We start from the raw sequence: 56,903 nt of genomic DNA, 5'->3' as shown, positions 1-56,903 counted from the left end.
CCGCTCGAGGTAAGCGGCGATCAGGTCGTTCTTGGAGGGGAAATGCCGGTACAGAGACATCTTGGCGACGCCCGACTCGGCAATGATCCGGTCCACGCCCGTTGCGCGGTAGCCGTCACGGTAAAAGAGCCGTGCGGCGGTGTCGAGAATCCGGTCCCGGGCCGATTGCGTAGCCATTTCAGTGCGAATTGATAAGCGGTAAATGTCCATATTATAGGAGACAGATCTGTCTACTGCTTATCAAATTGTCGTCAAACGGCCGGGCGCCTCATTCAGGCCGCCAGTTTCAGGCGCGCCGTCGCGAGCCGGGCATCCGCATCGCGCAGCGCGGTGCGCAGGCCTTCTTCCACCACCGGGTGGTAGAACGGCATGGCCAGCATCTGCGTGACGGTCAGACCCTGCTGATACGACCATGCAAGCAGGTGCGCGATGTTCTCCGCGCGCGGGCCGATCCATTCGGCACCCAGAAAGCGGCCCGTCTCGATATCGGCGTACACGTGCATCAGCCCGCGGTTCTTGAGCATGACGCGGCTGCGGCCCTGATCCTCGAAGCTGACCTCGCCCGTCACATAGGTGCCGTCGCCGAGATCCGCATGGCGCTTGCCGACCATCGCGATCTGCGGATCGGAGAACACCACGCCCAGCGATGCGCGGCGCGAGATCGCCTTGACCTGCGGCCATGCGGCCGCGTTCTCGCCGGCCAGGCGGCCTTCGTCGGCGGCCTCGTGCAACAGCGGCAGCACGTCGTTGGCGTCGCCGGCGATAAAGATCGGCGCCGTCCCACATTGGAGCGTTTCCGCGTCGAACACCGGCAGGCCGCGCACGTCGAGCGTCACGCTCGTATTGGCCAGGCCAAGGTTCGCGACGTTGGGCTTGCGGCCCGTCGCGGCCAGCACGTAGGCAAAGCGCTCGGTCACGGTGTCACCCGTGGCGGCATCGGCGAACGAGATCACAGCCTCGTCGCCCTCGCGGCGCATATCAACGATCTTCGCGTCGATATCGAGCGAGAACTCCTGATTGAACGCCTGCGCCGCGTAGGCTCGGATAGCGGGATCCGTGAGCGGACCGACCGCACCGCCCTTGCCGAACACGCGCACGCGCACGCCCAGCCGGGACAGTGCCTGCCCGAGTTCGAGGCCGATCACGCCCGGGCCGAACACGGCGACGCTCTCGGGCAGGTCCTCCCACGAGAACACATCGTCGTTGACGATCAGGCGGTCACCGAACACCGAGAACGCGGGCGGCACGGCGGGGCTCGAACCGGTGGCGATCACCACGCGGCCAGCCTGCACGATCGTGCCGTCGTCGATCTTCAGCACCGTGTCTTCCACGAACGACGCATAGCCACGAATCCGGTCCGCGTCGGGAATGCCCTCCACACCGCGCACCACAAAGCCGACGAAGCGATCGCGCTCGCCACGCACACGTGCCATGACCTCGCGGCCATCGACGCGGATCTCGCCATCGATGTGCACGCCGAATGCCGACGTATGACGCGCCTCGTGCGCGGCCTCGGCCGCGGCGATCAGCAGCTTCGAGGGCATGCAGCCCACGCGGGCGCAGGTGGTGCCATAAGGGCCGCCTTCGATGATCACGGCGCGCTTGCCCGCGGCGGTGGCCGCGCGATACGCTGCAAGGCCTGCGGTACCCGCGCCGATGATGGCGACGTCGGTCTGGATGGTGGTCATGTTCTCGTACCTGTCCTTTTCAGGCAAAACGGGGCCAACGGGTCCGGCGATTGCCGGACCTCGCTGGCGGTACTACGGCGTTACGGTTGCGTCAGCTGCGGTTCAGGCGGCCTTCTTCAGGCGGCCTTCTTCAGATATTCCTCGACGGCCTCGGCACCGCCGATCAGGCTGCCGTTGATGAAGACCTGCGGCGCCGTCATGTTGCCGGAGATCGCGCCCAGCACCTTGCCACGGACCTTGTGCTCCAGCGGCACGTCGATGTACTCGTAGCCGTGGTCGCTCAGCAGCTGCTTGGCCTTGGCACAGAACGAACAGCCCACCTTCGAGAACACCACCACCTGATCGGGCTTGGTCGCGTTCGGCGCGACGTGGGCCAGCATCGTGTCGGCGTCCGAAACCTTGAACGGGTCGCCCGGCTCTTCCGGCTCGATGAACATCTTGTCCACCACGCCGTTCTTCACGTACATCGAATAGCGCCAGCTGCGCTTGCCGAAGCCGAGGTCGGCCTTGTCCACCAGCATGCCCATGCCGTCGGTGAACTCGCCGTTGCCGTCGGGGATCATCACGATGTTCGCGGACTCCTGGTCCTTCGCCCACTCGTTCATCACGAACGTATCGTTGACCGACACGCACAGGATGGCATCGACGCCATGCTTGGCGAACACCGGTGCCAGCTCGTTGTAGCGCGGCAGATGGGTGGACGAGCACGTCGGCGTAAAGGCGCCCGGCAGCGAGAACAGCACCACGTTCTTGCCTTCGAACAGCTCGGCGGTGGTCACGTTCTTCCATTCGTTGTTCTCGCGAACGCGGAAAGTCACGTTGGGTACGCGTTGGCCTTCACGGGATTGCAGCATCGGTATCACTCCTTGATGGGATCGGTCGGATCGGGTTGGTTGGTTTCGCATGTCGTGCAGCGATGGAACAGATTCTGTCGAAGTCGAAGTGATCTGTACAATTCATCGTTTCAAATGAGGCGATTGTTTTTGCCTATTCATCATCGATAGCCATCGCCAAATGACAAAGGACGGCCGCAGCCGTCCTCCCTTCCTCCGCGACGCGCGCGGCTTACAGGCCGAGATCGCTCAGGCTGGGGTGATCGTCGGGACGGCGCCCGAGCGGCCAGTGGAACTTGCGGTCCGATTCCTTGATCGGCATGTCGTTGATGCATGCAAAGCGTCGCTGCATCAGGCCGTTCTCGTCGAACTCCCAGTTCTCGTTGCCGTAGGAACGGAACCAGTGGCCCGAGTCGTCATGCCACTCGTATGCATAGCGTACTGCGATGCGGTTACCTTCGTACGCCCACAGCTCCTTGATCAGGCGGTAGTCCAGCTCCTTGTTCCACTTGCGGGTCAGGAACTCCACGATCTGCTCGCGGCCGTTCACGAATTCGGCGCGGTTGCGCCAGGCGCTGTTGACCGTGTAGGCCAGCGATACACGCTGCGGATCGCGGCTGTTCCAGCCGTCTTCGGCCCCTCGGACCTTGGCAAGGGCGGTTTCGCGGGTGAACGGCGGAACGGGGGGACGAACTTCCGGCTGATTCGACATGACAGGCTCTCCTTTGGGTGGGCAATGCGTTTGACTGCAAATGAGACAGATCTGTCTACCATTGTAAGTAGACAGATCTGTATGTCAAGCACCTTTTCCGATCGGGCGCCTTCAGCGCCTGGTCACGACCACTTCCAGATACTCGCTTGGCACCACGAGCGAGTCCTTGCCCGCGGTGTTCAGGCTGTTCAGCAGATCGGTGAGGTCGCGTGCCAGGGCGTCGGCGCGGTCCGGCGGCAGCGCGGCAAAGGCCTTGTGCACGGGCCCGTACCACTGGCGGAACACGTCGATGAAATGCGCGGCCGAGCGGTAGCGGAACCGGAATTTGCGCGGGGTCACCGCAATGGTCGCGCCGTGGGGGTCGAACAACGCGTGCAGATGCTCCTCCACGCCCCATCGGGACGGCGGCGAGACACCTGCGGGCGGCGGCACGTATCCGCCCAGCGTCTTGAATACCTGGCCGATAAAACCCTGCGGCGTCCAGTTGGCCATCCCGATGCGGCCGCCGGGCCGGCAGACCCGCATCATCTCGGCCGCGCAGCGAGGCTGGTCCGGGGCGAACATCACGCCGAACGTCGATAGCACCGCGTCGAAACTCGCGTCGCCGAATGGCAAGGCTTCGGCATCGGCCTCCTGGAACGTCACGTCGAAGCGCTCGGCGCGCGCGCGTTCGGCGCCGCGCTCCAGCAGCGCGCCCACATAGTCGGTGGAGGTCACCTTGCAGCCGCGGCGCGCGGCGGCGAGCGTCGCATTGCCGTTGCCGGCGGCCACGTCGAGCACGGTTTCGTCGTAACGGAGGTCGCAGGCTTCGGCAAGCAGCTCGCCGACGAGCTGCAACGTCGTGCCGATGACCGCGTAGTCTCCGCTGGCCCATGCCGCCTGCTGGCGGCCCTTGAGCGCGGCCAGGTCTACCTGCGGAGCATCCTGGCCTGTCGTGGAAGAAGTCGTCATGGGAATCCCTTCTGTCTACGTCATGCGCGGCGGCCGTCATAGCCCGCCTCGCGCGCGAGCACGATGGCTTGCGCGCGATTCTCCACCTCGAGCTTCGAGAAGATGTTCGTGATGTGGTTGCGCACGGTTTTTTCGCATAACCCCAGATGCGCGGCAATCTGTGCGTTGTCGCGGCCTTGCGCGATCAGCACCACCACGTCGCGCTCGCGTCGCGTGAGCGTCATGAATGCCGGATCGTCGATAACGTCGCATGCGGGGAGGAACGCGCGGACTTCCTCGAGCCACCTGTCCCATGCGGGCTCGTCTTCCAGCAGCAAGTGATTGCCACTCTCGAGCGGCACGAAGTGCGCGTGGGGAATCAGGCTGGCAATCAGCCTGCCTTCGTCGAACGGCACGCGCGCGTCGCGTACCGCATGCAGGACCAGCGTCGGACACGTGACCTGCGGGAGCAGCTCCACCACGTCGATGTCGTTGAAGATGCGCATGAAGCGCGCCGCATTGCGCGGTGACGTGGAAACGCGCTCGAGCTCGTTGAACCAGCGGTGCTGGGCGGCCGTGCCGCCCGGGATGAACTGCGTCGTGAAGAACTGCCGGAAGGCGGGGTTCTCCTGCCCCCACCCCAGTTCGGCGAGGCGCGTCATCAATTCGGCTTCCTCGCGCATCTCGGGCGTGGGATTGCGCTTGAGTCGGCCGCGCGCATAGCCGCCGTGCAGGATCAGATGCGTGACGCGCTGGGGATGCTTGACCGCGTAGGCCACGGCGATCGAGGCGCCCTGCGAGATCCCCAGCAGCGGAAACCGATCGACGCCCGTCGCATCGACGATCGTCTCCAGATCGCGCAGCCACGCATGGAACGAAAGATCGTCGACGTGCCGGTCGGACAGTCCGCAGCCGCGCTCGTCGTAGCGCACCAACGTGTGGTCCTCGGAGAGCGAGCACATCATGTGGCTCCACACCGGGCTCGCCACATCGAATTCGAGGTGGCTCATCCAGTTCGCGGCCTTGACGAGGGGCGGGCCGCTACCGGAGATGGCGTATGCAAGCCTGACTCCGTCGAGGCTGGTGCAGAGGCGAATCTGCTGCTTGAGCGTCGGCATGGGGCGGCTTCGCGTGGCAGGTTGCGGGAGGCGCTTCGACTGACCTAACCAGATTAGCAAACGGAGGCCTTCGCGCGGGGACACAAGTCGCGGCGAGGTTACGAGAAACGCACGATGCGACGCGTTGGCGTCGAATCCGTCCGTGCGAACGGCCGGTCCGCCGCGCCCGGATGCAATCGCCGCGCGCGCCGCTTCCCTACGATGGCTCGCGAGCGGGACCGTCGTCCCGGGTCGGGGCGCCCCTGTCCCCCATAAATCCCGCCGGCCGGGACACGGGCCTCATGTGCCGCGGCGCGCTCGCTGGAATCATTGCCACACGTCCCGCACGGACGTTCTCACAACAGGAGTCCCGCAAATGGAAGTCGCATCGATGCCAACCGACACACAACGCTACGCCCGCTGTATCGCCGCCTCGCGGCGCATTCGCTGGGACATCGACCTGGACGTCATTCGTCAGCGCAAGTTCGATCTGGCCCACAAGTTCCTGCCCGACGGCCTCTCGCTCGTGAACGAGTTGCCGTTCCTGTCCGCTGCCGAGCAGCGCTTTCTCAGCCAGGTGCAGGGCCGCACGTACGCGAACATGTTCCGCCTGGTCGAACGTTTCGTCGGCGCCAAGGTGCTCGATATCTCGCGCGAGCACTGGTTTGGCGATCAGGTTGCGCTCGAGGCGCTGGTGCGCTTCACCGACGAGGAACTCAAGCATCAGGAACTGTTTCGCCGCGTCGAGCTACTGGCTGCCGAAGACATGCCGGAAGGCTATCGCTTCGTGCCGGATGCGAACGCGGTGGCCGAGTTCGTGCTGGGCAAGCACACGTGGGCCGTGCTCGCGCTGACCTGCCATATCGAACTGGTCTCGCAGGCGCACTATCGCGCGAGCATCGGCACGTCGCCGGACCTGTCCGACCTGTTCAAGGACATCTTCATGTTCCACTGGCGCGAGGAGTCGCAGCACGCGATCCTCGACGAGCTCGAATGGGCACGCGAGGATGCGAAGCTGTCGAACGACGAGCGCAATACCGCGGTGGCGGACATGATTCAGATCGTTGGCGCGCTCGATCAGATTCTGCAACAGCAGGCGCAAGCGGATACCGCGTATTTCATGCGCACCATCCGCGGTGTGGCCGACGCCCCTCACGCGGCGGAAGTCGAGCACATCGTGCTCAAGGCGTACCGCTGGACCTACTTCGTCTCCGGCATGCTGGAACCGCGGTTCGTGAAGCTGCTGGAGTCGATGACCACCGAGGCGCAACGCGCGTGCATCGATGCGGCCATGGCGCCACTGCTGTATGCGATGCCCGCGGAGGGCGCCCCGGTGCCAGCGATGGCGGCCTGAAGACGCCTCAATCGTCCTGGATGCCTGCCCGCTGCGCGATCATGCGCATGCGCGGCAGTTCCTTGTCGATGGTCGCGGCGACATGATCGGCGGACTCGTACTTCGGTTCGAGCCCGTTGGCCAGCAGCTTCTGCTTGACCTCTGGGTCGGTCATGACCTTGGCGACGGCTGCCTGCAGCTTTGCCTTGACGTCGGCAGGCAGGCCGCGCGGCGCGGCAATCGCGACCCAGGCGTCCGCATCGAAGCCGGGGTAGCCCGCTTCCGCCACCGTGGGCACGTCGGGCAGCAGCGACGCGCGTGTGCTGCCGGTCACCGCGATGGCCTTGAGCTTGCCGCTGCGGATATGCGGCAGCGAGGCAGCCACCGTATCGACGGAGAACGGAATCTGCCCGCCGATCAGATCCGCGATCGCGGGCGCGCTGCCTTTGTACGGAATGTGCTGGAGCTTCATGCCCGTGGCATGGAGCAGCATCTCGCCCGCGAAATGTCCGGTGGTCCCCGTGCCGAACGAGCCATAGACATACTTGCCCGGCGCCGCGTTGACCGCGCTGACCATCTGCTTGAGGTTGTCCACGGGCACCGCGCGATTGGCGACGATGATCAGCGGCACGCGCGTCACCTGACCCACGGGCTCGAAGCTCTTGATCGGGTCATACGGCAGGCTCGGCTTGATGGCCGGGTTGACCGTGAACGTCGAACCCGAACTGATCAGCAGCGTATAGCCATCGGGCGCGGCTTTCGATACATAGCTCGCGCCGACGATGGTGCCCGCGCCCGCACGATTCTCGATGACCACGGGCTGCCCGAGCGCTTCGCCCAGCGGCTTGCCCACGACGCGCCCGATGATATCGACGGCACCGCCCGCGGGAAACGGCACGACCAGCACCACGGGCTTCGTTGGATATCCCCCCTGCGCCTGAGCGCCTGGTGCGAACGCAACAAGAGACGACAGCGCGGCGATGCTGCACTGGCACAGAGTACGGCGTAGTGGTGTGGTCATGATCTTTCCCCTTGGGTGGACAGGACGCGGTGCACGGCTATGAGGCATGGGCTCCGTGGCCCGCTGAAATAAAGCGTAAAGAGAAAGCCGGGAAACGTGCTTGCGAAGAACGCCACGCACAGCCCCTGTTCACTGCGATGAATTTCTTCTTTGCTTAGCGAAGTTCCGCATATGGCGTCGCGTGCGAAATAAAATTCCACGCGGCCTCACGCGGCTCTGCCCGCGCGAAACGGACCGTTGGGTGGAAAGCCAATGTGCATGCGGGTTGCGCACGGCGACGGGGTCGCTGGCAGGCCCTGCGCCCGCGAGCGCGGATTCGGGGGCGTCGACAGGCCGTTCCGTTTTAGGGAATCGCGCACAGCCAATGGGCATGTTGGCAAAAAAGAAACCCTTGCAAACCGACCATGTAAAAACGGCAACGACGGCCGCGAAACCACCGTGAAATCGAGGGTTTTCGATTGGCATGCATTCTGCGTTCTATGGAGGTTGCTTATCAAAACCCCACAACCAAGGAGCAGCCATGGCCGACCAACCGTTCCTGACGGATATCAAGACTCTGCGAGAGCGCGCCCGCAAGCACATCGAAGAAGGCGCCGTGACGGCCGGTTACGATGCGGAGCGATCCACGGTGATCAACCTGCTCAATGACGCGCTGGCGACGGAGATCGTCTGCACGCTGCGTTATCGCCGCCACTATTTCATGGCGAAGGGCCCGACTTCGAAGAGCGTGGCCGCCGAGTTCCTCGAGCATTCGAACGAGGAACAGGGCCATGCGGACCAGATCGCCGAGCGCATCGTGCAGCTCGGCGGCGAACCGAACTTCTCGCCCGAGGGGCTGCTGACGCGCAGCCACGCCGAGTATGTCGAAGGGTCTTCGCTGACCGACATGATCAAGGAGAACCTCGTCGCCGAGCGCATCGCGATCGATTCGTATCGCGAGATCGTGCAGTACCTCGGAGACAAGGACCCGACCACGCGCCGGCTCATGGAAGACATCCTGGCGGTGGAAGAAGAGCACGCGGACGACATGTCGGATCTGCTGGCCGCGAATACCAACGCCAATCACTGAGCGACCGCGCGCGCCGCATGAAAAAAGGGCAAGGGTTCGCACCCTTGCCCTTTTGTGATCGCATCGCAGGTCAGGCGACCGTATTGAGCGCCTCCCGACGCTCGGCTTCCGCGAGGAAGCTGTGGATCTGCGCGACAACCGCCGCGCCCTCCCCCACGGCCGCCGCCACGCGCTTGGTCGACCCCGAACGCACATCACCGATCGCGAACACACCCGGCACGCTCGTCTCGAGCGTATAGATGCCGCCGTCCTCGCCCATCTGGCATTTCTTGCGCGCGGCCGTGCCCGTCAGCACGAAACCCTTCTCGTCCGTCTTCACGTTGCACGCGCGCAGCCATTCGGTATTGGGCGCCGCACCGATGAACAGGAACACATGCCGCATCGGCTTTTCGATCGACGCTTCGCCCTTCGCGCGATTGCGATAGCGCACCTTCTCGAGCCATCCCTCGCCTTCCATCGCCGTGATCTGCGAATGCGTGTGCAGATAGACGTTGGGCAGGCTCTTGAGCCGATCGATCAGATAGCGCGACATCGTCGCTTCCAGACCCTCGCCGCGCACGAGGATATGCACCTCTGCCGCGTGCGAAGCCAGGAAGACCGCGGCCTGGCCTGCCGAATTGCCGCCGCCGACGAGCATCGCGTGCTCGTCCTTGCAGAGCTTGGCCTCGACCGGCGACGCCCAGTAGTAGACGCCGCGGCCTTCGTACTGCTCTAGCGAATCGATATCGGCGCGACGGTATTGCGCGCCGCTGGCGATGACCACGGTGCGCGCGGGCACGCGGCGCCCGTCCTTGAGTTCGATCTGGATGGGACTGTCGCCGCAGTGGAGCGCCTTGACCTCGAGCGGAATGGCCACGTGCGCGCCGAACTTCTGCGCCTGCACGAAGGCGCGGCCCGCCAGTGCCTGGCCCGAGATCCCCGTGGGGAAGCCAAGATAGTTCTCGATGCGCGCGCTGGCGCCGGCCTGGCCGCCCGGCGAGCGGCAATCGATCACCGCGACCGACAGGCCTTCCGACGCCGCATACACGGCGGTGGCAAGACCCGCGGGCCCCGCGCCCACGACGATGACGTCATAGACATGGTCCTCGGCGAAGGTCGGCACGATACCGAGACACGATGCCAGCTGCCCTTCGTCCGGCGCGCGCAGCACGCTGCCATCGGGACAGATCACCATCGGGAAATCGCTCTGCGGCGCATTGCTGACGTCGAGCAGGCCGATCGCGTCGCGATCCGCCTCCACATCGACCACCTTGTGCGGATAGCCATTGCGGCGCAGGAACGCCTGCAGCGCGAGCAGCAGCGGTTCCGTGCCGCGTCCCACGAGTACCGGGCCGCTGCCGTTCTCGATCAGCCCCACGCGGCGCAGGATCATCGAGCGCATGATGCGCTCGCCGAGATCGGCCTCCGCGACGAGCAGCGCGCGCAGCCGGTCCGGGGGCACGACCAGCACCGTCGTGTCTTCCAGCGCCAGCGCGTCCACCAGTGTCGGCCGCCCGCTCAACTGCCCCACTTCGGCCAGGAACTGCCCCGGCCCTTCATCGATGATCGGAATGCGGCGGCCCAGACCATCGCGATGGATGATCTGCACCTTGCCCGACAGGATCAGATGCATGCCACGGCCCTTCTCGCCGATGGTGAACAGCATCTCGTCCTTGCGCCACGAATGTTCGGTGCCGAAGCGGCGGATACGCTCGACCTCGGCCGCCGTCAGCGTGGGAAACATCTGATGCCGGCGCGTCGTGAATACCGAGAACGGAGATTCAAGGCCCGATACCGGCTCGGCGTCGGCACGAGGCTCCGCATCCGGCACTTCCGGGCTATCAACCGTGCTGCCGACCGACTCGCGGTCGTCCTGCGTGATCTCCATGCTTCCCCCTGACAAGGATGCGCGCGCGCCCGTCAGTGCAAGCGTCACGAATAGTTGAAAGATGCCGCGCGATGGGGCGCAGCCCCACCGATAGTAGCCCTCCTGCGCCCGAATCGCACTTCAATAATGTGCACATGCAGCAATTGGCCATGAATGTGCGGTATGCTGCCCCCTCCTGCAAGCTACGACGTAGAATGCGGACGGGGTCCTCTCAAGGCCGTTAATTGCAGCTTGCCGCTTCTGCATCGCTATGCGATCGTCGGTAAGGATTTTCCTACAAGCAAAACCGGATATCCCGATACGGGCCGCGCGCGGGCCCATGTGAGAATCGCGCCTTCACCGGGCGCGATTAATTTTTGCGCAATTGCATGCCCCGCTGACATGGAGAAATTCCGGCTCGCCCCCATATCGGGATGCCGCGGTTGTATTGGATATTTGTCTCATTTTTCCCTCGCATTACCGGGAATCGCGCACGTCATCGTGCATCCTTGCAATCCGCAAGCGCTTGCGCGCGCCATTACGGGGCAAGCCGGGAATAATCGGTACGGCAGGGGTTATGTTTAAACGCGAATGACACCCCGCTTCTGCCTCGGGCAATATCACATTGATTTTTTCAATCTCGGCGATAGCTAATGAACATTGTCTGTAAAGCCGTGCGTCTGCGAAAATCCGCAAGCTATCCGCACAGCGTTATCTAAAGCCACCGCGCGGAATCCCGGGAATTCGATGATCAAGCTTCTCATTGCCGACGACCACGCCATCGTGCGCAGTGGACTTCGGCAAATCGTTGCCACCACGTCCGACATCGTCGTGCAGGCGGAAGCCGCCGACGGTCCGGAGGTGCTCGCGCGCCTGCGCGAGGCGTTACCCGACGTGCTGCTGCTGGATTTGTCGATGCCGGGTATCTCGGGCACGGATCTGATTCGACGGGTCCGCACCGAGCATCCCTCGCTGGGCATCCTCGTGCTCACCATGCACAACGAAGGCCAGTTCGCCTCCCGCGCGCTGCGGGCCGGCGCCACGGGCTACATGACCAAGGACAGCGATCCGAGCGTGCTGCTGGCCGGTATCCGCAAGGTGTCGGCCGGAGGCAAGTTCATCGACCCGTCGCTCGTCGATGCGATGATCTTCGACGTCAACGGCGAGGATGCGCCCCCGCATCGCCTGCTGTCGGACCGGGAGTTCCAGGTGCTGCAGCAGCTGGCCGGCGGACGCAGCATCAACGAGATTGCCGAGGCCTACGCGCTCAGCGCCAAGACCATCAGCACGCACAAGATGCGCCTGATGAAGAAGCTCGGCATCGGCAACAACTCCGAGCTCGTGCGCTATGCAGTCAACCACGGGCTCGTCCGCTAGCCATGACGTTCCAGATGCTCGCCAACGCCTCCCTGCCGCCGCTGCGCGACATGCCCCGCGCATTCGCGCTCGCGGCGGCTTCCGTGGCCACGGCGCTCACGCTGCTTGCCGCCGTGGCCACGCGCGGCGAACCGCCCGCCGCGTCGCTGCTGCTGCTTTCGGTGCTGTTCGCCTCGTGGTACGGCGGCGCGCTGGCCGGGACGTTCGGCCTGCTGCTTTCCGTGGCCGCGTTCGACTACTTCTACGTCGGCGAGATGCGTCTGTTCGGCGTGCATCTCGAAGAGCTGCCGCGCCTCGTCGCGTTTGTCGTTGCCGCGGGCTGCGTCATCCGGCTCTGCGCGTCCCATCATCGAGCGGTCAGCGAGCTCAAGACCACCAACGAAGCGCTGCTCGACACCAACGAATGCCTGACGCGCGCGAATGAAGCGCTCGAGAGCAAGAGCGCGCAGCGCGAGATGCTCAACGAGCGGCTGCGCTGGAGCGAGGCGTTCCTGCGAGAGGCGCAGAAGATCAGCCGCACGGGCAGCTGGCGCTGGAGCCTGTCGGACGGCAGACTCACATGGTCCGACGAGAATTTCCGGATCTTCGGGTTCTATCCGGGATTCGAGACGCCCGCGCGCGACGCGATCTTCGAGCGCATCCACGAAGACGACCTGGACCGGCTGCGCGATGTCGTAAGCCGCGCGGTACAGGCGCATCGCGGCTTCGAATGCGAATACCGCATCCGGCTGCCGAACCAGGCCATCCGCCATGTGCGCGGCGTGGGCCGGCCCATCCAGTGGGAGGGCGGCCGCCCGGTCGAGTACATCGGCACCACCGTCGATATCACGCGGCAGCGCCAGACCGAGGAACTGCTGCGCAAGAGCGAGGCCGAGTTCCGTTCGCTCGCGGAGAACCTGCCCGACGGCATCATCCGCTACGACACGCAGTGCAATCGCCTGTACGTGAATCCCGCGCATGCGCGGCATAGCGGCATTCCGGCCGAGTCCGCCATCCGCATGCCGATCGATCATGGCTGGGGCGGCGACATTCCCGCGGAAGAGTATCGCGCGATGATCCTCGACGTCATGCGCACCGGCACGCCGCGGCAGATCCTTGGCCGCTGGCGCGCGAACGACAGCAGCCCCGTGCACTTCGCGGTGCATGTGGTGCCCGAGCGCAATGCCGAAGGCGAGACCGTCGGCGCGCTGGCGATCAGCCGCAATATCACGGCGCTCAAGGAAACCGAACGGCAGCTCGAGGAATCGCGGCAGCTGCTGCGCCGCCTGTCGGACCGCAACGAGACCGTGCGCGAGGAAGAACGCAAGCACCTCGCGCGCGAGCTGCACGACGACCTCGCGCAGTATCTGCTCGCCATCCGCATGAACCTGTCCGTGCTCGGCTCGGAATTCAGCGTGCAGGTTCCCGGCCTGCATGCGCGCACGGCCTCGATGATCGGATCGGTCGATACGGCCATCAAGTCCGTACGCAACGTGATTGCCTCGCTGCGGCCCGCCGTGCTCGACATGGGCGTGCTGCCCGGCCTCGAGTGGCTCGTGTCCGATTTCCTCGCGCGCACGGAAACCACGCCCTGCGAGCTCGAGATCCGTGTGCCCGACGTCAAGCTCGGCGACAAGGCCGAGATGACGTTCTTCCGCGTGGCGCAGGAATCGCTGCGCAACGTGGCGCGGCACGCGCAGGCCACCGAGGTGCGCGTGATCTTCCGCCACACCGATGACCCTCCCGCCTATGTGCTGGAAGTGGAAGACAACGGCGTGGGGTTCGACCCGTCGGTCCAGCGGCCGCGATCCTTCGGCCTCATGGGCATCCAGGAACGCGTGCTGATGGTCGGGGGAACGCTGGAGATCGCCTCCGCCCCTGGCGCCGGCACCACCATACGCGCGGTCATCCCGCATCCGATGCATGAATGACGTGACCCATGCCCGCGGCAGCCTGCCGCCCGACGCCGGACCGGAAGCGCCCGCCGAGGCGAGCGCTCCTGTCGCGCCGCCCGTCGTGCCCGCCGTGCCCCCCGTCGCACCGGTTCTGGCACCCGCCAATGCCAGTCACCTCGGCCGGAAGTTCAGCATCGAGGCCCGCCTCTTCGGCCGCTATGACCGCGCGATCGTCTACGCGGTGCTGATCGGCCTCGTGCTGTCCGGCGCCCTGCTGCTGTTCCGCCTGGAAATGGAAGCGCGCGAGCTGCTGATGTCGGCCGATGGCGATGCGAGCGAGCGGCTGGCCTCCATCACGCGGCAGTTCCACGTCTATATCGTCGGCACGTTCCTGACCGGCCTGTTCATGCTCCACCACGTGCGGGCGCGCTTCCGGCTGGAGGCGAAGCTCGTCCATCAGGCCGATCACGACCCGCTCACGGGCCTGCCCAACCGGCGCTCGTTCGACGCCGCGATCCAGGCCGCGCGCATGGGCAGCTACAGCGTCGTGCTGGCATCGATCGACCGCTTCGAACGCGTGGCCGCCGAACTCGGACTGGCCTCCGCGGACCGGCTCATGGCGATGTGCGCAGAGCGGATTGCCCATGCCGCCCTGCTCCATCGCGGCCGCGCGTTCCGGCTCGATGGCGTCAAGCTCGGCATGCTGTTCGTCGGCAAGAGCACGCATCACGATCTCACCGCCGCGATCTTCGCGGTGCAGGCCGCCATGGCCGAACCTTTCGTGCTGAACCGCCGCGAGGTGTTCCTGAGCATGAGCCTGGGCACGGCCGAGGCACCCACCGACGCCGGCGGTCCCGGAGAGCTGCTGCGCAACGCGAGCACCGCGCTGCAGGCCGCCCAGGCCTATGGCGGCGACACCCACGTGCGCTACAGCCCCGACCTGCAGTCGATCCGTTCGGAGAAACTCTGGATGGAGGCCGCGCTGAACCGCGCGATCGAACGCGGCGAGATGACGCTTCACTACCAGCCGCAGCAGCGGCTGCGCGATGGCCGGCTTTCGGGCTTCGAGGCCCTGCTGCGCTGGCAGCACGATGGCCGCTCGATCTCCCCGTCGGACTTCATTCCGCTTGCCGAGGAGTCGGGACAGATCATCGCGCTTGGGGACTGGGTGCTCCGCGAAGCCTGCACGCAGGCGCGCATCTGGGGTGAGCGCTTCCGCTGCCCGATCGTCGTGGCCATCAATATCTCGCCACGCCAGTTCCAGCATCCGGGCTTCCTCCCGGGCGTTCGGCGCATCATCGACGAGACCGGCGTCTCGCCGTCCAATATCGAACTCGAGATCACCGAAGGCATGATGATCGAGCGCGCGGACAAGGTCATCGCTTTGCTCAACGAGCTGCGGGCACTGGGCGTGCGCATCGCGATCGACGATTTCGGCACGGGCTATTCGAGCCTGTCGTACCTGACCCGCCTGCCGATCGACCGCCTCAAGATCGATCGCGCCTTTATTCAGGGCATTGCGCACGATCCGCGCAATGCCAGCGTCGTACAGGCCGCGATCAGTCTCGGCCACAACCTCGGCCTGTCCGTACTGGCCGAGGGCGTGGAGTCCTGCGCGCAGCGCGAATGGCTTGCCGCGCTGAACTGCGACGAGATCCAGGGCTTTGTATACGGACGCCCCGTGCCCGCCGCCGCCGCCGAAAATTTCCTGCGCAATCGCTGCTGACGCGCCCGCGTCCCGCCTGCCTCCCGCTTGCAGACCTGCCGCCCGCGTCCGTCGATCCCCAACGGTCAGCGGGCGTTTTTCATAGTTCATACCATGGTCTACGTTGCGGACGCTGCGAACCTGACGTACTTTTAAGCACAAGTTGCAACACAGAGGCATAATAAGTGCGGTCGCTCCGGCGGCCGCACGTCGTCGAAGTTTCGCTTATTTCCGCTTAGGTTCAGCGCAAGATGGGAGGAAGTTCCGATGCAAAACGGGCATGCAGACTATCGTTCAGCCACGCCATCCGGCCCGGTACCGGGTGTACCGCCGCAGACGTTATCGGGTCAGGCGGCTTCTCCGCCGCGACCGTCCGCTCCCAGCACCGAACCTCCCCAGGTCATCGTCGATATCCTCGCCCATGCCGATGTCCGCCTCAACGGCGACCGCCCCTGGGACATCCGTGTCCTCAACCCCCGCCTCTATCACCGCATCCTGACCAGCTGGTCCCTCGGCTTCGGTGAAGCCTTTATGGATGGCGACTGGGAGTGCGACGATCTCGACGGTCTGTTTACGCGGCTGCTCACGACCAATATCGAATCGGCGGCCGTGGGCCGCGCGCGCGCGCGGCTGCTGTTCGAACATTTGCGCCACCGCGTGATGAACCTCCAGTCGCGTGGCCGCGCGTTCCAGGTGGGCGAGCAGCACTACGACGCCGGCAACGATATTTTCGAGGCGATGCTCGACTCGCGCATGATCTACTCGTGCGCGTACTGGGCCAACGCCACCACGCTCGAGGAGGCGCAATACGCCAAGCTCGACATGATCTGCCGCAAGCTCGAACTCAAGCCCGGCGAGACGTTGCTCGATATCGGCTGCGGCTGGGGCGGCCTGGCGAAGTTCGCGGCCGAACACTACGGCGCGCATGTCACGGGCGTGACCGTCTCGAAGGAACAGCTCGCACTCGCGCAGGAACGCTGCAAGGGCCTGCCCGTGGATCTGCGCCTTCAGGACTACCGCGAGCTGGACGGCCAGTTCGACAAGATCGTGTCCGTCGGCATGTTCGAGCACGTCGGCCCCAAGAACTACCCCGTGTACTTCGAGACGGCAAAGCGGTTGCTGGCGCCCGAGGGACTCTTCCTGCTGCATACGATCGGCATCGACGTGCGCAGCGCCGGCACCGATCCGTGGATCGACAAGTACGTGTTCCCCAACGGCAAGCTGCCCGCGGCCACCGAGATCGCCGACGCCGTCGAGAACCGCTTCCTGATCGAGGACTGGCACAACTTCGGCCGCGACTACGATCGCACGCTCATGGCGTGGTGGGACAACTTCGTCCGCGCATGGCCCGCGCTGCAGCACAAGTACGGCGACCGCTTCTACCGGATGTGGAAGTACTACCTGCTGGTCTGCGCGGCGTTTTTCCGCTCGCGGCAGGGCCAGCTGTGGCAGGTGGTGCTGACCCACCGGAGCCGCCAGGGGATGTACCGCTCCGTGCGCTGATCGCACCGCCGCGCCTGTTTCCGTCGCCATCGCACCACGCCTTTGGGCGGGGACGCCCCGCCTCTGGCATTTCCCCTCTTTTGGGCGACGCCGAAGTGGCCTATGCTGTCGCACAACGACAAACATGAGAGCCATGCCGGCGATGGTGCGCCGCAACGAACCATGGAAAAAACCGCATTTGTATTCGCTGGCGGCGGCAGCCTCGGGGCCATCGAGGTAGGCATGCTGCGCGAACTCGTCGGCTGGGGCGTCAAACCCGATATGGTGGTCGGCGCATCCGCCGGCGCCATCAATGGCGCCTACTTCGCCTGCCATCCGCATGCCGAAGGGACGGCGAAGCTGGAAGGCCTGTGGCGCAGCATCCGCCGCGCCGAAGTTCTCCCCTGGTCCTGGCGCAGCATGTTCGGCATGCTGGGCGGCAAGCGCGGGCATCTGGTCGAATCGATGGGTCTGCAGCGGCTGCTGTCGCGCCATTTCGGCGACTCGCGCGTCGAGCAGGCATCGCTGCCGCTCCATGTGGTGGCCACGGACATGCATTCTGGCGACGAAGTGGTGCTGTCCTCGGGCAGCATCGTCGATGCCGTGCTCGCCAGCGCGGCGATCCCCGGCGTCTTTCCGCCCGTGAACGTCGATGGCCGCGCGCTGATCGATGGCGGCGTGGCCAACAACACCCCGGTCTCCACGGCGGTGCGGCTGGGCGCGACGCGTATCGTCGTGCTCCCCGCCGGCTTTGCCTGCGCGGAACGCCGGCCGCCGCGCGGCGCCGTCGAGCATGCGCTCAACGCGCTGTCGCTACTGGTCGCCCGCCAGCTCGTGCACGATCTGGAGCGCTGGCGCGATCATGCGCATATCGCCGTGGTGCCGCCGCTGTGTCCGCTCGACGTCTCCCCGTACGACTACACGCGCTGCGGCGAGCTTATCGACCGCGCGGCCAGCGCGACGGTGGCGTGGCTGCGCGCGGACGGTCTCTCCAGCTGCCGCGTGCCGGGCGCGCTCGAACCGCACGAGCACGACGAGTCCTCGCCGAGCTGCAGCGCCGATATCACCGGCGTGCCGCCGCAGCCGGGCGTCACCGAGGCGCATTCCCACCCCCACTCGCACGGCTGAGCCCGAAGGCAGTCTTTACAAGCGGTGCGGCAACCTTGCACGGTTGCCGCATGGGTTTAAGCGCCTCAATGTGTCCCTCCCGCCGCTTGCGGGCCGCTGTGCGGCCTGAAAGCGTGCCTGCGCGCGCCGCCTGGGGCGCGGTACGGTTCTTGCCGCTGTTCTCTCCTGCCGGCCGTCGGGCACTGCCCGATGGCCATCCCGCAACCACAGGAGATCAGCAATGGGCATGAACGATACCGGTCGGTACCGCCCTGGCCAGGACCCGACCTGGCGGGCCTACGGAGAAATGCGCGACGACGGCGATCCGCCCTGGGAAGGCGCGGAAGGCGACAGCCAGTGGCGCGACACCCAGCAGCGCGACAACCAGCAGCGCGACAACCACTGGCGCGACAGCCAGCGCCGCCATGGCAGCGACCTGCGCTACGGCATGAACGGTGGCTACGGCCAGGAGACCTGGGCCGACCACGATCCGTCGTGGTCCGATGTGGCCGAGGACGATTGGGGCGAACTGCGCCCGCATATGTTCCGCAACCGCGATCAGGATCGAACGCGGCAAGCGGCGCAACCGATGCGTCGCCAGAACCTGCGGCACGACGACCGTCCTTATGGCAGGGACACCCACTACGACGAACTGCGCAGCGACCGCCGCTACTGGACCGACTCCGGCTACGGCAATGACGATGGCGGCCGCTACGGCAGCAACTATCGCGAAGACGCGCGCCGTGCGTTCGAGAGCCCGGACTTCCACCCGCAGGAAGATCGCGGCATGCTGTACAACCTCGGCCATCGCATCGGCGAGGTGCTCGGAGAATGGTTCGGGTCGCCCGACGACGACCGCACGGACACCGACGAGCGCGCCTACTCACGGTCGGACACACGCCAGGACACACGCCAGAGCGCACGTCCGGACACGCGCGCGGACGACCGCTACACCGGGGACCGCTGGGACGATCGCCGCGCCGAGGATCTGGGCCAGCGTTTCGGCAAGGCGGTGGGCGGACGACGCACAGGCCCGCGCAACTTCCAGCGTAGCGACGAACGCATCCGCGACGAGATCTGCGAGCGGCTCACGTTCGCCAGCGGCGTCAACGTGCGGGACGTCAGCGTCGATGTCAGCAAGGGCGTCGTCACGCTGAACGGTACCGTCGAGCGCCGCGCGCAGAAGTACGACATCGAGGACATCGCCGACAACACGTTCGGCGTGACCGAGGTGGAGAACAATATCCGCGTGGAACGCCAGCCGACCGACGACACCATCGCGGCCGGCTTCAACGGTTCGTAACTAGGCGCCGGTGAGCCGGAATACGCTCACCGACCGCTCCATGCGCAGGGCCTGCTCGTGCAGGGCCTGCGCGGCCGCGGCCGCCTCTTCCACCAGCGCGGCATTCTGCTGCGTCACCTGATCCATCTGCGTCACCGCCTGATTGACCTGCGCGATACCGCTGCTCTGCTCGTGCGAGGCGGTGCTGATCTCGTCCATCATCGACGTCACGCGCCGCACGGCCGCGACAATCTCGTGCATCGTGTCGGCGGTCTGGCCCGCGAGCGCGTTCCCCGAGGCGACCCGATCGACCGATTGCGAAATCAGCGTGCGAATCTCCTTGGCCGAGTTGGCCGCGCGCTGCGCGAGGCTGCGCACCTCGCTCGCCACCACCGCGAACCCGCGGCCGGCTTCGCCCGCGCGCGCCGCTTCCACGGCGGCATTGAGCGCAAGGATATTCGTCTGGAACGCGATGCCGTCGATGACCGCGATAATCTCCACGATACGGCGCGAATCGGCTTCGATCTCGCCCATGGTCTCGCGCATGCGCGCCACGGACTCGCCGCCATCGCTCGCGATGCGCGACGCCTCGCCGGCCAGCTGGCTCGCCTGCTGCGCGTTGCCCGCGTTCTGCTGCACGATCGAGGTCAGCTCTTCCATGCTGGCCGCGGTCTGTTCCAGCGACGAGGCCTGCTCCTCGGTCCGCTGCGACAGGTCCGTATTGCCCTGCGCGATCTCGTTCGCGGCCACGAGCACGTTCTGCGCGCCCTCCTTCGTATCGCCGATGAGCCCGCGCAGCGTTTCCACCATCGACATCAGATGCCGCTTGACCGCACTGAGTTCGTCGCGGCCGCGTGCCTCCACACTCACGCCGAGATCGCCGGCATTGATGCGGGTGACGAGCTCGGTCACATCGCGCACGTCGTCGCGCATGCCCACGCTGAATCCCGCGAACAGATAACAGGCCGCGCCCACGGTCAGCAGCGCGATAGCGCCGAGGAGGATCAGCTCGCGCTGTTCGGCCGCCATGCGCGCGTCGAGCATCTCGCGCGTGAGGGTGGCAAACTCGTGAATGGCATCGGACACCGCATCGATGGCGGCGGTGCCCTCGGCAAAATAGGCTTTGGCATCGATCGTAATGCCGCTCGACCCCAGCATGCTGACCTTCATCGTGCGATAGAAGTTGTCCATCGCGGCCAGCTTCTTCGCCACGGCCTCCACGCGCTCGCGCTGCGCGGGCGCGCTTCGCGACACGCGCGCGACATCGCGGCGCACGGACTCCAGGCCGTCCTGGATCTGTTCGGCCAGCGTGGCCAGTTCCGCCTGCTGCGCGGCATCGGCAAACCCGCCGCGCGCGATGATGCCGGCGCCGCGCCCGCGGGCGAGCGCGCCGAGTTCGGCCAGCCGCGGCATCGGCGACACCATCAGGTTGATCAGGTAGTACGAACCTGCGTCGGGATCGAGCGCCAGCGACGAGCGGTCCGCCACGTCGCCGATATATAGGCGCGTCTGCTTGACCAGCGCGGTATGCCGGTCGAACAGCGGCGGCGCGGGCGTGTTCAGCCCCAGACTGCGAATCTTCTGCCACGCCTCGTCGAGCTTGCGCGCGTCGGCTTCCACTTCGAACGCCGGCACGGCCGCCGCATCGGCGAGCAGCGCGGCAAGATGCTCGCTGGCCTTCGCGTCGGCCTGATCGAACGTCGCCTGAAAACTCTTGTTGCCCGACAGCACGCCATTCGCCGCGCCACGGCGTACCTGCGTCTCGCGCATGAAGTCGAGCGCGCGCTCGACGATGACCAGCCCGCGCAATTCGTCGCGCGTGGACGCGATGGCCTGCACGGACTGCGCGAACACGGCGATCAGCGCGCCGCAAAGCGGAATGAGGAACAGCACCGTGAGCAACAGCAGCTTGCGGTTGATGGACAGACGCGCCATCAGGCGCACGGCGGGAGACAGAAAAGCGGGCACGAGGCTCCTTGGATCGACGGAGATGGCAAGGGGGAATGACAGCCCCTGTATCGGCCGCAAATCCAAGGAATGAAGCGTGTGGCGGCAGTATTTTTTGCGCCGCACAGAACCGGTGCAAACGGCGTGCGGGTTACGCCTGAAACGCCCGTGCGTGGTGCACGCACGGGCGATGCCCGACACCGTAACCGGCGTTCTTGCGCGCGGGGATCAGGCCGTCACGCCGCCATCCACACCGATCGATTGCCCGCTGATATAGCGCCCCGCCGGCGAGGCAAGCAGCAGCGCGAGGCCGGCGACATCCTCGGCCTCCGCGATGCGGCGCAGCGGGATATTGCCGGCGAGAAACTTCTCGCGCTCGGGATCGCCCCACAGCGCATCGCGCGAGAAGTCGGTGCGCACGGGACCGGGGTTGATGCTGTTCACATTGATATTGTGCGGCCCCAGCGTCTGCGCGAAGTTGCGCATGAGCATGTCGATCGTCGCCTTGGAGACGCTGTACATCGCCAGCATCGGCGAGCTGCGGCGCGCGGCAATGCTCGACATGAACGTGATGGAGCCATCGCGGCGCTCGATCATCTGCGGCGCGAGCGCGTTGACGAGTTCGAGGTTGCCGCGCACGTTGCCCGCGATCACGTCGTCGAGCTTGTCGGCGCCCTGGCCGAGGATCGTGCCGACCACGGCACTGGCCGCGGCATTGAGCACCAGCGCATCCACGCGCCCGTAAGTGGCAAGCGCGGCTTTCGCGAAGGCCGCCACGCTCGCGCTGTCGGCAATGTCGCAGGCAATGCCGGTGGCGGTAATGCCTTCGGCCTTCAACTCGGCGGCGACCTTCTCCGAGACTTCGGCACTGCGGCCGGACACGATGACCTTGGCACCGGCCTCGCCGAGCGCGCGGGCCATGGCAAGGCCCATGCCTTTGGTGGAACCGGTCAGGACGGCCACGCGGCCGGACATATCGAACAGCTTGGACACGAAATTGGGCACGACTTACTCCTTTGGCAGGTCAACGAGCTTTGCATGACGAACAACATTTATTGAATAAAGTATGTTCATCATATAAACTCGCGTCAAGTTTAATTTTTTCAGGGGTCTCCATGGCACGCGCTTCCCGGGCAGTGGCCGAGCAACACAGGATCGACATCGAGCGTTCCTCGTCGAGGCTGTTCAAGGAGTATGGACTCCACGGCGTGACCGTGGCACAAGTCATGGCCGATGCCGGCCTCACGCATGGCGGGTTCTATGGGCACTTCGGCTCGAAGGACGAACTCGCCGCGATTGCCTGCGCGCGCGCATTCGCCGAGTCGGGTGAAAAGTGGTCGCAGCGCATCGCCGATTCGGGCGGCGACGGCCGGGAGGCACGCCGCCGGCTCGCGGACCCGTACCTGTCCCCGACCCATCGCGATCACGTCGGCGAAGGCTGCACCGCGGCCGCGCTGACCGGCGATATCGCGCGCGAGCCCGCCGACAAGCCCATCCGGGCGGTCTATGCGGCCGGGGTGCGCGACATGGTCAATGCCTGGCGCAGTACGTTGCCCAATCCCGACACTCCGGAAGCGAACGACACCGCGCTTGCGCAGATCGCGCTACTCGTGGGTACGATGGCGATCGCCCGTGCCTCGCGCGGCGATCCGCTCTCCGAAGAGATCATCGAGGCGGCGCGCCGCCAATTGCTTCAGCCGTAATCACGACTCGAATCGCCCCCTCAAACCGCACCACTCATACCGACAACAAGACCTGCCCATGTTTGCGCACGCCCTATCCCGCCGGCTCGACCGGCACGGCATCCACTATGCGTGGCTGATCGCCATCGTCACGTTCTGCGTGATGCTCACCACGTCGGCTTCGCTCGGCCTTCCCGGCGCGTTCCTCAAGCCGCTGACGAAGGAAATGGGATGGGACACCGACCAGATCTCCTCGATCCTCGCGTTCCGCTTTGCATTGTTCGGCCTGATGGCGCCGTTCTCGGCGATCCTGATGGAGCGCTTCGGCGTCCGTAACGTCGTATGCACGGCGCTCGCGATGATCGGCGCGGGCATGGCGCTCGCCACCGTCGCCACCGAACTGTGGCAGCTGTTCTTCGCATGGGGCCTGCTGCTCGGTATCGGTTCGGGCATGACCGCGCTGGTGCTGGCCGCCGTGGTGGCCAACCGCTGGTTCCATGCGCGCCGCGGCCTCGTCATCGGCCTGCTGACCGCGAGCTCGGCCACGGGGCAACTGGCGTTCCTGCCCGTGGCGGCCTGGCTGATCGAGCATATGGGCTGGCGCGTCGCCGTGCTGCCGGTGCTGATCGCCTGCGCGGTGCTGGCCTGCCTCGTCTTCGCGTTCATGCGCAACCGGCCGTCCGACATCGGCAAACCCGCCTATGGCGAATCTCCGGCAGCCGCCGCCATGGCCGCGCCGGCCGCCCCGCCCGCACCGCTCACGCTGCGCGGGCCGTTCGTGGTGCTGGCCGAAGCGATGCGCAACCCGACGTTCTGGATCCTCGCCGGCACCTTCTTTATCTGCGGGCTGTCCACCAACGGCCTGATCCAGACCCACTTCATCTCGCTGTGCGCGGACTACGGCATGTCCGCCGTGCCGGCCGCTTCGGCGCTGGCCATGATGGGCGCGTTCGACTTCGTCGGCACCATCCTGTCGGGCTGGCTGTCGGACCGTTACGACAGCCGCAAGCTGCTGTTCTGGTACTACGCGCTGCGCGGCCTCTCGCTGTTCTGGCTGCCGCACTCGACCTTCACGCTCTACGGCCTCTCCATCTTCGCGATGTTCTATGGGCTGGACTGGATCGCCACCGTGCCGCCGACCATCAAGCTCGCGGGCAGCGCTTTCGGCCGAGACCGCGCGCCGATGGTGTTCGGCTGGATCTTCGCCGCGCACCAGATCGGCGCGGCCACGGCGGCGTTCGGCGCGGGCCTCTCGCGCACGATGCTGCTGACCTACGCGCCGGCACTGTACGTGGCGGGCGGTGCGTGTCTGATCGCCGCGTTGATGGCGCTAGCCGTGCGCCGCTCGCAGCCGGCCGCGCAAGCCGGCGTCCCCCGGCAGCCCAGCAAGGCCTGATATCCGCCGCAAGCGGTCAGGTCAGGCCGGGACGCGCCACCGTGCGCTCTCGGCCTCGAGCGCAGCGATCAGTGCCGCCACCGACTCGCGCTTGAGCGCGGTCTGTCGCACCAGCACCCCGATCTCGCGCTGCGGCGCCGGCCCCGGCATCGGCACCAGTTCCACCTTCGGCGTCTCGTGCACGGGCACGAGCGCCGCGGGAATGATCGCGCATCCGAGCCCTTCGGCCACCATCTGCAGGATCACCGCGGGCTCGTCGAGCTCCATGCCCTCCCGCACCCATAGCCGGTGCCGCCGCAGATAGCGGTCCACGAGCTGGCCGCCGGTCGAATGGCGGTTGTAGCGGATAAACGGCATCGTCGGCAGCACCGTCGCCAGATCGTTCCCGGTACCGGCGGGCGCAATCGCCACGAACGGCTCGTCCAGCAGATGCAGCCATTTGAGTTCGGGCGGAATCCCGAGCCGCGGCCTGACCAGCACCGCGATATCGAGCTCGCGCGCGTCCACCTGCGTCAGCAGTTGCGTGGACATGCCCGGCACCACATTCACATGGGTGTTCGGAAACCCCTCCCGAAACCGATGCATGGCCTTGGGCAGCAGCGTTGCCTGCACCGTGGACACCGCGCCGAGGTCCAGCGGGGCGAGATCCGGCTGCGCCCGGCTGCCTGCCCCTTTCATCGACGCATAGAGCGCCACGAAACGCGTGGCGTCGTCGAGCAGCCGGCGGCCGTCCTCGCTCAGCGCCACCGATTTCCCGGATCGGTCGAATAGCTGGCAGCCCAACTCCTCTTCGAGCCGGCGAATCTGCATGCTCACGGCGGACTGGGTCAGACCCAGCCGCGCGCCGGCGGCCGAAAACGAAGCCGTTTCGGCGGCGACGAGAAAGGTCTGGAAATAGCGGATCACGGCAGCAAGACGGAAACGGGATGCATATCAAAAATCCTGATGCTCAGGGCATAAATCATTCGTTTCATATTACGCAAGCTTCTGCTTACAATCAACGCCAGTCCCTACCACACCACGCTGAAACCATGAGCGCCATTCCGCTGTTCCACCTCGCTTTCCCCGTTCACGACCTCGCGACCGCGCGCGCCTTTTATGGCGACCTGCTCGGCTGCCCCGAAGGCCGCAGTTCCGACGCCTGGGTCGATTTCGATTTCTACGGCCACCAGATCGTCGCGCATCTGTCGCCCGACGAATGCGGCCATCGCGGCAGCAGCGCGGTGGACGGCCATGACGTGCCCGTGCGCCACTTCGGCGCGATCCTGTCGATGGAGCAGTGGGAGGCCCTGGCCGACAAGCTGCGCGCGGCCGACACCAGGTTCGTGATCGAGCCGTATGTCCGCTTCAAGGGCGAGGTGGGCGAGCAGGCCACGATGTTCTTCCTCGATCCGTCGGGCAACGCGCTCGAGTTCAAGGCATTCGGCGACCTTTCGCAGGTTTTTGCCAAATAAGCGCCAGACACCCTTTCACACCCAAGAGTCAACCATGACCGCAGACACCAACGAGTACGTCATCGCCCCTGCCCCGCAGGCCAGCATTGCCGTGGCAGACAGCAATGCTCGCTTTCCGATCCGCCGCGTCTTCTGCGTGGGCCGCAATTACGCGGCGCACGCCCGCGAGATGGGCAAGGATCCGGACCGCGAGCCGCCGTTCTTCTTTACCAAGCCGGCCGATGCGGTCGTGGCGGCCGAGGGCTCGGTGCCCTACCCGCCGCTGACCGAGAACCTGCACCACGAGATCGAACTCGTGGTCGCGCTCGGCAAGGGCGGCCGTAACGTGAGCCCCGCGCAGGCGCTCGATCTCGTCTGGGGCTATGCGGTCGGTGTGGACCTCACGCGCCGCGACCTGCAGGACGTGGCCAAGAAGATGAGCCGGCCGTGGGACTGGTCGAAGGCCTTCGACGCTTCGGGCCCTTGCGGTCCGCTGCAGCCGGCCTCGCGCATCGGTCATCCCGAGAAAGGCGCGATCTGGCTCAAGGTCAACGGTGAAGAACGTCAGGTCGGCGACCTCGACGAACTGATCTGGCCCGTGGCCGACGTCATCGCCTATATCTCCGAGAGCATGGAGCTCGCCCCTGGCGACGTGATCTTCACGGGCACGCCGGCAGGCGTCGGCGCGCTGCTGCCCGGCGACAAGGTGACCGCCGGTGTGGACGGCGTGGGCGAAATCGCCTTCAAGATCGGGCAGCGCGGCTGATCGCGCACACGATCGATGGCAGGATCGGCGGCGCTGGCGCAGCAATGTGCCAGCGCCGTTTTTCCTTGTTTTTCAATGCGTTATCAGAAAATACGGGTTCAGATTAGAGCGACGCCTCAAATTCTTTCGCACAAAGTCCTTGCTTATCTATCTAGTAGTAGATATTCTTCGTGACATGGACGCCGCTGCAACAGATTCGAAACACCGCAACGGTCTTTTTTTTAGCGTCGCGAATCTATCTAGTAGTAGATAACATCGACCGAAAACGAATAAGGAGCAGATCATGAATGCCAAGACCATCCTCACCGCCGCCACTTTCGCCGTCGCCGCAGCATTCGCTTCGGGCGCCGCACAAGCCCAGGGCCCGGTGGACAGCACGCATGCCGGCGACCGCTACGGCTACAACTTCCGCGTCAACGACGCCCGCGACGTCTACTCGCAAGGCGCTCGCGTGACCGATGCACGCGACGTGTATTCGCAAGGCGCGCGCATCAGCAACCGCGACGGCTACACCGACGGTGCCCGCGTGACCAACCGCGATGGCCTGGTGGCTGGCCTGGACCGCACCGGCGTATCGGCTGAACCGTCGCGTACCCGTGACGTGTACACCGACGGTGCCCGCACCCGCGACGTCTACACCGACGGTGCCCGTGCGTAATCACAGACCGGCGGCGTCCGCATCGATTGGGCATGACGCCGCCGGCCGATCGACCCCGGATGAATCGGAGTTTCCAAATGAGTTGGCGTGACAGTGCCCTGATTCTGGGCGGATGGGTAGCGCTTTGCCTGGGGAGTGGCGCGCTGCTCTCGCTAGTTGCGCGAACGCTGTCGATCTGAATCGGCGGCGTAGTAACAAGGAGGGTCTATCCCACGATAGACAAGCGTCATGAAAACAACATCCGTACGCGACCAATTGCTGGCCCACACGCTGGTTCTCATCCAGCGCCGCGGATACAACGGATTCAGCTACCGTGACCTGGCGGAGCTTGTGGGCGTGAAGACCTCAAGCATTCATTACTACTTCCCGACCAAGGACGACCTGGTTCTGGAAGCGGTGAAGCTGTATACGGCATCCGTGTCCGATCGCATCCATGCGATCGATCCATCGCTCCCGCTGGCCGAACAGGCGCGGCAATACCTGCAACCGCTGAACGCAACGATCGACCTCGGCAACGCCTGCCTTGCCGGCATGCTGTCCGCGGAAGTCGTGACGATGCCCGAACAGGTTCGCGCGCTGCTGCAGGCGCACTTCCAGATGAACGAAGCGTGGCTCACGCGTCTGCTGCAACGTGCCGAAGAGGCCCGTGGCTGCCCCGGTGCCGTCGCGCCCGAAGCGCTGGCCAAGGTGATCTACGGCGCCGTGCAGAACGGTGTGATCACGGCCCGCATGTCGGGCTCCAACGATCGCTTCGAAGCCGCATCCGACATGCTGATCGGCGCGGTGTCGACCGACCCGGCCGCGCACCATCGCGCGCCGCGCGAGGCAGTCGAAGCCATACCGGCGTAAGAGCGCCCGGCGATATCGAACGCGCGCCTTCCCCGCGGAACGGCGCGCGTCGTCATTTGCGCTTGCCCATGTCGAGCGTGACCCACGTCGGCGCATGATCGCTCGCGTGCGGCTCGCCCCGGACCCAGCGATCGACGCCGGCGTCTGTCAGACGCGGCGCGAGATCGGCGCTCAGCAGCAGATGATCGATGCGGAGCCCCGAATTGGTCTGCCAGTGCTGCCGGAAATAATCCCAGAACGTATAGATCCGCTCGTCCGGATACCGCGCGCGCAGGGCATCGGTCCAGCCCTGGTCTAGCAACCGCCGATAGCAAGCACGCGACTCGGGCTGCAATAGCGCGTCCTTGAGCCACGAGCGCGTGTTGTAGATATCGTCGTCGGTCGGCACCACGTTGTAGTCGCCCGCGAGCACCACCGGATGGCCGCTGTCGAACAGCCCCTTTGCATGGCGGATCAGCCGTTCGAACCACGCGAGCTTGTAGTCGAACTTCGGGCCGGGCTGCGGATTGCCGTTGGGAAGATAGAGGCAGGCGACGAGCACGCCTTGCACCGCTGCCTCGAGGTAACGGCTCTGCGTATCGTCTTCCGCGCCCGGCAGGCCGCGCCGCGCCTCGATCGGGTCCGCGCCGCGCGCCAGAATGGCCACGCCGTTCCACGACTTCTGCCCGTGCCAGATCGCGCCATAGCCGGCCGCGCGGATCTCGTCGATCGGGAAGCCCGAGTCGATGGTCTTCAGCTCCTGCAGGCATACGGCATCGGGCGCTTCGCGTTCGAGCCACGCCAGCAACGCGGGCAGGCGCGTGCGGATGCCGTTGATGTTGAACGTGGCGATCTTGAGGGATTTTGGCTTGCGCATGAGACCTATGGTAGACAACGGGACGGTCATGCGGGAGGCCGCTGCAAGAATCCTTCCCGCACCGGCGACGGACACTGTATATTCATACAGTTCACCGATTGTCCACCGGTTGCCCCGCCCAGCCTTGTCCGACGCCCCCTCTGTCTTGTCTCCGCGCTATACCGTCGCAGTGCGCACGCTGTGCGAGTTTACGGCCAAGGCCGGCGACCTCGACCTGCGCTTTACGCCCTCGCCCACGGCGCAGGAAGGCGTGGCGGGCCATGGCGTGGTGACGCGGCGGCGCGGCGCGGACTATCGCGCGGAAGTGGCGCTGAGCATGGACTTCGCGGGCCTGCGCGTGCGAGGCCGGGCCGACGGTTACGACCGCGCCGCCAACCGGCTCGAAGAAATCAAGACCGTGCGCGGCGAAGGCGCGGCGGTGCCCGACAACCATCGCGCGCTCCACTGGGCGCAGGCTAAAACCTACGCGTGGATGTTATGCGCGCAGGAAAATCTTGCAGAGATCGAGGTCGCGGTCGTCTACTTCGACATCCTGAGCCAGCAGGAACGCGTGGAAACCGAGCGCTGCGACGCGGCCATGCTGCGCGAGGCATTCGAACGCCAGTGCCAGTGCTTTCTCGCATGGGCCGAACGCGAGCTGGCCCATCGGCATGCGCGCGATACCGGCCTGGCCGCTCTCTCCTTTCCGCACGACGACTTCCGGCCGGGGCAGCGCACGCTGGCCGAGTCGGTCTACAAGGCCAATGCCTCGGGCCGCACGCTGCTGACGCAGGCGCCGACCGGTATCGGCAAGTCCATCGGCACCGTGTTCCCCGCGCTCAAGGCCATGCCGGGGCAGCAGATCGACAAGCTGTTTTTCCTGTCGGCACGCTCGACGGGCCGCGCGGTGGCACTGGAGGCCACGGCAAAACTGCGCGGCCGCGATGGCGGCCCGCTGCGCGTGATCGAACTCGTCGCGCGCGACAAGGCCTGCGAACACCCGGAGCTGGCCTGCCATGGCGCCTCGTGTCCGCTCGCGCACGGGTTCTACGACCGGCTGCCCGCCGCGCGCGAGGCGGCGAGCGACGCGGCGAGTCACACCCTTCGGCTCGATCGCGGGGCCTTGCGCGAGATCGCGCGCGCGCATGCGATCTGTCCGTATTTCCTCGCACAGGAGATGGTGCGCTGGAGCGATGTGGTGGTCGCCGACTACAACTACTACTTCGACCGCAACGCGATGCTGTACGCGCTCACCGTGATCAACGGCTGGCGCGTGAGTGTGCTCGTCGATGAAGCGCACAACCTCGTCGAACGCGCTCGCGCGATGTACACGGCCGAGCTCGATCCCATCGCGTTCCGCGCGATGCGCAAGACGGCCCCCAAGGGGCTGGCGAAGCCGATCGAGCGCGTCAACCGGCAATGGCGCGCGCTGGCACGCCAGGGCGATGCCGCTTACGAGAGGATGGAGACGGCCCCGGCGGGCTTTATCGATGCGCTCACGCAATGCTGCGCGGCGATCCTCGAGCAGATGAGCGCCGCCGGTCCCGCGCACGAACGCCACGATGCCGAGCTCGAACGGTTCTATTTCGACGCGCTGCAGTTCGTGCGCCTGGCCGAGCAGATGGCGGAGCACGGCGGCCAGCATTCGCTGTTCGATCTCACGCGTCGGCCCCGCGATGTTCGGTCCGCCGCGCGTGGCGTGGATGCGTTGCCATGCGTGCGCAATCTGCTGCCCGCGCCATTCCTGCGCCCACGCTTTGCCGGCGCGCATTCGACCACGCTGTTTTCGGCCACGCTGCAGCCCGTCGATTACTACAACGACATGCTCGGGCTGCCCGCGCGCACGGCGTGGGTCGAGGTGCCCTCGCCGTTCCGCGCCGAGCAGCTCGACGTCCATATCGCCACGCGCATCTCCACGCGCTATCGCGACCGCGACCGTACGCTACCCGCGCTCGTGCAGCTGATGGGCGAGCAATATGCGGCGCGGCCCGGCAACTACCTTGCGTTCTTCAGCAGCCATGACTATCTGCAACGCGCGGCCGAACTGTTCGCGCGTCACTACCCGGACGTGCCGTGCCGGCTGCAGGCGCGCGGCATGGACGAAGCGAATCAGGCCGCGTTTATCGATGGCTTTGTCGCGGGCGGACGCGGCATCGGTTTCGCGGTGCTGGGCGGCAGCTTTTCGGAGGGTGTCGATCTTCCCGGCGACCGGCTGATCGGCGCGTTCGTGGCGACGCTCGGGCTGCCGCAGATCAATCCCGTCAACGAGCAGTTGCGCGAGCGCATGGAGCAGCTGTTCGGACAGGGATATGCCTATGCGTACCTGTATCCGGGACTGCGCAAGGTGGTGCAGGCTGCGGGCCGGGTCATCCGTACCGATGCGGATCGGGGTGTGGTCTGGCTCATCGACGATCGGTTTGCCGATGCGGAAATTCTTGCATTGTTGCCCGCGTGGTGGCGGCCTGCACATCGTGAATTTTCGCGGCACAATGCGCTTCAGCACGACTCGCAATCCGGGCCGGATGCCGCTGGCGCGATTTTCGCGTAAGCGTGGGCCACCTCATCCGCGAGACCAGGAGACACCTAACGATGAGCATGACCAAGACCTTTGCCGCCACCGAACCGGCGCGCGCCGAGATCGATGCGCTGTCCGGCGCCACGCTGCTCGAGTTCGGCGCCCCGTGGTGCGGCTTCTGCATGCGCGCGCAGCCGCTGATCGAGACCGCGTTCGCGACGCATCCGTCCATCCGCCACGTCAAGATCGAGGACGGCAGCGGCCGGCCGCTCGGCCGTTCGTTCCGCGTCAAGCTCTGGCCCACGCTCGTGTTCCTGCGCGACGGGCAGGAAGTCGCGCGCCTCGTGCGGCCCACCGACGCGAACGCCATCGCGGAAGCCATGGCGAGTATCGAGGCCGCCGGCTAACCCAGCCATTCAGGCCTCGCGCATCATCTCCACGAGCGCGCGCAGGCCCGCCGGGATATTGCGGCGGCTCGGGTAATACAGGCACAGCCGGCCGTACGACGGCGTCCAGTCCTCGAGCACGCGCACGAGGCGCCCGGCCGCGATATCGGGCAGCGCGTTCCATTCGCTCAGGTACGCCAGGCATTCGCCCTCGCGCACGGCGGCCGTCATCAGCGACGCGTCGTCGAGCGTGATCGGGCCGGGCACGTCCACCTCGAGCATCTCGCCATGGCGCGTGAACTCCCAGCGATAGATCGACCCGCTCGCCATGCGCGCGCGGATGCAGCGATGCTGCAGCAGATCCATCGGCGACTGCGGCACCGGATGCTTCTCGAAGTACCCGGGCGTGCCCACCACCACCATGCGCTGATCGGGTCCGAACGGGATGGCCACCATGTCCTGCGGCACGGCTTCGAGCAGCCGGATGCCCGCGTCGAATCCCGCCACGACGATATCGATCAGCCGGCCCTCGGTGACGACGTCGAGTTGCATGTCGGGGTAACGCCGGCCGTATTCGAGAAAGATCGGCAGCACCTGTCTGGCCGCGCCGACCGACGTATTGATGCGCAGCGTGCCGCGCGGCGTTTCGCCATAGCTGCCCGCCTGCGTCAGCGCGTCGCGGATCGACGCCAGCGCCGGCGCCACGTTATCGACGAACTGCGCGCCGGCCTCCGACAACGCCACGCTACGTGTGGTGCGATTGAACAGCCGCACGCCGATGCGGCCTTCGAGCGCCGCGATACCGTGCGATAGCGCCGAGGTCGAGACGCCGAGTTCTACCGCCGCCGCGCGAAAGCTTTTGTGCCGGGCCACCGCAAGCACCGCCTCGAGTTCCTGTAAGCCACTGGTCTGCATCCTCGAATTATCCCGATCTATTCAACGATTCATCCTCGATTGTATGGCTAGACGGGCCAATGGTGCGCGCCTACATTGAAAGCAACCCAACTTTCCCGCTATTTGACGCTCACCATGCACACCATCGACAAGATCTATATCAACGGCGCCTTCGTCACCCCGCACGGCGAAGAATGGTTCGATCTCTTCAACCCGGCCACCGAGCAGACCATCGGCCGCGTGCGGCTCGCCGACGAGGCCGACGCCGGCGCGGCGATCGCCGCCGCCAAGGCCGCCTTGCCGCGCATCGCCAGTGCCAGCCGCGAAGAACGGCTTGCATGGCTCGCGCGGATGGAAACCGCAGTCCGCAAGCGCGAGGCGGAACTGTTCGACGCGGTCATCGAGGAATATGGCGCGCCGATCAGCCGCGCGCGCTGGATGGTGGACTATGCCGCCGACGTCATCGCGCATACCGCCGACGTGCTGCGCGACTATCCGTTCGCGCGGCGCGCGGGCACCGCGGAAGTCACGATGACGCCGGTCGGCGTGGCCGGCCTCATCACGCCGTGGAATGCCAATGCCAGCTTTATCACGGGCAAGCTCGCCACGGCGCTCGCGGCCGGCTGCCCGGCGGTCATCAAACCCAGCGAGATGAGCGCGCTGCAAACGCGCATCGTGACCGAGGCGCTGCATGAAGCCGACCTGCCCCCGGGAGCGTTCCATATCGTGACGGGCCGTGGCGATGTGGTGGGCGCGGCCATCACCGCGCATCCCGATGTGGCCAAGATCTCGTTCACGGGCTCCACCGCGGTGGGCAAGGCCATCGTGCGCGCCGGGGCGGACACGCTCAAGCGCGTGACGCTCGAGCTCGGCGGCAAGTCGCCGACGATCGTCCTCGACGACGCGGATTTTGCGGAAGTCGTGCCGATGGTGCTGCAGGCCGGCTTTATGAACAGCGGGCAGGCCTGCATCGCGGGCACGCGCGTTCTCGTGCCCGCCGCGCGCAAGGCCGAGTTCGAAGCCCATATTCGCGACGCCATCGGCCAGTTTCCGGCGGGCCTGCCTTCGGACCCCGCCACGGCCATCGGTCCGATGGTGAGCCAGCGTCAGTGGGAGCGCGTGCAGCGCTATATCGGCGTGGGGCTCGAGGAAGGCGCGACGCTCGTGGCCGGTGGACCGGGCCGTCCCGATGGCTTGTCCGCGGGCTGGTTCGTGCGCCCGACGGTGTTCACCGATGTGCGCAACGACATGACGATTGCACGCGAGGAGATTTTCGGGCCCGTGCTGTCGATCATCGCGTATCGCGACGAAGCGGACGCGGTGGCGATTGCCAACGACACCACGTATGGACTGTCCGCGTATGTCATGGGCAAGGACGCGGAACGCGCCCGGCGCGTGGCGTCACGCATCGCGTCGGGACGCGTGCTGGTGAACACGCTCGCGCACGAGCCCAAGGCACCGTTCGGCGGCTTCAAGCAGTCGGGCCTCGGCCGCGAGTACGGCACGTTCGGGCTCGAGGCCTTCCTCGAACCGAAGTCCACGCTCGGCGTATTTGCCGCTTGATCCGAGGACGATACGGGAGATCAGGTCTCGAGCGGCATCGCGCTCGTGCACTTGATCTCGTCGAGGCATACGCTCGACTTTACGCCGCTCACGCCCGGTATGCGCATCAGCGTATCGAGCAGAAAGTCGGACAGCGACTTGAGGTCGCGCGCCACGACCTTGAGCACGTAGTCGATATCGCCCGTCACCGAGAAGCACTCCTGGATCTGTGCGAGTTCGGCCACCAGCCCCTTGAACCTGGACAAGTCCCGGATGTGCCCGCGTTCCATCGTCACGTGGATGAACGCGGTCACCCCAAACCCGAGCGCCGCGCTATCGAGCCGCGCCTCGTACCGCTTGATGATGCCGGCCTCTTCCAGCCGGCGATGCCGCCGCAGCGTCTGCGCCGGCGACAGGCTGATGGCCTCGGCCAGTTCGAGGTTGGAGGCGCGTCCATGTTCCTGCAGCACGCCCAGCAAGCGCCGGTCGGTTCGATCGAGCTCCGGATTCTGCACGTCGATTTCTCCTTATCGTAGTTCTACGAAATTTCCTCTCACAACCTAGGGTTTCCCTTGGGATGTTACGAAATCCTATTTTGCGGGCGCGAATATACACTCGAATGGTTCGCTGCTGGCAGGGATGGTGCACCGAAGTCGGGAATATCGCATCTTTTGTCCCCGCCCGCGACTCGGTATTTACGAGATCCCTGCAATATCCGGGCCTGACACCCGCAATAAAATTTCTCCATGACCGACCTCTCCACGCAAACGCCCATGGCCGACCTCTTTGACAACCCGATGCAGCTGATGGGATTCGAGTTCGTCGAATTCGCGTCGCCGATGCCGAATGTCCTCGAACCGCTGTTCGAGAAAATGGGCTTCACGCTCGTGGCACGCCATCGTTCGAAGGACGTGGTGCTGTACCGCCAGGGCGACGTGAACTTCATCGTGAACCGCGAGCCGCACAGCCAGGCGGCCTACTTCGCGGCCGAGCACGGCCCGAGCGCCTGCGGCATGGCATTCCGCGTGAAGGATTCGCACAAGGCGTACGCCCGCGCGCTGGAACTCGGTGCGCAGCCCGTGGAGATTCCGACCGGCCCGATGGAGCTGCGCCTGCCCGCGATCAAGGGTATCGGCGGCGCGCCGCTGTACCTGATCGACCGGTTCGAGGACGGCAAGTCGATCTATGACATCGACTTCGAGTTCATCGAGGGCGTCGATCGCCGCCCCGAGGGGCATGGCCTGCGCGTGATCGACCACCTGACGCACAACGTCTATCGCGGCCGCATGACCTACTGGGCGAACTTCTACGAACGCCTCTTCAACTTCCGCGAAATCCGCTACTTCGACATCCAGGGCGAGTACACGGGCCTCACGTCCAAGGCGATGACCGCGCCCGACGGCCGCATCCGCATTCCGCTCAACGAGGAATCGTCGAAGGGCAGCGGCCAGATCGAGGAATTCCTGATGGCGTTCAACGGCGAAGGCATCCAGCACATCGCGTTCCTGACGGACAACCTCATCGAGGTGATCGATCGCCTGCAGATGGCCGGCGTGGAGCTGATGACGGCACCGAACGACTATTACTACGAAGCGCTGGAGACGCGCCTGCCCGGACATGGCCAGCCCGTGGACCAGCTCAAGGCGCGCGGCATCCTGCTGGACGGCACCACGGCCGACGGCAAGCCGCGGCTGCTGCTGCAGATCTTCTCCAAGACCGTGCTCGGCCCGGTGTTCTTCGAGTACATCCAGCGCAGCGGCGACGAGGGCTTTGGCGAGGGCAACTTCAAGGCGCTGTTCGAGTCGCTCGAGCGCGACCAGATCGCCCGCGGCACGTTGAAGGTTTGAACGGTTTTGCCGGGATGGCCCCCGCGCGAGACGGCGCAAGGGGGCCGATCGCGGTCATTTTTGTCGTAAGCTATCGGTTTTGGCGGCGTGCTGCCGCCCGCGCTCCCTCCACTCTCTGCCAAGCCAGCCCATGTTCCAACATATCGAGGCCTTTCCGGGCGATCCCATCCTCTCGCTCAACGAAGACTTCCAGCAGGACCCGCGCACCAACAAGGTCAACCTGAGCATCGGTATCTATTTCGATGACGATGGCCGGCTGCCCGTCATGAAGGCCGTGGCCGAGGCGGAAGCCGCGCTGCTGGCCGACATGGGTCCGCGGCCATACCTGCCGATGTCGGGCATGGCCGCGTATCGCCAGGCCGTGCAGGCGCTGGTCTTCGGCGAAGACAATCCGGCGCGCGTGGATGGCCGCATCGCCACGCTGCAGACGCTGGGCGGTTCCGGCGCGCTGCGCGTCGGCGCGGACTTCCTCAAGCGCTATTTCCCCAACACCGAGCTGTGGCTCAGCGACCCCAGCTGGGAGAACCACCGCGTGGTGTTCGAGCGCGCGGGCTTCAAGGTCAACAGCTATCCGTACTACGACCCGGCGACCGGCGGCCTGAAGTTCGACGAGATGCTTGCCGCGATCAAGCAGATTCCGCAGGGCGGCATCGTGCTGCTGCATGCGTGCTGCCACAACCCGACCGGCGTCGATCTGAACGACGCGCAATGGCTGCAGGTCATCGACGTGGTCAAGCAGCGCAAGCTGCTGCCGTTCGTCGATATGGCCTATCAGGGTTTCGGTTCGAACCTCGATGACGACGCGTTCGTCGTGCGCGAACTCGCGCGCCAGGGCGTGCCGGCGCTCGTCGCCAATTCGTTCTCGAAGAACTTCTCGCTGTATGGCGAGCGTTGCGGCGGACTGAGCGTGATCTGCCAGAGCGCCGACGAAGCGGGCCGCGTGCTCGGTCAGCTGACCGGTGCCGTGCGCGCGAACTACAGCAACCCGCCGACGCATGGCGCGCGCGTGGTGGCTCGCGTGCTGACCTCGCCCGATCTGCGCGCGAGCTGGCAGCAGGAACTGGCCTCGATGTGCGATCGTATCGCGCGCATGCGTCAGGCCATCCATGACCAGCTGCGCGAGCATGTGACCGGCGAGAAGCTGTCGCGTTACATCAAGCAGCGCGGCATGTTCACGTACACGGGGCTGACGGCCGATCAGGTCGATCGCCTCAAGAACGAGCATGGCGTGTATCTGCTGCGTTCGGGCCGTATGTGCGTGGCTGGCTTGAACGAGCGAAACGTGGGCGTCGTGGCCCATGCCATCGGACAGGTCCTGAAGGATTAAGCGACTGTCAGCAAGCTCCTGCGGATGGGGGTACCATTTCGGCCATTCCCTATCCGCACGGAGTTTTCATGGCTTCAACTTTGGCCTCGTTCCCGATTCACGACAAGTGGCCTGCCTCCCACCCTGACCGCCTGCAGCTTTACTCGCTGCCCACGCCCAACGGCATCAAGGTGTCGCTGATGCTCGAAGAGACCGGTCTGCCGTACGAACCGCATGCCGTGCGCTTCGACAGCAACGATCAGCTCTCGCCCGCGTTTCTCTCGCTCAATCCGAACAACAAGATCCCGGCGATCCTCGATCCCGACGGTCCTGGCGGCAAGCCGCTGGCGCTGTTCGAATCGGGCGCGATCCTGATCTATCTGGCCGAGAAGACCGGCAAGTTCATGTCGGCCGATCCGGCCACGCGCTACGAGACCATCCAGTGGGTGATGTTCCAGATGGGCGGCATCGGTCCGATGTTCGGCCAGCTGGGGTTCTTCCACAAGTTCGCGGGCAAGGAGTACGAGGACAAGCGTCCGCGCGACCGCTACGTGGCGGAGTCGAAGCGGCTGCTGGGCGTGCTCAACGAACGGCTCAAGGGCCGCGCGTGGATCATGGGCGACGACTACACGATCGCCGATATGGCGACGTTCCCGTGGGTGCGCAATCTCGTGGGCTTCTACGAAGCGGGCGATATCGTCGGCATCCAGGACTTCCCCGAAGTGTCACGCGTGCTCGAAGCATTCGTGGCTCGGCCCGCCGTGCAGCGCGCGGTGAACATTCCTTCGCGCGACTGATCCCATCATGCAACCCATCGTCGTTGTCGCAACCATTACCGCGCAATCGGGCTCGGAAACCATTGTCCGCGATGCGCTCGTCCGCGCTGTCGAGGCGGTCAGAACGGAGCCAGGCTGCGAGCAGTATGACCTGAGCACGGACACCAGCCAGCCCGGCACGTTTGTCATGATCGAACGCTGGCGCAGCGAGGCGGATCTCGAAGCGCATGCCAATGCGCCGGCCTTCCTGGCCCTGGCCAAGACCATCACCGGAATTGCGCAGCTGGATATCCGGCGCCTGACGCCGGTACGTTGAACGTCTCGGTCGCCGCGTACTATGCTTCTCCCGTACATGACACAGGGAGGCAAGATGTCAAACTTCAGCGGCCATTCTGGCAAGGTAAGCGTCGCCATCGCCTGCATGGCGGGCGCGCTGGCGTCATGCGCGTCGGGGATATCGGCTCCGCCCGAACTACAGCCCCCCGACGCGCGTGGCACGATCGCCGCGATGCATGCGTCGGGCGTGCAGATCTATCAGTGCAGGCGCGGGAACGACGGCCGGTTGTCGTGGACGTTCCTCGCACCGGAGGCGACGCTGAAGGATGACACGGGGCAGCGCGTCGTCCGGCATTACGCCGGACCGACGTGGGAGGCGCCCGATGGGAGCAAGGTGACAGGCAAGGTGCTGCAGCAGAAGGCCCAGGGCCCCGACAGCATTCCGTTGTTGCTGTTGCAGGCAACGAGCACCGGCGGGACGGGTCTGCTCTCGAAGACGCGGTATGTGCAACGGCTGAAGACCGAGGGCGGTGTGGCACCGGCTCAGGGTTGCACACAGGAGGGGCAGGAAAATCGCGTGCCCTACCGCGCGGATTATGTGTTTCTGGAGTAGCCCTCCAAGCCATTCATGTGTCTCACAGCGAACCGGTTCAATTCATTCGACCCGGATGTTGGCGTCTCGTATCAGATCTCCCCAACGCCTGGCCTCGTGCCGCACCTGCTGCTCGAATGCCTCCGGGGTGGAGCTGACGATATTGAAACCGTCACTGGCCATCTTGTTCCGGATCGCTGTATCCGCCAGCGTCTTCGACAGCGCTGCCTGTATCTTCTGGAACACGTCTTTCGGCAATTGCGCGGGCGCGACCATGCCTACCCACGACTGGGCGACGTACCCCGGCAGCACGGCATCGACGGTAGGAATGCCGGGCAACTGCGGCGCAGGATCCTTGCTCGCGGTAGCGACGATATGCGCGCGGCCGGTCTTCTCGTAGTTGATCACCGTCGGCAGGCTGGCGATCACCATATCGACCTCGCCGCCCAGTAGTGCCGTGAGCATCGGGCCGCCGCCGCGGTACGGCACATGCATCAGGTCGATCCCCGCTTTCTTGCCGAAAGCGACGGGGTTGAGGTGATTGGAGCCCCCCACCCCCGAAGATCCGTAGGTCACGCCGCCGGGATTCGCTTTCGCTTTCGACAGCAACGCCTGCAGCGACGTCAGCCCGGACTTCTTCGATGTGACGACGGCCATAGGCATCGTTCCGATCAGGCTCACATAATCGAACGACTTGAAGGTGTCGTACTTGATGTCGTACAGGCTCTGGTTCACGGCGTGCGAGTCGAACACCAGCAGCAACGTGTAGCCGTCCGGCGCCGCTCGCGCGGCCTCCGCGGTGCCGATCGTGCCCGACGCACCGCCGCGGTTGTCGACGACCACCGTCTGGCCGAGATTCTCCGAGAACTTCTGCGAGATCGTGCGCGCGACATAGTCCACGGAGCCACCGGGTGGGAACGGTACGATCAGACGTACGGGCTTGCTCGGATAGGTATCAGCGTGGCCTGCGGCGGGAGCCAGTACGAGCATGGCCCCCGCGATCGCCGCGCCGACGCGGTTGCGGATGGTGTTGCGAATGCTTTTATTGTTCATCGTTGTCTCCTCCTTCTCGGGGTGTCCTGCTCGCGGGGGTCAGCGGCCGATATCGACGACCAGCCGCCCCCTCACTTTTCCTTCCAGCAGCTCGTGCGCGGCGCCGATCGCATCGCTCAAACCGATGACGCGCGTGTTGTCCGCCAGCACGGCCGGATCGAGATCCGCGGCCAGGCGACTCCAGGCTTCCAGACGGCGTGCTCGCGGTGCATACACGCTGTCGATGCCGATCAGCGAGACGGCGCGCAGGATGAATGGCGCGACGGTCGCGGGCAGGTCCATGCTCTGCGCCAGCCCGCAGGCGGCGACCACACCGCCGTAGCGCGTGGTCGCGAGCACGTTGGCGAGCGTATGACCGCCGACACAGTCGACGGCCGCGGCCCATGCCTCCTTCTGAAGCGGCTTGCCCGCCTCGGCCAGCACGCCGCGATCGATGACGCCGCTGGCGCCAAGCCCGATCAGGTAGTCGGCCTGGTCGGGCCGGCCCGTCGAGGCCGTTACGGCGTAGCCAAGCCTCGACAGAATCGAGATGGCTATGGTGCCGACACCGCCGTTCGCCCCCGTCACCAACACGGGCCCGGACTCGGGCATCACGCCGCGCGCCTGCAGCGCCATCACGCACAGCATGGCCGTGTAGCCCGCGGTGCCGATGGACATACTGTGCCGCGCCGACATCCCCGCCGGCAGCGGGACCAGCCAGTCGCCGCGTGTCACGGCGTACTCGGCAAGACCACCCCAGTGCGTTTCTCCGGTGCCCCACCCGTTCAACACCACGGTGTCGCCCACGGCGAAACGCGCATCCGCGCTGCGCTCCACGACACCCGCGAAATCGATGCCCGGTACCATCGGAAACTTCCGCACGACAGGCGAACGGCCGGTGATGGCCAACGCATCCTTGTAGTTGAGCGTGGAATGACTGACGCGCACGAGCACATCCCCTTCCGGCAGCGCCGCCCTGCCGAGGGAGCGCAGATCGCAGCGGGTGCCGCCGCCTTCGGCCTTGTCGATGAACAACGCACGGAACGTGGTCGGAGGTGTTTGCATGGTGGAGGTGGTGGTCGCTTCGGTGTGGGGTGGCCCGGCATCGCCAGCGCGACGCCGGAATCGTTGAGCGAGCGATGCGCCAAGGCGATCGCGCATGACTTCGTTGGAGCCATCGGCAAGGCATAGCGCGCGCGCCGCCATGAGGCGCCGGCTCATGCCGGTGTCGCGCGCCATCCCGCGTGCGCCCATGGCCTGGATACAGGCGGAGACCACGCTTTCGGTCTCGTTGCCGGCGTAGAGCTTGGCGCTTGCAGCCGCCTGCATTGCCTCGGGACTGCCCGAATCGATCGCCTGTGCAGCCCGTTGCGTCAGCATGTCCAGAATATCCAGCTTGGCCGCAGCGTCGACGAGCGACCAACGCACGCCCTGCTGGTTGATCACGGGTTGGCCGTAGACCGTACGCGACGCGGTCCATGCCGTGGCCGTCTCGAGCGCGCTTCGCATGACGCCGCACGCCATCGCCGCGATATGCACGCGCGCCTTGTTGACGCCCGCCATCGCCTGCCGAAAGCCGGCCCCAGGCGCATAGAGCACGTCCTCCTCCGGAACGAAGCAATCGTCGAGCGCGAAGCCGCCGATCCCCGCGAGTTCGAGTCCGTCGATGGGCATATCGCCCTGACGAACGCAACCTTGCGTGCGGAGATCCACGATAAAGCAGGCAATGCCGTTGGCGCCCTGCGATGCATCGGTCTGCGCGAACACGAGCGAAATTTCGGCGCCGGTCGCGCTGGCGATCCACTGCTTGTCGCCGGTCAGGCGCCAGCCGTTCTCCACCCGGCTCGCCCGCATGGCGATGGACGTGAAGTCGCTGCCCGCGCCCCGCTCCGTCATCGCCGTGCATCCGATCAACTCGCCTCTCAGCATTGCGGGAACGTACTTCCCGCGTGCCGCGGGCGTTCCGCTCTCCGCGATGCGGAGGGCGGCGTTATGGTGGTTGATGAATGCGAAGGCAAACGCGAATTCCGTTTCCGCGAGCGTCTGCGCGACCAGTGTGCGCGCGCGAAACGGCAACCCAAGTCCGCCGAGTTCGGCGGGAACCTCGATGCCCGCCATGCCGCGCGCGCACGCTTCGCGAATGGCCGCGCCTGCCCAGGTATCCAACCCGCTGCCGGCCAGTCGAGCCACCGTATCTGTCGCGAACTGCCGCGTCGTGTCGAGCAGCGCCGCAATGCGGCGCTCCACTACGTCGAGATCGCCCGCGTTCATGCCGTAGCCTCGCAAGCGTCGGCGATGGCGCCGCTTTGCAGGAGCGCGTCGATGCGGGCCGCGGAATAGCCGGCCACCTCGCGCAGGACGCGCGCGGTATCGGCACCGTGCGCGGGTGGATATGCCAGCGATGGCGCGTCCGCGAACTTGAAGGGGTTGCCGAGCATGGGCACCGCGGTGCCGTCCGCGGGATGTGCGACCTGTTCGACCATGCGCCGCTCGTGGACCACCGGATGCGCAAGGGCCTCGCTGACGTTCAGGACGACGGCAGCCGGCACACGGGCTTCCGTAAAGATCGATTCCCATTCGGACGCGGGCCGCGTGACGATGGTGTCCGCGAGTTCTCGCGTGAGCGCCGGCACGTTCGCGATGCGCGCGGCACCGTCGAGGAAGCGCGGATCGTCCGCGAGCTCGGGGCGTCCTATCGACTCGCAAAGCTTGCGCCAGAAATGTTCGCCCGTCGGCGCGAGCGCGATCCACCTTCCATCGGCGGTCTGGAAGATATCGCTCGGCGCGATCATGGCGTGCCGTGCGCCACCCGCCTGCGGCATCGCGCCGCCGCATAGCCAGCCCTGCGCCTGCCAGGTCATCATGGCCACCTGCGCGTCGAACAGGGAAACCTGCACGCATTCGCCCTTCCCCGTCGCCTGGGCACGGCACAGCGCCGCCACCGTGCCGAGCGCGAGATACAGGCCTCCGGCCAGATCGGCCACCTGATAGCCCACGCGCACGGGCTGCCTGCCTGCTTCACCCGTGATGCTCATCAGCCCGGACATTGCCTGCAGCATGAGGTCGAAGGCCGGGGCGTTCGCATACTCGCCCTGATCATGTAGCCCGATCATCTGCGCCACGACGATGCGCGGATTGATGGCGGCCAGCGTCTCGAAATCCAGCCCCAGCCGCTTGGGTACGGACGGCGCGAAACCGTAGATCACGGCATCGGCTTCGCGCAGCAGATCGTGAAAGGCTTCCTTGCCGCCGGGCGTCTTCAGGTCGAGCGCGATGCCGCGCTTCCCGCGATTGACCGACAGGAAGAACGGCGAGTCCCCGGCCTCGGTGAGGGGCGGCACGCGCCGTGCCGTGTCCCCGTCGAGTGTCTCCACCTTGATCACGTCCGCACCGAGCTGCGCGAGCAACTGTCCCGCGAACGGTCCGCCCAGTACCCAGCTCAGATCCAGCACTCGCCTGCCTGCCAGCATGTCGTCTCCTCTCCCTCATGGGATGAATATTCCTCACACTGCGGTGCCGCGCCCTGTGCGCGCCGCGTGCGGAGCAGGAGCATTTGACTCTCTCGACCGACCGGCATCAAACGATATAAACTGGCCGCTAATGTTAGCTTTCCTAACACTATGCAAAGACTACCCCCACTCAATTCGATCCGGGCCTTCGAGGCTGCCGGCAGGCTGCGCAGCTTTTCGCGCGCGGCGGACGAGCTTTCCGTCACGCATGCCGCGGTGAGCCACCAGATCAAGGCGCTGGAACAATCGCTGGGTGTATTGCTCTTCCACCGGCTGGGGCGATCGGTGCAACTGACCGATCAGGGACGGCTCTATCTCGACTCCATCAGTCCCGCGCTGGCCGCGATCGCGTCCGCATCGCGGCGCATTCGCGCGCATGAAGTGCTGCGAGTCAACGCATTGCCCACCATCACCATGCGATGGATCTTTCCACGGCTCGCCGCGTTCCGCGCGCTGCATCCGCACGTCGAGGTGGAGATATCCACGGGCCTCGAGCCTATGAGCCAGATACCCGCGAACGTCGATGTCGTCATTCGCCGCGAGCCGCAGGAGGTCATGGGACTACACAAGGTGAAGGTCGTTTCGGAAACCGCGTTTCCCGTATGCTCGCCGGCGCTGCTCGAGCGCGCGCCGTTATCGACCATCGCAGACCTGGCCCACCATACGATCCTGCACTGCCCGGCGCGCCGCACGGCATGGGACGACTGGCTGGCGGCGGTACAGCACACGCGCGTGGTCCCCGCGCAATCCCTCGAACTGGAGCATCTGTACTTCTGCCTGCAGGCCGCAATCGACGGCCTCGGCGTGGCGATGGGCTACTCGCCCCTCGTTGCTACGGACCTTGCGGCCGGACGTCTCGTCGCACCGTTCGGGGCGCTGGAACTCACTACACCGGGCTATTTTCTGATCACGCGCGCCGAACGGCAGCATGATCCCATCGTGAAGACTTTCTGCGATTGGATGATCGAGCAGGGGTCCCTATTTGATGCGAGCGTCTCCCAAATAGTATTGGGCTGATCAGGCGTGACGGAGAGGAGGCGAGAAGCGTGGACGCGCGGAAGTATCGGTCCTGGGGAGTCCGAGCATTTCACGGGCCTCCGCGGGCGACGCAATGTCGTAATCCATTTCGCGCAGAATGCGCACGGTGCGTTCGACCAGTTCGACATTGCGGGCAAGTTGCCCCTGGCGGTAGTACAAATTGTCTTCCAGACCGACCCGGATCATCTGGCCGCCAAGCAGCAGCGAGTTGATTCCTGCCGGCAATTGCGCCGGGCCGATCCCGCTCACGCAGAAGATGCTCTCTTCTGGCAACAGGTCGACCATGTACTGCAAGCCCTTCGGGCTATAGGGCATCGCGTTCTGAAAGCCGCGGTGCGCGTTCATGACCAGGTTGAACACGTATGGCGGTTCGTCCAGCCCCATCTGAATCAAGGTCGTCGCGTCCTGGACGATATGGGTGGGGCTAAAGACCTCCCATTCGGGCTTGATTCCGCGCGTCTTCATTGCTTCCGCAAGAAACCGGCCGCGCGATGGCGACGTGTTGAGCAGGACTTCCTTGCCACCGAACGAAGCCACGAACGTGAAAGCGTCGAGGGTACACATTTCGGCCCCCGCTTCCATTCCCTTGATACGCTCTTCCCAAACGGTGTCCCACATCCCGCCCTCGATCGGCCGGATCATGTCGCCGTGGACACCGCCGCCAGTCGAGTTATTGATGACGATGTCGCATGCCGCGCGGATGCGTGCGTTGATATCCGCGTAGATATCGGCGTTGCACGTGGCTTCGTCGTCCGGACGCCGGGCATGTATGGCCACAACACTTGCGCCAGCGTTGTAGCAGTCGTACACGTCGCGTGCGATCTCCTCTGGCTGCGTCGGCAGGTAAGGATTCTGTGACTTGAATGCCATGCCGCCCGTTGGTGCGACGAGGACTATCACCTTGTTCTTCGCCATGAAAACCTGCTCACTCCCTTCTCGATGCAGCCATCGGCGCATCGTCGCGCACGGCATACTGAAGCATGCGCTCGCGCAAATCTTCCGGAATCGATATCGCCACGCGTCTGTCGAATGAGAGAAATACGATCGTCTGCGATATCTCGACCCGGACCTCGTGGTGACACACGGCCCTCAAGGCGAGCGATACGGAGCTGTCCCCCACGCGAGTAACAGCCAACTGCATTCGCAGGCTATCGCCGATCTTGCTTGGCGATTTGAAATCGACCTCGAGGTGGACGGTCGGTACACCCGTCCGTCGCACCGAGATCAGATTCGCGTAGTTGACTTGCAGGCCTTCGTTGAACCAGTCTTCGATCAGCTCATGAAAGAGCACGAAATACTGCGGATAGAACACGATGCCCGCAGGATCGCAGTGCTGAAACCTCACCAGTTTTCTGCACTCGAATGCACCCACGACATTCGGCTGCGTCATGGAGCGACAGGCTTCAACACGGACTCGTACCGATCGATAAAGCCTTCGACAGCCCTCAGCATCCGACCTGTCTCCATCGGTGTAATTGGCAGGCTCAGCACAATGAAACCTCTGCGCGCGATATAGATGCCTTGCTCGATCATGTGGAAAAAGAACAAGTCTTTAAGAATGTTTCCATTCGGGTCCAGGTCGGAGACCGAACGAATTTCCTGAGTGCCGGCTTGAAGGTTCATCAGCGACCCCGTCCCGATAAATTGCATCGGCACACGACGCGCGGTGCACATGGCATTCAGTTCACGACGCAGCTGATCCCCCATCGCGTTCAGTTCGCGCGCGGCGGCGGGTGTGTACAGTTCGGCCAGTCCCGCGGCACCGGCGGCCATCGTGAGAACGTTGTTATTGAACGTGCCGGCATGGGGCGTTGCAGCGCGATTGCGTGGGTCGAACTGGTCCATCAGGTCCCGGCGTCCGCCAAACGCGCCGAACGACATCCCACCTCCAATGTACTTGCCGAGGGTCGTCAGATCTGCATGGATTCCCAACGTTTGCTGCAGTCCACCGGGTGCCAGGCGGGACGTCATCACCTCGTCGAAAACCAGCAGCGCACCATACGCCGTCGTCATCTCACGCAGACCTGCCAGAAACGCCGGCTTGCCGAGGATGCAACCCGACGCGCCCTGCATGGCCTCCACGACGACCGCGGCGACGTCCTCCGGGTATGTCTCGAAGATCGTTCGAACACTCTCGAGGTCGTTGTAATTCGCGATCAGATACTCGTGCGGAACATTCACGGGACTGCCACCGGCAGCGAACGTGAGGACACCGCCGTGATAACCACCCTTGAAGACGATGATCTTCGCCCGCCTGGTATGAACCTTCGCGGTAGCAATGGCCATCAGGTTGGCCTCGGTTCCCGAGTTCGTGAAGCGTATGGCGTCGACAGAGGGGAACCGCTCGCAAATCATCCTCGCGAGCCGGGATTCCAGAAGGTTATGGCCGCTGAGATTGATGCCTTTGTCCAGCGCGCCATCGATGGCCGCCCGGATGACGGGGTTCGAATGGCCATAGATCCCGGCCGTGAATTCCGCGATGAAGTCCAGATACTCGTGGCCGTCCGCATCCCAAAGCCGGCAGCCCTCTCCGCGAACGATCGCCAGGGGGAATGGGGTGTAGAACAGCACCGAACGTGTGTTGCCGCCTGGCATCACCTCGGTCGCCTGGACATACTGCGCCTGGCTGTTCGGGTTTCGTTCCGCGTAGTTTGCCGCTGCAGCAGCCACCGCCTTGTCGATGGCGGCGACGTCGATATGGATTGCGAAATTGTTCATGAAGAAGCTGCACTCCGTGGGTCCGGTATGCCGGCTATGATAGCGATCAACATTTGCATTGTCCACTGATCAATTTATGGTTGTCATCTGCATAATTTTGCCTGCATAGCCAAAAACCTGTGCGCTGTACAATGGACAGTTGTGCGGACAAGCAACGTAACGGATACATCCATGCCAAATTCGACTCAACGGACACCACGTGCCCGCGTCAAGAAAACCGAAGAGAAGACCGAAAATGCGGCGGGGCCAAAGAAGAAGGCGGCTTCACGCGCGCCAGCAAGCGCCAGGAAAACGACCCGGAAGGCCGCGGATACCGGTCTGACCCGGGAGCGGATCATTGCCGCCGCCATCGAACAGATTGACCGCAATGGCGTCATGCGCTTCAGCCTTCGGGATGTCGCCCGCTCGCTGGGCGTTTATCCGGCCGCCGTCTACTGGCACGTTGCAACCCGTGACGACCTGCTCGCAGCCGTCGTTGAAGCCACCATGGCCGATGTCGCGCCAGAGATCGGCAAGTTGACGTGGCAGGACTGGTTTCGCGAACTGTTTGTTCGATGCCGCGCGGTGATGAAGGAACACCCGAACGCGGCCCAGCTTGTCGGTGGACAGCTGGTCGCGAACTCGTGCCTGAGTCCGGGCATGATCGACCGAATCCTCACTGTTCTGGTATCTGCAGGCTGCAAGGAGGAGGGCATTGTGGAGCTTTACAACGTGGTCATTGCCGCGATGGTCGGATTCCCTACGCTCGAGTTCGCCGCGGTGCCTACCGATGACCCAGATGCCTGGGCCGCGCAATTGCAGCAGAAGGCCCACGAAATTCGCGCACTCGAGTACCCGATGCTTGCGCGATACCTTCCTGCCATGGCGAATCGCGCCTTCATCGTTCGTTGGCAGAATGGCGTCGAGGCGCCGATGGACTCGAGCTTTGCCACATACGTTGAAGTCGTGATCGCCGGGATGGAGAAACGCCTCGCGCAGATGTGACGCCGGTCGCGCGCAATCAGAACTTGTGCCGAATCCCGATGCGCAACGCCAGTTGTCGATCGTTGCTCGATGACGCATTCGTGGCAAGAAGCGCGCGAATTCCCGACTTTGCGTCCTGGAAATTGGCCATGAAATAGACGTCGGTGCGTTTGGAGAAGAGATAGTCCACGGCGCCGTCGAACGTATTCCAGCGATAGCTATCCAGCTTCGAATACGTGTAGCCGGAAGTCAGGACGAGGCTCGGTGTCACGTAGTACGCGGCAGTGAGCGATGCGTTGTGCAGCGTCTCGGAAGACCCGACTCTGGGTTCGAGGCGAGTGTTCGTGTAGAGCCCGCTGATCGTCAGCTTATCGAATGTGTAAGCGGCACCGGCACCCATGGCGCGGTAGTCGTCGAGAATCGTTGTCGCCTGCGAGGCATTGGCCGCGGTGCCGAAAAGGCTCGGCAAGCCCAAGGCAGCGGCGGACTTTCCGGCGTACTGCTTGATGTTCGTGGTGGCCAATACCGCATTGAACGGGCCCGACGCGTAAGCCGCGCTAAGACTGTAGGCCCGACCGCCATTGGTATTGCTCGTGCCATCCTCGGCAAAGCTGTACTGCGCGTTTACGGTAAGACCGCCGATGCTTGGGCTGCTATACACCACGGTGTTGTTCAGCCAGGCCCCCGAGATCCGGTCCAGGTCGCCAGGCGAAAACGAGTAGATGCCGGTGTAGTAGCCCGGGTGATAGCGAATCAGACTCACCATCTGATCGAAGCGACGCCCCATCGTGACGGTGCCGAACCGCTCGGAAGACAAACCAACATAGGCCTGACGGCCGAACAGCAAACCGCCTTGACGGCTTGCGCCCGTGTCGGACATAAAGCCGCCCTCGAGGTTGAAAAGCGCAGATACATCGCTCGTAAGCTTCTCGGTCCCACGGAAGCCGAAGCGATTGCCCTGGCTCACACTGTCGTCCATCTTGACCAGGCTGTGCCCGCCCACATTGCTGAGGTAGGTCACCCCTGCGTCAATCGAGCCATAAAGCGTTACGCCCGACCTTGCTTGAGCCTGCGCTCCGCCTGCCAGAATAAAACAGGCCGCCCCGGCCGTCCAAACCATGCTGCTTGTCTTCAAGTTTCTCTCCCCTGTAAGCAAATCAGACCTTCCCAGAGATGCAATGCAATGGCTATGCCAGCCCTGCACGATGTTCTGTGAAAAGTAATTTGATGGTTTGTATTTCCTTGTTCACCGTACAACACAAAGAAATTACCAATAGGGAAGCCGGGTCCATGCACGGCATTTTTTGCGGCATCAACATGAGGCGTGGCGCCTTGCTTCAGTGCATTGACGACCCGGAGTGCACAGCGTCAGTGCCTGGTGAGTAAAAGTTCATTGTTCAATGGACAAGCACTTGAAAAACGCCAAACAACAGTCCAATATCAACCGAACCGGCCGCCCGGACAGCGCGGTCGCGCCCTTTGATGAGAGTGATTGGAGTGTTTCATGCGTTACCTTCTCGCGGCCATCGCCGTTGCCGGCATTACGGTCTTCAACCCCTCCTTTGCCGAGACCTATCCCACACGACCTGTCACCGTCGTAGCCCCCGTCCCCGCAGGTGGGACGGGCGACACGATTGCCCGACTGATCGCAGCCAAGCTGGGCGAGCGCATGCATCAGTCGTTCATCGTCGATAACCGGCCTGGCGCAAATACGACCATCGGCGCGGCGTATGTGGGGAAAGCAAAAGCAGACGGCTACACCCTGCTCGTCACGGGCGCGCCGACTTTTACGATCAACCCGTTGATCTATCCGAATCCACGATATAGCGCGGAGAGCTTCGACTATCTCGGGATCGTGGCCGCGATGCCGATGGTCATGGTGACTTATGCCGGCTCCCCGCTGAAGAACGTGGGCGACGTCATTGCGGCGGCGCGCAAGGCGCCTGGCAATGTGCCCTACGGCTCTTTTGGCAACGGATCGATGCCGCATGTCATCGCCGAGAGCTTCGCGGCGAGGACCGGCACGTCGCTCTTGCACGTTCCATTCCAGGGCAGCGCACCCTCCTTGACGTCACTCATGGGGAAACAGACCACCCTGGCCATCGATAGCGTGGTGGCAGCCGCGCCGTTCATTCAGTCGGGCGCCTTGGTTCCCATCGCAGTGGCGTCCCGAAGCCGCTCGCCACTCCTTCCTCAAGTGCCCACGTTCATCGAACAGGGCCTGCCCGACTTCGTGTTCGACAACTGGGTCGGCATCGTCGCACCGAAGGGATTGCCCGCCGATGTCGCGGCGCGTCTCGGGTCCGAGCTCAAGGCCATGGTTCATGACGCCGAGGTGGAGAAAAAGCTCGGCGCGATGGGGTTTTCCGTGACCTGGCAGGACGGCGCCGCGTTCCAACGCCGCGCGAGCGCCGAGATGGCGCAGAACGCCCCTGTGGTCGAGAAAATGAAGCTCAGGCAGTAACGCTTCGAGGAACCCTTCTACTCATCAGGACGCGGCACGGACCGCACGAGAGATACGTTATGACTGCCGAGCTTGCACAACTCACAGCACCCGATTTAAGAGCAATGATCGTCGCGAGGGACGTCTCGCCGGTCGAGGTCTTGCAGTCCTGCATTCGCCAGATCGAGACTTTCAATCCCTTTATCAACGCGGTCACGGCAACCTGCTTCGATCGGGCGTTGGACGAAGCGCGTGCCGCCGAGCGCGCGATCCTCGAAGGCAAGTCCGTGGGAATTCTCCATGGGCTGCCGATGGGCGTGAAGGACCTCGAAGAAACGGCGGGACTTCTGACTACCTACGGGTCTTCCTTGTACCGCGGCAATATTCCGGCACGGGACAATGTCCTGGTGGGGCGATTGCGCGCTGCCGGCGCGGTGCTTGTCGGAAAGACGAATGTCCCCGAGTTCGGCGCGGGAGCCAACACACGCAATCCAGTGTGGGGCGCCACCGGGAATCCATTCGATCCAAACCTGAATGCCGGCGGATCGTCTGGCGGCTCCGCGGCGGCGCTGGCCTGCGACATGCTGCCGATCTGCACGGGATCGGACACGGGCGGGTCGCTTCGAATCCCCGCGGCCAAGTGCGGGGTCGTGGGGATGCGGCCGTCTCCCGGACTCGTCCCCAGCGACCGGCGCCAGCTCGGCTGGTCGCCCCTCTCGGTCGTGGGACCCATGGGCCGGACCGTTGCCGAGACCGCGCTTCAACTTGCGGCAACGGTCGGCTTGTCCGACGCGGAGCCGTTGAGCTATGACGCGGACGCGCAGGCGTTCCTCGACCTGCAGCCTGTGGACCTGAGCACGCTTCGCGTCGGCTTTACCGAGGACTTCGGCGTATGCGAAGTCGACACCGCGGTCCGGGCGACATTCCGGGACAAGATCTCCAGGATCTCGGGGCTTTTCGCGTCATGCGAGCCGATCGACTTCGCCACGCATCCGCTCGGCGACGTCCACCGCTGCTTCGACATCGTGCGCTCCCAGGCTTTCGTCGCGGCAATGCACGATGCCTACGAAAGAGATCCCGATTCGATCGGCCCGAATGCGCGGGCCAACTACGAGCTTGGCGCGGCGTTCACGATGGCCGACGCGGCGTGGGCGCATTCCAAGCAAACGCGCATCTTTCGCGCGTTCCAGAAGCTGTATTCGCGCTACGACGTCATCCTCACCCCGACGACGCCGGTATCGCCTTTTGCGTGGACCCATCTGTACGCCGAATCGATCAATGGCAAGACACTGCCGAACTACTATCGATGGCTCGATCTGACCTACGTCGTGACGCTCGCCACGAATCCGTCCCTCTCGCTGCCGTGTGGGCGGGATCAGCGAAATCTTCCGTTCGGGCTTCAGGTCGTGGCGCCGTTCCGGCGCGACTTGCGGCTGCTGGAGATCGCATCCGCGCTCGAATCCGCCTTTAGCCGGGACCCGCAGCTGCGTCGCCCGCATCCCGATCTGGCGAACTTGACGGCGAGTATCCCTCCGCTGCGGTCCATCGTCACGCACCCGCCTCTGCTGGAGAGCACCGACGGGAGCGCCACCATATCCGTCGTGTGAGCCCGGGCGCGAGATAGAGCGGGAGCACTAACCATACGGTTGATCCCGGGGATGTGCAATACCGGCGAATCCATTAGCATCCCGCACAGAGGATCGATCCGTTCGTGCATGCATTTGCGGAATCGGTCTCGCCTATTTCAGGAGACGCCCTTTATGACGAGCCATCGCGGTGCCATCCATCGATTTACGCTGTGCCTGATCTCCCTTGCGCTGCTGCCGTCGGCATACGCAGACACCTACGCCTCGCGGCCCGTGCGGTGGATCGTGCCCTATCCCGCCGGCGGCGGTTCCGATTTTCTGGCGCGTGCCGTGGGGCAAGGCTTGTCCGCGCGGCTGGGGCAGCCCGTGGTCGTGGACAACAAGCCCGGGGCCAACACCGCGATCGGTGCCGCGGAGACCGCGCGGGCGGCACCCGATGGTTATACCGTGCTCTCGGCCGACAACGGCACGATGGTGTTCAATCCCGCGCTGTACAAGACGCTGTCGTATAGCCCGACGAAGGACCTTGCGCCCGTGACGCTGATCGGCCGGTTTCCGATGATCCTGGTGGTCGGGCCCGCCACGCGCGCGACGACCGCGCAGGCGTTCATCGCCGAAGCCAAGGCGAAACCCGCCGGGCTCAACTATGCATCCGCCGGCGCCGGCAGCCCTCATCATCTGGCGATGGAACTGCTGAAGGTCGAAGCCGGCCTCACGCTTACGCACGCCCCCTATCGCGGCGCCGCGCCGGCGCTGGCCGACGTCGCCGCGGGACAGGTGCCCGCGATGATGGTCGACTACGCCGCAGGCGCGGGCTTTATCAAGGGCGGCAAGGTTCGCCCGCTGGCCGTGGCCAACGCCACGCGGCTGCCGCAATTGCCCGATGTGCCGACCTTTGCCGAACTCGGCTACCGCAACGTCGAGGCCGCGGCGTTGAACGGCATGGTGGTGCCTGCCGCCACGCCGCCCGATGTCGTCGCCACGCTCAACCGGCAGGTGGTGGCCGCGATTCGCGATCCCGAGATCAACAGGCGGCTCGTCGATTTCGGGGTGGAACCGGTGGGCAATACGCCCGAGCAGTTCGGCGATTTATTGCGTGCGGAAACCGCGCGCTGGACGCGCCTGATTCGCGAGCTCGGCATTCATCTCGATTGATGACGTCAGGCGGTACTCAGACCGTGTATTCGCCGTTCGCTTCGGGCTGATACAGGATCTCCGTCACGACGATCCGCTGCGCGCGGCCGTCGGGCAGCGGAAACTGCACGGTCGAGCCCGCATGCACGCCAAGCAGCGCGCCGCCCGCCGGCGACAGCACCGAGACGCGACCGGCCTCGTAGTCGGCCGCATCCGGATAGACGAGCGTCCACTCGCGCGGCGTCGCGTCCCCCTCCAGCAGGCAGACGAAGCGCGTGTTCATGGTGACGATATCGTGCGGAATCTCGCTCGGCGCGACGATCGCGGCGCGCGCGAGCACGTCGTCGAGCATCTCGAGCAGATGAGGCGCCGCGCTCCGGGCGGCAAGACGCTCCAGACGGACGACGTCGAGCTCGGTCAGGAAAAGGGTCGGTGTGTGCTGTTGGGTCGTGGACATGGCATCTCCTGCGAATAAACGCAAATCGGCGCAAAAAAAAACGCGTAACGGGAATTGGATGGGTCGCTTGATTGCCCGGTCCGGCCCAACCCTCTCGGGTGTCAGTCCTGGTACCGGGCCCGATCAAGCGGAGCCTTGGTCCGCAGGAGAGGGAGAGCCTCGGCGCGCGCGCAGGCCGACGGCGTTCGCGCGGGGCGAGCGGCAGGCATCGGGAGCGGTTGGCAAGCGCACATGGGGCGATGGAGATAACGAGGTCGAAACGGAAGGCGAAACAGAAGTCGAGACAGAAGTCGCGACACACGCGCGGGCAGCAGCGATGTCCAACGCAAGTTCGTGCCATGCTAACACACGCTTTACACAGGCATAACGCGTGGCGTCCTACGCTGCCGTAGGACATCGCCCCAATGGCACGCATCGTGCACGTTCCGAGAGACGCTACTCAAGGAGAAACATGATGCAGAGCGACGTGCAGGATCAACGCGAGAAGATGGAGCGTATTCGGGGCAAGCGCCGGTACACATGGACGCACCCGATTTTTCTGATTGCGATCGTATTGATCGTCGGGGCGTATATCTCCACGTATTGGTAAGGCTGACGAGCGCTGCGTAAAAATTGCCGGCGATGGCACGGGTCATCGCCGGCATTCTTTTAGTGAAAGTCGCGGCTGCCGACCATCAGCCGGCCCAGCAATGGGCTCAGGTCCACCAGTTCCTTCGCCACGAGGTGCTTCACCTCGCCCTGCCGCTGCCACGTCCCGATGACGCCGACCAGCGTGGCGCCGAGCACCTCCTTGCGCTGGGTCTCCACGAGCGACGGCCACACGATCACGTTGACCGGGCCGGTCTCGTCCTCGATGGACATGAAGATCGTGCCGCTGGCCGTCGACGGCCGCTGCCGCACCGTCACGATGCCGCACGCGCGCACCATCCGGCCGTTCGGCGTCCGGTTCAGCTGCGCCGCCGAGACATACTTCATTGCGGCCAGCCGCTCGCGCAGCAGCGTCAGCGGATGGCACTTGAGCGACAGGCCCAGGCTCGCGTAATCGGCGGCCACGTCTTCGCCCAGCCGCGGCACCGGCAGTTCGAGCGCGTCTTCTTCCGGCGGCGCGGCATGGAGCAGGTCTCGATGCGCGCTCTGCAGCGCCGCCGCGCGCGCCTGCCAGCGGGCCTGACGGCGATTGCCGGCCAGACCCGAGAGCGCATCGGCGGCGGCCAGCACGTCGATATCGTGCGCGTCGAGCGCGGCGCGGCGCGCGAGGTCTTCCACGCTCGCGAACGGCTGCTCGGCGCGCGCCGCCTCGATACGATGCGCGGCCTCCTCGCGCATGCCCTTCACGCGATCGAGCCCCAGCCGCACATCGCGATATTGCCGCCCGGGGCGGCGCGCCTCGAGCGTGCTTTCCCAACCGCTGCACGTCACGTCCGCGGGAAGCGTGATCACGCCATGCCGGCGCGCATCCTGCACGAGCTGAGACGGCGAATAGAAGCCCATTGGCTGGCTATTGAGCAGCGCGCAGAGGAATGCATCGGGATGATGGCACTTGATCCACGCGCTCACGTACACGAGCTTGGCGAAGCTTGCCGAATGGCTTTCCGGAAACCCGTACTCGCCAAACCCCTCGATCTGCCGGCATAACGCCTGGGCGAACGATTCGGGATACCCGCGCGAGACGAGCGCGCTCATCAGCGCGTCCTGATGCTTGCGCAGATTGCCATGCCGGCGCCATGCCGCCATCGAGCGCCGCAGCTGGTCCGCCTGCCCCGCGGTGAAACCCGCCGCGTCGATCGCCAGCTGCATCACCTGTTCCTGAAAGATCGGCACGCCCAGTGTGCGGCCCAGCACGCGGCGAATCACGTCGTTGAAATAGGTCGGCGCCTGCTGCCGCTCGCGCAGCGCCTCGCGCCGCTCCAGATACGGATGCACCATGCCGCCCTGAATCGGCCCCGGCCGCACGATCGCGACCTCGACCACGAGGTCGTAATACTGGCGCGGCTGCAGGCGCGGCAGCATCGATTGCTGCGCGCGCGATTCGATCTGGAACACGCCGACCGTATCGGCCTTGCACATCATGTCGTACGCGGCCGGATCTTCCTCGGGCAGATCCTCCATGCGGCACGGCTGCCCCGCGCGCTCGGGGTCGGGGTTCGGCACCATCGCCAGCGCGCGGCGGATCGCGGTCAGCATGCCGAGCGCGAGCACATCCACCTTGAGCAGCCCCAGCGATTCGAGGTCGTCCTTGTCCCACTGGATCACGCTGCGATCCGCCATCGCCGCATTCTCGATGGGCACGAGCCGCGACAGCTTGTGCCGCGCGATCACGAAACCGCCGACGTGCTGCGACAGATGCCGCGGAAACCCGCGCAGCTGTTCGGTCAGGCTCGCCCATTGCTGCACCGCCGGCGCATCGGGATCGAGCCCGAAGCGCGCAAGCCGCTCCATGAACGCGCGTCCGCTGTCCCACCATGCCTGGCTCTTGACCACCTGCTCCACCACGGTTGCGTCGATGCCGAGCGCGCGGCCCACATCGCGCAATGCGCTGCGCGAGCGGTACGAGATCAGCGAGGCGGCCAATGCCGCGCGATGGCGGCCGTACTTGCCGTAGATGTACTGGATGACCTCTTCCCGGCGCTGGTGCTCGAAGTCCACGTCGATATCGGGCGGCTCGTCGCGCTCGCGCGAAAGAAAGCGGCCGAACAGCAGATTGGCCTGCGCGGGACTCACCTCGGTGATATGCAGGCAGAAGCAGACCAGCGAGTTGGCCGCCGAACCGCGGCCCTGGCACAGGATGCCTTTGCCACGCGCGAAACGCACGATATCGTGCACGGTCAGGAAAAACGGCTCGTACTTCTTTTCCTCGATCAGTTGCAGCTCTTCTTCGAGCTGCTGCTCCCATGCGGGCTCCATGCCATACGGAAAGCGTTCGCGCATGCCGATTCTCACCTCGTCCCGCAGGTACTGGATGGGCGT

At 65.0% G+C, this 56,903-nt stretch carries 51 protein-coding genes and 1 pseudogene (2 of these 52 running past the window's edge); 28 read left to right on the top strand and 24 right to left on the bottom strand.

Annotation, left to right across the window (positions count from 1 at the left end; translation table 11 throughout):
- The 6 genes from AAHB16_RS14390 to AAHB16_RS14365 form a co-directional block, all read right to left on the bottom strand.
- Nucleotides 1–177, bottom strand: partial view of a TetR/AcrR family transcriptional regulator gene (locus AAHB16_RS14390; protein WP_150374685.1) — the beginning only. Its footprint begins 399 nt before the window's first position; the window shows 177 of its 576 coding nt (coding positions 1–177); the start codon lies at nt 175–177; its stop codon lies off the left edge, out of view.
- A 95-nt stretch (nt 178–272) separates the two neighbouring features.
- Nucleotides 273–1,688: a dihydrolipoyl dehydrogenase gene (locus AAHB16_RS14385; RefSeq protein WP_342051190.1), complete on the bottom strand. Its 1,416-nt coding sequence runs from the start codon at nt 1,686–1,688 to the stop codon at nt 273–275.
- 116 nt (nt 1,689–1,804) lie between these two features.
- Nucleotides 1,805–2,542 (bottom strand): glutathione peroxidase, encoded by a 738-nt coding sequence (locus tag AAHB16_RS14380; RefSeq protein ID WP_150374687.1) that lies wholly within the window; start codon nt 2,540–2,542, stop codon nt 1,805–1,807.
- A 211-nt stretch (nt 2,543–2,753) separates the two neighbouring features.
- Nucleotides 2,754–3,233 (bottom strand): nuclear transport factor 2 family protein, encoded by a 480-nt coding sequence (locus AAHB16_RS14375; protein ID WP_150374688.1) that lies wholly within the window; start codon nt 3,231–3,233, stop codon nt 2,754–2,756.
- 111 nt (nt 3,234–3,344) lie between these two features.
- Nucleotides 3,345–4,184, bottom strand: coding sequence for a class I SAM-dependent methyltransferase (locus tag AAHB16_RS14370; RefSeq protein WP_342051189.1), 840 nt, complete (start codon nt 4,182–4,184; stop codon nt 3,345–3,347).
- Nucleotides 4,185–4,204: 20 nt separating this feature from the next.
- The gene (locus tag AAHB16_RS14365; protein WP_342051188.1) at nt 4,205–5,281 is read right to left on the bottom strand and encodes an alpha/beta fold hydrolase; all 1,077 of its coding nucleotides are present in this window, start codon (nt 5,279–5,281) and stop codon (nt 4,205–4,207) included.
- A gap of 355 nt (nt 5,282–5,636) precedes the next feature.
- On the opposite strand from AAHB16_RS14365, the gene AAHB16_RS14360 reads away from it, so the two are divergent.
- Nucleotides 5,637–6,614: a hypothetical protein gene (locus AAHB16_RS14360; protein WP_342051187.1), complete on the top strand. Its 978-nt coding sequence runs from the start codon at nt 5,637–5,639 to the stop codon at nt 6,612–6,614.
- Nucleotides 6,615–6,621: 7 nt separating this feature from the next.
- Here AAHB16_RS14360 and AAHB16_RS14355 read toward each other — a convergent pair whose 3' ends face one another.
- Nucleotides 6,622–7,614 carry a Bug family tripartite tricarboxylate transporter substrate binding protein gene (locus tag AAHB16_RS14355; protein WP_150374692.1) on the bottom strand — a complete coding sequence of 331 codons (993 nt, stop codon included), beginning with the start codon at nt 7,612–7,614 and terminating at the stop codon, nt 6,622–6,624.
- Between the two features lie 520 nt (nt 7,615–8,134).
- Between AAHB16_RS14355 and AAHB16_RS14350 the strand changes: the two genes are divergently transcribed.
- Entirely contained in the window at nt 8,135–8,683 is a 549-nt protein-coding gene (locus tag AAHB16_RS14350; RefSeq protein WP_150374693.1) for a ferritin-like domain-containing protein, read from the top strand.
- A gap of 70 nt (nt 8,684–8,753) precedes the next feature.
- On the opposite strand, the gene AAHB16_RS14345 is transcribed toward AAHB16_RS14350, so the two are convergent.
- Nucleotides 8,754–10,550, bottom strand: coding sequence for an FAD-dependent oxidoreductase (locus AAHB16_RS14345; RefSeq protein WP_342051186.1), 1,797 nt, complete (start codon nt 10,548–10,550; stop codon nt 8,754–8,756).
- A gap of 726 nt (nt 10,551–11,276) precedes the next feature.
- Here AAHB16_RS14345 and AAHB16_RS14340 point away from each other — a divergent pair.
- The 6 genes from AAHB16_RS14340 (at nt 11,277) to AAHB16_RS14315 (ending at nt 19,377) form a co-directional block, all read left to right on the top strand.
- The gene (locus AAHB16_RS14340; RefSeq protein WP_150374695.1) at nt 11,277–11,906 is read left to right on the top strand and encodes a response regulator; all 630 of its coding nucleotides are present in this window, start codon (nt 11,277–11,279) and stop codon (nt 11,904–11,906) included.
- 2 nt (nt 11,907–11,908) lie between these two features.
- Nucleotides 11,909–13,816, top strand: a complete 1,908-nt coding sequence (locus tag AAHB16_RS14335; RefSeq protein ID WP_150374696.1) for a sensor histidine kinase — start codon at nt 11,909–11,911, stop codon at nt 13,814–13,816.
- The gene (locus AAHB16_RS14330; RefSeq protein ID WP_150374697.1) at nt 13,809–15,506 is read left to right on the top strand and encodes a putative bifunctional diguanylate cyclase/phosphodiesterase; all 1,698 of its coding nucleotides are present in this window, start codon (nt 13,809–13,811) and stop codon (nt 15,504–15,506) included. The genes AAHB16_RS14335 and AAHB16_RS14330 overlap by 8 nt, the downstream gene beginning before the upstream one ends.
- Nucleotides 15,507–15,752: 246 nt before the next feature.
- Entirely contained in the window at nt 15,753–16,988 is a 1,236-nt protein-coding gene (gene cfa / locus AAHB16_RS14325) for a cyclopropane fatty acyl phospholipid synthase (protein ID WP_150374698.1), read from the top strand.
- Between the two features lie 162 nt (nt 16,989–17,150).
- Nucleotides 17,151–18,095 (top strand): patatin-like phospholipase family protein, encoded by a 945-nt coding sequence (locus tag AAHB16_RS14320; RefSeq protein WP_150374699.1) that lies wholly within the window; start codon nt 17,151–17,153, stop codon nt 18,093–18,095.
- Between the two features lie 226 nt (nt 18,096–18,321).
- A complete protein-coding gene (locus tag AAHB16_RS14315; protein WP_342051185.1) occupies nt 18,322–19,377 on the top strand; it encodes a BON domain-containing protein in 1,056 nt (351 codons plus the stop codon).
- On the opposite strand, the gene AAHB16_RS14310 is transcribed toward AAHB16_RS14315, so the two are convergent.
- On the bottom strand, nt 19,378–21,324 hold the full coding sequence (locus tag AAHB16_RS14310) for a methyl-accepting chemotaxis protein (protein WP_342051184.1): 1,947 nt from the start codon (nt 21,322–21,324) through the stop codon (nt 19,378–19,380). It lies immediately after the preceding gene.
- 207 nt (nt 21,325–21,531) lie between these two features.
- Nucleotides 21,532–22,296 carry an SDR family NAD(P)-dependent oxidoreductase gene (locus tag AAHB16_RS14305; RefSeq protein WP_150377309.1) on the bottom strand — a complete coding sequence of 255 codons (765 nt, stop codon included), beginning with the start codon at nt 22,294–22,296 and terminating at the stop codon, nt 21,532–21,534.
- A gap of 122 nt (nt 22,297–22,418) precedes the next feature.
- On the opposite strand from AAHB16_RS14305, the gene AAHB16_RS14300 reads away from it, so the two are divergent.
- Together AAHB16_RS14300 and AAHB16_RS14295 are read left to right on the top strand one after the other, a co-directional pair.
- Complete coding sequence (locus tag AAHB16_RS14300; RefSeq protein ID WP_150374701.1) at nt 22,419–23,006, top strand: TetR/AcrR family transcriptional regulator; 588 nt, start codon at nt 22,419–22,421, stop codon at nt 23,004–23,006.
- Nucleotides 23,007–23,064: 58 nt separating this feature from the next.
- On the top strand, nt 23,065–24,381 hold the full coding sequence (locus AAHB16_RS14295) for an MFS transporter (RefSeq protein ID WP_342051183.1): 1,317 nt from the start codon (nt 23,065–23,067) through the stop codon (nt 24,379–24,381).
- Nucleotides 24,382–24,402: 21 nt separating this feature from the next.
- Here AAHB16_RS14295 and AAHB16_RS14290 read toward each other — a convergent pair whose 3' ends face one another.
- Nucleotides 24,403–25,287: a LysR family transcriptional regulator gene (locus AAHB16_RS14290; RefSeq protein ID WP_150374703.1), complete on the bottom strand. Its 885-nt coding sequence runs from the start codon at nt 25,285–25,287 to the stop codon at nt 24,403–24,405.
- Nucleotides 25,288–25,412: 125 nt separating this feature from the next.
- Between AAHB16_RS14290 and AAHB16_RS14285 the strand changes: the two genes are divergently transcribed.
- The 4 genes from AAHB16_RS14285 to AAHB16_RS14270 all read left to right on the top strand — a co-directional run bounded on the left by AAHB16_RS14285 (nt 25,413) and on the right by AAHB16_RS14270 (nt 28,087).
- Entirely contained in the window at nt 25,413–25,835 is a 423-nt protein-coding gene (locus tag AAHB16_RS14285) for a VOC family protein (RefSeq protein WP_342051182.1), read from the top strand.
- A 34-nt stretch (nt 25,836–25,869) separates the two neighbouring features.
- Nucleotides 25,870–26,580 (top strand): fumarylacetoacetate hydrolase family protein, encoded by a 711-nt coding sequence (locus tag AAHB16_RS14280; protein ID WP_150374705.1) that lies wholly within the window; start codon nt 25,870–25,872, stop codon nt 26,578–26,580.
- Between the two features lie 283 nt (nt 26,581–26,863).
- A complete protein-coding gene (locus AAHB16_RS14275; RefSeq protein ID WP_150374706.1) occupies nt 26,864–27,238 on the top strand; it encodes a hypothetical protein in 375 nt (124 codons plus the stop codon).
- A gap of 228 nt (nt 27,239–27,466) precedes the next feature.
- Nucleotides 27,467–28,087 carry a TetR/AcrR family transcriptional regulator gene (locus AAHB16_RS14270; RefSeq protein WP_342051181.1) on the top strand — a complete coding sequence of 207 codons (621 nt, stop codon included), beginning with the start codon at nt 27,467–27,469 and terminating at the stop codon, nt 28,085–28,087.
- A 52-nt stretch (nt 28,088–28,139) separates the two neighbouring features.
- Here the strand turns inward: AAHB16_RS14270 and AAHB16_RS14265 are convergent, their stop codons facing one another.
- Nucleotides 28,140–28,943, bottom strand: coding sequence for an exodeoxyribonuclease III (locus AAHB16_RS14265; protein WP_342051180.1), 804 nt, complete (start codon nt 28,941–28,943; stop codon nt 28,140–28,142).
- A 145-nt stretch (nt 28,944–29,088) separates the two neighbouring features.
- Between AAHB16_RS14265 and AAHB16_RS14260 the strand changes: the two genes are divergently transcribed.
- Together AAHB16_RS14260 and AAHB16_RS14255 are read left to right on the top strand one after the other, a co-directional pair.
- The gene (locus AAHB16_RS14260; RefSeq protein ID WP_342051179.1) at nt 29,089–31,470 is read left to right on the top strand and encodes an ATP-dependent DNA helicase; all 2,382 of its coding nucleotides are present in this window, start codon (nt 29,089–29,091) and stop codon (nt 31,468–31,470) included.
- Nucleotides 31,471–31,511: 41 nt separating this feature from the next.
- On the top strand, nt 31,512–31,844 hold the full coding sequence (locus AAHB16_RS14255; RefSeq protein ID WP_150374709.1) for a thioredoxin family protein: 333 nt from the start codon (nt 31,512–31,514) through the stop codon (nt 31,842–31,844).
- 9 nt (nt 31,845–31,853) lie between these two features.
- Here AAHB16_RS14255 and AAHB16_RS14250 read toward each other — a convergent pair whose 3' ends face one another.
- Nucleotides 31,854–32,738 carry a LysR family transcriptional regulator gene (locus AAHB16_RS14250; protein WP_150374710.1) on the bottom strand — a complete coding sequence of 295 codons (885 nt, stop codon included), beginning with the start codon at nt 32,736–32,738 and terminating at the stop codon, nt 31,854–31,856.
- A 114-nt stretch (nt 32,739–32,852) separates the two neighbouring features.
- Between AAHB16_RS14250 and AAHB16_RS14245 the strand changes: the two genes are divergently transcribed.
- Entirely contained in the window at nt 32,853–34,280 is a 1,428-nt protein-coding gene (locus AAHB16_RS14245; RefSeq protein ID WP_150374711.1) for an aldehyde dehydrogenase family protein, read from the top strand.
- Between the two features lie 20 nt (nt 34,281–34,300).
- On the opposite strand, the gene AAHB16_RS14240 is transcribed toward AAHB16_RS14245, so the two are convergent.
- Complete coding sequence (locus AAHB16_RS14240) at nt 34,301–34,774, bottom strand: Lrp/AsnC family transcriptional regulator (protein WP_150374712.1); 474 nt, start codon at nt 34,772–34,774, stop codon at nt 34,301–34,303.
- 258 nt (nt 34,775–35,032) lie between these two features.
- On the opposite strand from AAHB16_RS14240, the gene hppD reads away from it, so the two are divergent.
- The 5 genes from hppD to AAHB16_RS14215 all read left to right on the top strand — a co-directional run bounded on the left by hppD (nt 35,033) and on the right by AAHB16_RS14215 (nt 39,077).
- On the top strand, nt 35,033–36,106 hold the full coding sequence (gene hppD / locus AAHB16_RS14235; RefSeq protein WP_150374713.1) for a 4-hydroxyphenylpyruvate dioxygenase: 1,074 nt from the start codon (nt 35,033–35,035) through the stop codon (nt 36,104–36,106).
- Between the two features lie 130 nt (nt 36,107–36,236).
- Nucleotides 36,237–37,433, top strand: coding sequence for an amino acid aminotransferase (locus AAHB16_RS14230; protein WP_150374714.1), 1,197 nt, complete (start codon nt 36,237–36,239; stop codon nt 37,431–37,433).
- A gap of 68 nt (nt 37,434–37,501) precedes the next feature.
- Complete coding sequence (locus tag AAHB16_RS14225; protein ID WP_150374715.1) at nt 37,502–38,209, top strand: glutathione S-transferase N-terminal domain-containing protein; 708 nt, start codon at nt 37,502–37,504, stop codon at nt 38,207–38,209.
- A 7-nt stretch (nt 38,210–38,216) separates the two neighbouring features.
- Entirely contained in the window at nt 38,217–38,504 is a 288-nt protein-coding gene (locus AAHB16_RS14220) for a putative quinol monooxygenase (RefSeq protein ID WP_150374716.1), read from the top strand.
- A 54-nt stretch (nt 38,505–38,558) separates the two neighbouring features.
- A complete protein-coding gene (locus tag AAHB16_RS14215) occupies nt 38,559–39,077 on the top strand; it encodes a DUF3455 domain-containing protein (protein ID WP_223851735.1) in 519 nt (172 codons plus the stop codon).
- 42 nt (nt 39,078–39,119) lie between these two features.
- On the opposite strand, the gene AAHB16_RS14210 is transcribed toward AAHB16_RS14215, so the two are convergent.
- The 4 genes and pseudogenes from AAHB16_RS14210 to AAHB16_RS14195 form a co-directional block, all read right to left on the bottom strand.
- Nucleotides 39,120–40,109, bottom strand: a complete 990-nt coding sequence (locus AAHB16_RS14210) for a tripartite tricarboxylate transporter substrate binding protein (RefSeq protein WP_342051178.1) — start codon at nt 40,107–40,109, stop codon at nt 39,120–39,122.
- Between the two features lie 39 nt (nt 40,110–40,148).
- Nucleotides 40,149–41,153, bottom strand: a complete 1,005-nt coding sequence (gene acuI / locus AAHB16_RS14205) for an acrylyl-CoA reductase (NADPH) (RefSeq protein ID WP_223851850.1) — start codon at nt 41,151–41,153, stop codon at nt 40,149–40,151.
- Nucleotides 41,154–41,234: 81 nt separating this feature from the next.
- Nucleotides 41,235–42,359: pseudogene (locus AAHB16_RS14200) on the bottom strand (acyl-CoA dehydrogenase family protein); the annotation flags it as partial.
- Complete coding sequence (locus tag AAHB16_RS14195; RefSeq protein WP_150374718.1) at nt 42,356–43,558, bottom strand: CaiB/BaiF CoA transferase family protein; 1,203 nt, start codon at nt 43,556–43,558, stop codon at nt 42,356–42,358. The gene AAHB16_RS14195 and the pseudogene AAHB16_RS14200, both read right to left, overlap by 4 nt.
- Nucleotides 43,559–43,708: 150 nt before the next feature.
- Here AAHB16_RS14195 and gcvA point away from each other — a divergent pair, with 150 nt between their 5' ends.
- The gene (gcvA, locus tag AAHB16_RS14190; RefSeq protein WP_150374719.1) at nt 43,709–44,614 is read left to right on the top strand and encodes a transcriptional regulator GcvA; all 906 of its coding nucleotides are present in this window, start codon (nt 43,709–43,711) and stop codon (nt 44,612–44,614) included.
- Here gcvA and AAHB16_RS14185 read toward each other — a convergent pair whose 3' ends face one another.
- Genes AAHB16_RS14185 through AAHB16_RS14175 form a run of 3 tightly spaced genes read right to left on the bottom strand, consistent with a single transcriptional unit; the run spans nt 44,615 to nt 47,353 of the window.
- Nucleotides 44,615–45,550 carry a 3-keto-5-aminohexanoate cleavage protein gene (locus tag AAHB16_RS14185; protein ID WP_150374720.1) on the bottom strand — a complete coding sequence of 312 codons (936 nt, stop codon included), beginning with the start codon at nt 45,548–45,550 and terminating at the stop codon, nt 44,615–44,617.
- A 10-nt stretch (nt 45,551–45,560) separates the two neighbouring features.
- The gene (locus tag AAHB16_RS14180) at nt 45,561–46,025 is read right to left on the bottom strand and encodes an acyl-CoA thioesterase (protein ID WP_150374721.1); all 465 of its coding nucleotides are present in this window, start codon (nt 46,023–46,025) and stop codon (nt 45,561–45,563) included.
- The gene (locus tag AAHB16_RS14175) at nt 46,022–47,353 is read right to left on the bottom strand and encodes an aspartate aminotransferase family protein (RefSeq protein ID WP_342051177.1); all 1,332 of its coding nucleotides are present in this window, start codon (nt 47,351–47,353) and stop codon (nt 46,022–46,024) included. Before AAHB16_RS14175 ends, AAHB16_RS14180 begins: the two co-directional genes overlap by 4 nt.
- 171 nt (nt 47,354–47,524) lie before the next feature.
- Here AAHB16_RS14175 and AAHB16_RS14170 point away from each other — a divergent pair, with 171 nt between their 5' ends.
- On the top strand, nt 47,525–48,337 hold the full coding sequence (locus AAHB16_RS14170; protein WP_150374723.1) for a TetR/AcrR family transcriptional regulator: 813 nt from the start codon (nt 47,525–47,527) through the stop codon (nt 48,335–48,337).
- Nucleotides 48,338–48,353: 16 nt separating this feature from the next.
- Here AAHB16_RS14170 and AAHB16_RS14165 read toward each other — a convergent pair whose 3' ends face one another.
- On the bottom strand, nt 48,354–49,451 hold the full coding sequence (locus AAHB16_RS14165; RefSeq protein ID WP_223851737.1) for a porin: 1,098 nt from the start codon (nt 49,449–49,451) through the stop codon (nt 48,354–48,356).
- A 369-nt stretch (nt 49,452–49,820) separates the two neighbouring features.
- Here AAHB16_RS14165 and AAHB16_RS14160 point away from each other — a divergent pair, with 369 nt between their 5' ends.
- From AAHB16_RS14160 to AAHB16_RS14150, 3 genes are all read left to right on the top strand, one after another.
- Nucleotides 49,821–50,780: a Bug family tripartite tricarboxylate transporter substrate binding protein gene (locus AAHB16_RS14160; protein ID WP_150374724.1), complete on the top strand. Its 960-nt coding sequence runs from the start codon at nt 49,821–49,823 to the stop codon at nt 50,778–50,780.
- Nucleotides 50,781–50,839: 59 nt separating this feature from the next.
- Complete coding sequence (locus tag AAHB16_RS14155) at nt 50,840–52,366, top strand: amidase (RefSeq protein ID WP_342051176.1); 1,527 nt, start codon at nt 50,840–50,842, stop codon at nt 52,364–52,366.
- Nucleotides 52,367–52,519: 153 nt separating this feature from the next.
- Nucleotides 52,520–53,500 (top strand): Bug family tripartite tricarboxylate transporter substrate binding protein, encoded by a 981-nt coding sequence (locus AAHB16_RS14150; RefSeq protein WP_342051175.1) that lies wholly within the window; start codon nt 52,520–52,522, stop codon nt 53,498–53,500.
- A 16-nt stretch (nt 53,501–53,516) separates the two neighbouring features.
- Here AAHB16_RS14150 and rnk read toward each other — a convergent pair whose 3' ends face one another.
- Complete coding sequence (rnk, locus tag AAHB16_RS14145; protein WP_150374727.1) at nt 53,517–53,936, bottom strand: nucleoside diphosphate kinase regulator; 420 nt, start codon at nt 53,934–53,936, stop codon at nt 53,517–53,519.
- A 451-nt stretch (nt 53,937–54,387) separates the two neighbouring features.
- On the opposite strand from rnk, the gene AAHB16_RS14140 reads away from it, so the two are divergent.
- Complete coding sequence (locus AAHB16_RS14140) at nt 54,388–54,525, top strand: hypothetical protein (protein WP_191002371.1); 138 nt, start codon at nt 54,388–54,390, stop codon at nt 54,523–54,525.
- Nucleotides 54,526–54,584: 59 nt separating this feature from the next.
- Here the strand turns inward: AAHB16_RS14140 and AAHB16_RS14135 are convergent, their stop codons facing one another.
- On the bottom strand, nt 54,585–56,903 hold the 3' portion of the coding sequence (locus AAHB16_RS14135) for an error-prone DNA polymerase (RefSeq protein WP_342051174.1). Its footprint extends 999 nt past the window's final position; the window shows 2,319 of its 3,318 coding nt (coding positions 1,000–3,318); the start codon falls outside the window, past its right edge; it ends in the stop codon at nt 54,585–54,587.

This window comes from Cupriavidus sp. OTU4054 (assembly GCF_038440175.1).
GTDB classification, from domain to species: Bacteria; Pseudomonadota; Gammaproteobacteria; order Burkholderiales; family Burkholderiaceae; genus Cupriavidus; species Cupriavidus pauculus_D.
This window is presented reverse-complemented; position numbering and strand designations above follow the sequence as displayed.

Coding starts and splice junctions, on each gene's coding strand:
- AAHB16_RS14385 (WP_342051190.1), bottom strand. CDS start 1,688: ATGACCACCATCCAGACCGACGTCGCCATCATCGGCGCGGGTACCGCA.
- AAHB16_RS14380 (WP_150374687.1), bottom strand. CDS start 2,542: ATGCTGCAATCCCGTGAAGGCCAACGCGTACCCAACGTGACTTTCCGC.
- AAHB16_RS14375 (WP_150374688.1), bottom strand. CDS start 3,233: ATGTCGAATCAGCCGGAAGTTCGTCCCCCCGTTCCGCCGTTCACCCGC.
- AAHB16_RS14370 (WP_342051189.1), bottom strand. CDS start 4,184: ATGACGACTTCTTCCACGACAGGCCAGGATGCTCCGCAGGTAGACCTG.
- AAHB16_RS14365 (WP_342051188.1), bottom strand. CDS start 5,281: ATGCCGACGCTCAAGCAGCAGATTCGCCTCTGCACCAGCCTCGACGGA.
- AAHB16_RS14360 (WP_342051187.1), top strand. CDS start 5,637: ATGGAAGTCGCATCGATGCCAACCGACACACAACGCTACGCCCGCTGT.
- AAHB16_RS14355 (WP_150374692.1), bottom strand. CDS start 7,614: ATGACCACACCACTACGCCGTACTCTGTGCCAGTGCAGCATCGCCGCG.
- AAHB16_RS14350 (WP_150374693.1), top strand. CDS start 8,135: ATGGCCGACCAACCGTTCCTGACGGATATCAAGACTCTGCGAGAGCGC.
- AAHB16_RS14345 (WP_342051186.1), bottom strand. CDS start 10,550: ATGGAGATCACGCAGGACGACCGCGAGTCGGTCGGCAGCACGGTTGAT.
- AAHB16_RS14340 (WP_150374695.1), top strand. CDS start 11,277: ATGATCAAGCTTCTCATTGCCGACGACCACGCCATCGTGCGCAGTGGA.
- AAHB16_RS14335 (WP_150374696.1), top strand. CDS start 11,909: ATGACGTTCCAGATGCTCGCCAACGCCTCCCTGCCGCCGCTGCGCGAC.
- AAHB16_RS14330 (WP_150374697.1), top strand. CDS start 13,809: ATGAATGACGTGACCCATGCCCGCGGCAGCCTGCCGCCCGACGCCGGA.
- cfa (WP_150374698.1), top strand. CDS start 15,753: ATGCAAAACGGGCATGCAGACTATCGTTCAGCCACGCCATCCGGCCCG.
- AAHB16_RS14320 (WP_150374699.1), top strand. CDS start 17,151: ATGGAAAAAACCGCATTTGTATTCGCTGGCGGCGGCAGCCTCGGGGCC.
- AAHB16_RS14315 (WP_342051185.1), top strand. CDS start 18,322: ATGAACGATACCGGTCGGTACCGCCCTGGCCAGGACCCGACCTGGCGG.
- AAHB16_RS14300 (WP_150374701.1), top strand. CDS start 22,419: ATGGCACGCGCTTCCCGGGCAGTGGCCGAGCAACACAGGATCGACATC.
- AAHB16_RS14295 (WP_342051183.1), top strand. CDS start 23,065: ATGTTTGCGCACGCCCTATCCCGCCGGCTCGACCGGCACGGCATCCAC.
- AAHB16_RS14285 (WP_342051182.1), top strand. CDS start 25,413: ATGAGCGCCATTCCGCTGTTCCACCTCGCTTTCCCCGTTCACGACCTC.
- AAHB16_RS14280 (WP_150374705.1), top strand. CDS start 25,870: ATGACCGCAGACACCAACGAGTACGTCATCGCCCCTGCCCCGCAGGCC.
- AAHB16_RS14275 (WP_150374706.1), top strand. CDS start 26,864: ATGAATGCCAAGACCATCCTCACCGCCGCCACTTTCGCCGTCGCCGCA.
- AAHB16_RS14270 (WP_342051181.1), top strand. CDS start 27,467: ATGAAAACAACATCCGTACGCGACCAATTGCTGGCCCACACGCTGGTT.
- AAHB16_RS14265 (WP_342051180.1), bottom strand. CDS start 28,943: ATGCGCAAGCCAAAATCCCTCAAGATCGCCACGTTCAACATCAACGGC.
- AAHB16_RS14255 (WP_150374709.1), top strand. CDS start 31,512: ATGAGCATGACCAAGACCTTTGCCGCCACCGAACCGGCGCGCGCCGAG.
- AAHB16_RS14250 (WP_150374710.1), bottom strand. CDS start 32,738: ATGCAGACCAGTGGCTTACAGGAACTCGAGGCGGTGCTTGCGGTGGCC.
- AAHB16_RS14245 (WP_150374711.1), top strand. CDS start 32,853: ATGCACACCATCGACAAGATCTATATCAACGGCGCCTTCGTCACCCCG.
- hppD (WP_150374713.1), top strand. CDS start 35,033: ATGGCCGACCTCTTTGACAACCCGATGCAGCTGATGGGATTCGAGTTC.
- AAHB16_RS14230 (WP_150374714.1), top strand. CDS start 36,237: ATGTTCCAACATATCGAGGCCTTTCCGGGCGATCCCATCCTCTCGCTC.
- AAHB16_RS14225 (WP_150374715.1), top strand. CDS start 37,502: ATGGCTTCAACTTTGGCCTCGTTCCCGATTCACGACAAGTGGCCTGCC.
- AAHB16_RS14220 (WP_150374716.1), top strand. CDS start 38,217: ATGCAACCCATCGTCGTTGTCGCAACCATTACCGCGCAATCGGGCTCG.
- AAHB16_RS14215 (WP_223851735.1), top strand. CDS start 38,559: ATGTCAAACTTCAGCGGCCATTCTGGCAAGGTAAGCGTCGCCATCGCC.
- AAHB16_RS14210 (WP_342051178.1), bottom strand. CDS start 40,109: ATGAACAATAAAAGCATTCGCAACACCATCCGCAACCGCGTCGGCGCG.
- acuI (WP_223851850.1), bottom strand. CDS start 41,153: ATGCAAACACCTCCGACCACGTTCCGTGCGTTGTTCATCGACAAGGCC.
- AAHB16_RS14195 (WP_150374718.1), bottom strand. CDS start 43,558: ATGCTGGCAGGCAGGCGAGTGCTGGATCTGAGCTGGGTACTGGGCGGA.
- gcvA (WP_150374719.1), top strand. CDS start 43,709: ATGCAAAGACTACCCCCACTCAATTCGATCCGGGCCTTCGAGGCTGCC.
- AAHB16_RS14185 (WP_150374720.1), bottom strand. CDS start 45,550: ATGGCGAAGAACAAGGTGATAGTCCTCGTCGCACCAACGGGCGGCATG.
- AAHB16_RS14180 (WP_150374721.1), bottom strand. CDS start 46,025: ATGACGCAGCCGAATGTCGTGGGTGCATTCGAGTGCAGAAAACTGGTG.
- AAHB16_RS14175 (WP_342051177.1), bottom strand. CDS start 47,353: ATGAACAATTTCGCAATCCATATCGACGTCGCCGCCATCGACAAGGCG.
- AAHB16_RS14170 (WP_150374723.1), top strand. CDS start 47,525: ATGCCAAATTCGACTCAACGGACACCACGTGCCCGCGTCAAGAAAACC.
- AAHB16_RS14160 (WP_150374724.1), top strand. CDS start 49,821: ATGCGTTACCTTCTCGCGGCCATCGCCGTTGCCGGCATTACGGTCTTC.
- AAHB16_RS14155 (WP_342051176.1), top strand. CDS start 50,840: ATGACTGCCGAGCTTGCACAACTCACAGCACCCGATTTAAGAGCAATG.
- AAHB16_RS14150 (WP_342051175.1), top strand. CDS start 52,520: ATGACGAGCCATCGCGGTGCCATCCATCGATTTACGCTGTGCCTGATC.
- rnk (WP_150374727.1), bottom strand. CDS start 53,936: ATGTCCACGACCCAACAGCACACACCGACCCTTTTCCTGACCGAGCTC.
- AAHB16_RS14140 (WP_191002371.1), top strand. CDS start 54,388: ATGATGCAGAGCGACGTGCAGGATCAACGCGAGAAGATGGAGCGTATT.